Source organism: Mesorhizobium escarrei (assembly GCF_935825525.1).
In the GTDB taxonomy this organism is placed as follows: Bacteria; Pseudomonadota; Alphaproteobacteria; order Rhizobiales; family Rhizobiaceae; genus Mesorhizobium; species Mesorhizobium escarrei.
Genome location: NZ_CAKXZT010000079.1, coordinates 56,155 through 112,154 on the forward strand (window position 1 = coordinate 56,155; position 56,000 = coordinate 112,154).

Genomic DNA, 56,000 nt, shown 5'->3' on the forward strand with positions numbered 1-56,000 from the left:
GGAATTTTCCGAGCGTAATGCCTGGTCGCGGCTGGCCATGGCCACCGACCTTTATCGGATGACCAGGCTGGACGCTGAGGCCGGCGGCACGCCAGTGGTGAAATCGGTCGATCCGCTGTTTTATGCTGCGGCTTGCCGCTTCGATCTGTCCGATGGGATGGTTCGGGTGAAGGCACCGGGAAACGTCCCGTTCTGGTCCGTATCGGTCTATGACCGCAGCGGCCATAACATCTACTCCTTCAACGACCACAGTGCGACCGGCAGGGTGCTGGACAGTATCGTACTGACGCCGGCGCAGATGATCGAGATCCGCAAGGATCTCCCGGAGGAATTGCAAGGGGCAATCTTCGTCGAAGCGGCCATCGACGAAGGCATGTTCGTCATCCGCTCCTTCGTGCCCGACGACAGCTGGAAGCCGAACGTGTCGCGGTTTCTCGAGCAGAGTTCCTGCGAGCTGCAGGACTACTGACGTCAACCGAAATATGCCGCCGGTTCCGGCCCAGGCTTTGCGAGCCGAACAGGGCCGCGGCGCTCGTTCAAGAGGATAGAGCATCCTTTGCGCGCCCAACAGGACGCGGCGCTCATTCGAGTGGTTAGAGCGTCCTTTGCGCGCAGGGCGCGTGGAGCTTTAATTACATGTCGCGCAAGCCGCGACGCGCTTTAATGATGCGGAACAGGCAACGTCCCCGACGTCCCCGGCATCGTCCTTGACGAACCCGGTTTGTCCGGACCGGCGCCTGGCCGCGTCTCGCCCGTCAGTGGCGGTTGCTCGTAGCGGACGCCGGGGAAAATGATCACCGCCGCCGGCGTTCCGGTGTTTCGTTCTGCTCGATTGGTTGCCGCCGTTCGCGGCACGAAAGACAGTACCATTCCCATGGTTCGTGCATTCCTCTCGGTTGCCCCGGAGCACAACGCAACGCCTCCCATCTGATTAAGGAGCCAGTAGGTTAACGGAACGCTAACGGATCGCCGCTAATTTGATCTTTGTTCTGAGGTCAGGAAGTCCTGACCCGAGGCAAATGCGAAACCGACACGGTCCCGGTCGAGCATGGTCCAGATTGTGTCGAGTGTCAGGCGTATCCTTCGTGTCATCTGCGGATTTCAGGCAAATCGCTATACGGGCTGAATCGGGAAAGTCCGAAAGGCTGTTCCGCGCCACGGTGTCGGCGTTCTGTTCGCTCACCCGCCCTTCGCGCCGGGAGATCGCGCAACTTGAGGATCTGACGCTTCCGCTTTTCGCCGATGTGTCGGTCGAATCGCGCCGCTACGTCGCCGCCGCCCTTTCCGAATGCGAATATGCGCCCGCTGCGCTGGTCCGGCGGCTTTGCGAGGAGCCGGTCGACGTTGCCGCGCCGCTGCTCATCCGCTCGCGCGCGCTCAGCGATATCGACCTGATCGCGCTGATCGGACGCCATGGCCTGCCGCATGCGCGCGCCATTGCGCGCCGCAAGGATCTGAACCCGACCATCGCCCACCTGATCAGGGCGCTTGAAAAGCCGACGCTGGTGAGCGTGCGGCAGCCGGAGGCGAACGCCAAGACGCTACCCGAAAGCGCCGAAGTCGTCGCCGATAACCAGCAGGTGCCCGGCGCCGGCGCCGAGAATGCACGGCGCCGGCTGCGGTCGATGATGCGTGATGCCGAAAGCGGCGGCGCGACCATCAATCCGTTCGCCGGCGCTAACACCTATGTCAAACTGCGCGAGACGGCGCTGACCGGCAATGCCGCATTCTTCCAGACAGCACTGGCCGACGCGCTCGAGATCGATTTTTCGACGGCGCGGTCGCTCACCGCGAACCAGAACTACACGTCGCTGCTGGCCGCCCTGCGCGCGCTTGATCTCGGCGAAGAGAGGGCGTTCCTGATCACCGCCGCCGTCTATCCCGCAGAGTTTTCGCATCCGCAGGCCATCCGCATCTTTCTGGACCGCTATCGGCTGCTGCATCGCGACGCAGCGTTGGACAGGCTACGCGGCTGGAAAGCCGAGACACTGTCGAAGGCCATTCGCAATGCCGGACCGATCGCGGCAAACGCCGACGTCCGCAAAGCGGACAGCGACAATACTGCCGCCAGCGCTAGGCGCGTCGCGTCTGAAAAGAGATTTCAAGCGAACGCTCTAAGCCTTTTGTCTTTCATGCATATCGCTATTGCGACTTGACGGAAATAAGCTCCTCGACGGGAACAGAGCCGGCCTCGATCTCGACGACCCAGATGTCGGGATCGAATTTCTTCTCCCTTTCCAGTCGCGCGTCAAAGACGGCGGCATCGTCGCCGGCGCCGAGCAGACTGAAGAATCGATCGTCTGGTTTGGCTGAATCGTAGCTCGTCTGCGGCGCCGGTCCAAACAAGGCAATCTCGCCCATGCGGCCTCGCGCCAGCACGAAGACGGCGCCGGCCTCGGTTGCGCCGCGCTTGACCACGGCGGCAAAGCCGCCGGCGCCGAAAACCCGGCGCAACAGGGCCGACACCCACAGATCGGCGGTTACGCGCATGGCAGCATTCTGGACGACATTGGACGGTACTTAGAGCGCTTTGCGTTTGGGTGAAACCAAAACCGCCCTCCGACCATCAGTTGGTCAGGCCGATCTCTCGCATCTTGACGTAGACGACTTCGTCGGGCTCGCCGGTCTCAGGCAAACCAAACAGCGACTGGAACTCCCTGATCGCTGCCTTGGTGCGGGCCCCGACCACGCCATCGAGCTGCATGTCGTCATTGCCGAATGCCTTCAACCCGGCCTGGATCTTGATGATGCGGGCGTCGGGTGTCTGCGCCGGCGCATCTGCCGGCGCCGAAGCGGAAACGGGAATCGCAGCCATGTCGCCCGGGCGGGGTGCCGGATGCGGCACGACCGTCGAGGCGGTTGGCGTGGCGCCCAGTTGATCGAGCAGAACGCTGTCGATCTCGCCGGAAGCGTTAAGCCCGACCTTCTGCTGATAGGCTTGGATGGCCTTACGCGTGTTGGGGCCGGAAATACCGTCGACGGTGCCGGAATAGAAATCGAGATCCTGCAATATGCCCTGGACCCGCTCGACAACCGGATCGCTCTTGATCGGGGCCGGGTCCGGCCGCACGATGTTGATGGTGGTTTCAGGCTCGTCGGCGCCTGCTCGAGGAAAGCCCTCCATGCTCCTGGTCGCAAAAAAAGCGCCGGCATGAGGAAAAGGCTGATACCACAAAGCGTTCGCCGAGACGTAGAACAGCGTCACCAGGAAGGCGGTCGAACCGCCAACCAGAACCGGATTGCGTGAAATCTGGCTGCCGACGGCGAGCGCGCTGCGTTGGAAGGCATTGCCGCGGCGCTTGACCGCCTTAGGCTGTTTTGCGGAGCGAGCCATGCCTGTCCCCTTTCGTCTCCGCCTTGGCCGCAGGTATCGGCAGTACGCCGGGCTTGTCATTCGAACGTCCTTTCGGTCCGTTCACCGGCAAGCTGATCGTGACCGTAGTGCCCTCCCCCGGCATGCTTTCGATCGACATCGTGCCCTCGTGCAGCGCCACCAGACCCTTCACCAGCGACAGGCCGAGCCCGGTCCCCTCGAAGCGGCGCGTATAGTCGTTCTGGATCTGCATGAACGGCTTGCCGAGATTGGCAAAGTCTTCCTCGGCGATGCCGATGCCGGTGTCCCTGACCCAGAAATGCAGTCGCGAGCCGATCCGCTTGGCGCCGACGACGACATCGCCGCCATCGGGCGTGAACTTGATGGCGTTGGAGACGAGGTTGATGAGTATCTGCTGCACGGCACGACGGTCGGCGTTTATCTCGCCTGCATCCGGTGCGATCTGGGCCTGTAGATCGATGTTCTTTGCCTCGGCCTGCAAGCTCATCATCGACTGGCACATTTCGACCGCTTCCACGAAACGGAATGGTTCCGGCTCGGTTGCGTAGGCGCCGGCTTCGATCCTCGATACGTCGAGTATCGAGGTGACGATGGCAAGCAAATGCTGGCCGGACTCCTTGACCAGGCCGACATATTCCTTCTGGCGCGGATCCTTGAAGGTGCCGAACATCTCATGCAGCAGCATGTCGGAAAAACCGATGATGGCGTTCAACGGCGTGCGCAGCTCGTGGCTGACGACCGCCAGAAACCGTCCCTTTGCCACTTCGGCAGACGCGGCCGCCTCTTTCGCAGCGGCAAGCTCTTCGCGCAAGCCGGCGAGTTCGTGGTTTTCACGCAGGACCAACGTGAGGACGTCCTGCTGCTCTTCCCCCCGCGCCAGTTCAAGCGAAAACGGCCGGTAATTGTCTGCCGTTGGGCCATTGCCGTTTTGCGGCAGCCGGACGCGAAGATCCAGCCGGCGCACCGGCGCGCCATCGCGCATGTCGGCCAGCGCGCTGAGGTATGCGACGCGATCGGACAGATGGATACGGTCGAACAGGCCGGCACCGAACAGCAGCTCCGGCTGCAGCTTCAGGATCGTGCGCGCCTTTGCCGACGCATCCAGAACCTCGCCATGCCTGCCGGCCCGCAGGACAACGGCGTCGATGATGTTCTCGAGCCGATCATCGGTCGCCGGATCAAGCTGCGCGCCGGCCGGGCTGCCAAGCGCTGCGACGCGGGGAACGAGGGTGAGCGCCCAGGCCAGCGGCAGCAGCCAATGCCAAGCGGCTGTTACCGCCGGGCCGAACGGAAAGACAGAACCGGCAAAAGCCTGCAGCAGGATAGCGACAAATGCGGATACGGCACCCCAGAGTGCAGCGCGACGAGACGCGCCGATCCACCAGGCTTCGAACGGCAGCGCCACAACAAGCATGGCGACCGGCGAGGCCATCCCGCCCGCCGCGGCAATGACACCGGCAAGAGCAAGACTGCCCATCACCAGGGCGACCTGGCCGGCGAACGCCATCTTGCCCGATGCTGCCACCAGCAAGGCAGCAAACCAGCAGAGGCCGAACGTCGCAAAGATCGCAGCCATGGTCACGGCCACGCCCATGCCCGAGGTGACCAGCGTGACTGCTGCGCCTGCGGCAAAGAACGGAGCGGCCAGCATGACACCGATAAACCGCCTCTGGCACCGGCGGTCGTTCTGTCCGAGGATCGACGGATGGACCATACGTTCGCAACCGGCTGCCATCGCGCCGGGCAACTCAACGTATCTGGCCCTTATCGAACTCAACTCAACGCACTCGCATTTGGTCGTGAACAGCCTTGCTTCGCAGATTGCTTTTGTTGATCTGAAACTCGCATCCAGCGTTTAAGGAATGGATAAGGCAGGACCGATCAATGCCCGGCCTGAGGCAGATATTGGGAGGCCGGCGCGGCCAAACCTTGGCAATTGCAGCGATAGTAAATGGAGCGTTATCCGGGCGAACCGTCTTTTCGGCTCTGACAAGCGCCCCCGGCACGCCGCTCTTCTAAAAAATACCTATGGAAAACAGGTGGATAGATGGTTAACCTTAAGTGAAGAAAATCGGCTGGATTTGAGACAAATCCATTGCAAAATGCTGCGTTTCGAATTTGCCTAAAATTTGAGGAAAATTTTCTCTGACCAGGCAAGCCGTCCTTTGCGCGTCTATGCCACTATCGCACCCATAAAGAGGCCATGTCGCACGAACGCATGATCCGGTCACGAATGAGGGCATACAGATGGGCTTTCTGATCAGAATGGCTTTCTGGTTTTCGCTGGTGCTTCTGGCACTGCCGCTGAATGTCGGCTCCGACGAGACAGGCCACCAAAGCGTCGGGCCGATCCAGGCGTTGTTTGCGGCACGCGAAGCCGTCGGCGACATTGCCGGCATATGCGAGCGCAAGCCCGACGTCTGCGAAACCGGCAAGTCCGCAATGCACACGATCACCGCCCGGGCCAAGGAGACAGCCAAGATCGCGGCCGCCATGTTGGACGACAAGACCGCCGAACCCGACACCGCGACAACGACCGGCAGCGTGCCCGAAGACATCGTCTTGCCGGCGAAAGTCCACTTGCCGGCGAAAGTCGAGTTGCCGGCGAAAAACTGAGATATTTTTCAGCGCATCTGTCACAGCACCGCAGGCCATCCGCCCCTAAAGCGCGTCGCATTTGACCGGCCTCACGCGACGCGCTTTAGGTTGTTGTTTTATGCATGTCGTTATCGCAAAACCGCCGCACACCCTCGGGTCAGGCCCTCGGGTCAGGCCCAGGGCCTGACCCGAGGGCATGCTTTTGCGCGACATGCATTATACGCCTATGGTGTTTTCCTCTTTTTCCGTGACGCGGCATCGCCGGATGACTATATCCGGGGTTATGACCACGACGATCCAAACGATCCGCGACGACTTCTCCCTGCTTGACGAGTGGGAAGACCGCTATCGCTATGTGATCGAACTGGGCGAGGCCCTGCCGCCATTTCCCGATGAGGAACGCAACCCTGCCAACAAGGTGCCTGGCTGCGTCAGCCAGGTCTGGCTGACCACCGAGTATGGACCAGGTCCCGACCCAATCGTCACCTTCGCCGGCGATTCGGACGCCCATATTGTGCGCGGCCTCGTCGCTATCATGCTGGCGCTGTTTTCCAGACGACCCGCCAGCGAGATCCAGAAAACCGACGCGGAAGCCACGCTGAAGGCACTTGGCCTCGACGAACACCTGTCGCCGCAACGCGCCAATGGTCTTCGATCCATGGTCAAGCGCATCAAGCGCGACGCTGAGGCGGCCTTGAGGCAGACCGCCTGATCAGACGAACAGCGCGCGATGGCCCGACATGACCGGAGCTGCACTTGTGGCAACGCATATCGATTGCTCCAGCATCGCCCCAAGAGCAAAACGGCGCCCGGAGGCGCCGTTGATCATCTAACCCAGGTTGGGAAGAGAGCCGGTATCAGCGCCCCTTGCGCTTACGGCCGAGACCCATCTTCTTGGCGAGCTGTGAGCGGGCGGCAGCATAGTTGGGAGCAACCATCGGGTAGCTTGCGTCCAGGCCCCATTTTTCACGATACTCGTCGGGCGTCAGACCGTAGTGGGTCATCAAGTGACGCTTCAGCGACTTGAACTTCTTGCCGTCTTCAAGACAGACGATGTAGTCGTCATGGACGGAGCGTTTCGGGTTTACTGCCGGCTTCTGCTTGTCGGCAGGAGGCTGTTCACTGGCCCCGCCCACACGCCCGAGGGCGGCATGGACATCGGCGATGAGGCTCGGCAGCTCGCCGACCGGCACCGGGTTGTTGCTGACATAGGCGGCCACGACGTCGGCCGTCAATTCGATCAGCGCATCACTATTTCTGGAAGGTGTTTCGATAATATCCATGGCTTCTTGGCCCCAACGTGAGTTGTTTCTATCTGCGCCCTATTTTTGATAGGTCGGGCATCGCGCGAAATTTTTGCAGGAAAGAGCCTCTGCGATTCGCGCCGCAGCATCCTAATGAGCCACTAAACCAAGTAAGTCAATTCGCTTCTTGCGCTGTATTCATCGACGGCAATAAAATATTCGACGATCAGCTTCAATCTTTCGTGCACTCTGTGACTTTGCGATTTTTTCTGGCCAGACCAGCAGCGGCGGACACCCGGTCGAGCTCCCTTTACATCCATTAGCGCCAGTAAAAAAATCTCAATGCTTGGCTATGCTTGGTTGTGGTGCAGGCTATCTGGTTGTTTTCAGAGTCCACAAAACCATAGGTTGCGATTTGCTGTTTGCAAGCAAGCCGGAAATCAGCACCGCGGAACCGGCACCGATCCATCAATGTGGGGTGATGTATTTTCCGTAGACCCAGCCGGTGACGAAATTGCCGTTCTGTGCCGGATCGTGCCAGACTTCGCACCAGCGATAGCGGACCTCCTGTTCCTGTTTCGAAACCGGCTGCTTGACGATCTCGAGCAGGTTTATGCCGCCGGTGCATCTCCCGGTCATCTGCAAAACAGCACCGTTGGGATAGGCGGCCTGCTTCTGGGACGATCCCGCCGGATACTTGCGCACGTTGAGCGTGTCGCCAAACGGAACATTGGTCACTTGCCAAGCTGCGAACACGGTTGCATGAGAGATGGGCCGGTGAAGGCCAAGACTGTCGAAGCGACGGCGAAAGCCGCAGCAGCGTGAAAACGAAACTTCATTTTTCCCTCTCCTCCGGCTCATCTCCTGGAGCCGGCGCAAACATATACTCCGGCTCTTGAACCTGCGCTGATCGGCGTGTTCATTCTCCATACAAGTAACTTCCACAGCGAGACGCAATGACCCGAACCCCAGCATTTCCAACTGTCAGCCCGCCGCAACCAGAGAAGCGACCGGTCTTCGATCTGCATCATGGAGTGACGCGGACCGACGACTATGCCTGGCTGAGAGCCAACAACTGGCAAGAGATGTTCAGGGATCCGTCGCTGCTCGACGCCCAGATCCGCGCCCATCTCGAAGCCGAGAACGCCTATCAGGCAGCGCTCATGGCCGACACCGCCCAAGTGCGGAAGCAGCTTTTCAAGGAGATGAAGGGCCGCATCAAGGAGGACGATTCGTCCGTGCCGATGAAGGATGGGCGGTACGCCTATGGGTCATCTTTCAAGCTTGGCGGCGAGCAACCGCGTTATTTCCGCACGCCACGCGAGGGCGGCGACCAAGAGATCCTGCTCGACGGCGATCTCGAGGCCGAAGGCAAGGCCTATTTCCGCCTCGGCGGTGTCGACCATTCGACCGACCACCGCAAGCTTCTCTGGGCCTTCGACGACAAGGGTTCCGAATTCTACACGCTTCGCGTCCGCGATCTCGCCGACGGCAACGATCTGGCGGACAGGATTCCGGATACCGGTGGCGGCGGCGTGTGGGATGCCGGAAATGACGGATTTTTCTACACCCGCCTCGATCCCAACCACCGTCCTTCCAAGGTGCTGTTCCATGCCCTTGGCGACAGTCCCGAGAACGACCGGCTGATCTACGAAGAAACCGATCCAGGTTTCTTCATGAATGTCGGCGGCACACGCTCCAACGAGTGGATCATGGTTGGCATCAACGACCACGAGACCTCGGAATATCGCATCATGAGCGCCAGCGAGCCGTTCGCCGAACCGAAGCTGGTTGCTCCGCGCGAGACCGGCCTGCAATACGACCTCGAAGAAGGCGGCGATGTCTTCTTCATTCTCACCAACGCCGACGGCGCCAAGGATTTCAAGATTATGACCGCGCCGGCGAGCGACCCGGTGCGCGCCAACTGGCAGGAGCTGGTGCCGCACGAGGCGGGCCGGCTGATCCTTTCGGTGATCGGCTTCAAGGACCACATGGTAAGGCTTGAACGCAAGGAAGGCCTGCCGCGAATCGTCGTGCATGACCGCAACAGCGGCGAGGAACACCTCATCTCCTTCGACGAGGAAGCCTTCTCGCTCGGCCTGTCGGGATCCTATGAATACGATACCGAGATCATGCGCTTTTCCTACTCGTCCATGACAACGCCGGCGCAGGTCTTCGACTACAATATGCGGACCCGCGAGCGCGTGCTGCTGAAGACCCAGGAAGTTCCGTCCGGCCACGACCCGGACCATTACGTCACGCGGCGGCTGATGGCGCCCGCAGCCGACGGCGAACTGGTGCCGATCTCGCTCATTCACCATCGCGACACGCCGCTCGACGGGTCAGCGCCTTGCCTGCTTTACGGCTACGGCTCCTACGGCATCACGGTCCCGGCCGCCTTTAACACCAATTTGTTATCGCTGGTCGACCGTGGCTTCGTCTACGCGATCGCCCATGTCCGCGGCGGCAAGGACAAGGGCTATGGCTGGTACGACGACGGCAAGCGGGCGCACAAAATGAACACGTTCACCGATTTCATCGCAGCCGCCCACCATCTCGTCGCCGAACGCTATACGCAACATGACCGCATCGTCGCACAGGGCGGCTCGGCCGGCGGCCTGCTGATGGGCGCCGTCGCGAATATGGCGCCGGAATGCTTCGGCGGTATTGTCGCCGAGGTTCCGTTCGTCGACGTGCTCACCACCATGCTCGACGCGACCTTGCCGCTGACGCCGCCGGAATGGCCCGAATGGGGCAATCCGATCGCCTCGGAGGAGGACTACCGAACGATCGCCGCCTACTCGCCCTATGACAATGTCGCCGCGCTCGACTATCCGCCGATCCTGGCGCTTGCCGGCCTCACCGACCCGCGTGTCACCTATTGGGAGCCGGCCAAGTGGGTGGCGCGGCTGCGCGACCGCAAGATCGGCGACAATCCGGTGCTGTTCAATATCAATATGGACTCCGGTCATGCCGGCGCATCCGGCCGGTTTTCCAGGCTCGAGGAAATCGCCTTCACCTATGCGTTTGCGCTGAAGGTGGCGGGCAAGGCCGACCTTGCCACCACAGCGCCGCCCATCCTTTTGGACTCGCAAACGGCGCTGTAGGAACTTGATCTTGCGCACGATCCCCAGCGGGGAATCGATTCCGATTCGGCTCAGGGCCTGGTCGATTTTCCGCTCGCAATTGCAATGGCCGCGCGCTACCCAATGCGCGGCTTTTCGCAGCCGCGCCACCCAAAATCATCCAGTCACGTCAAGGGTCCGCCATGTTGCTCGTCGACGTCTACCTCGACAAATCGCCCATCCAGGGCATCGGTGTCTTTGCCAAGAACCACATTCCCCGCGGCACACTGGTTTGGAAGCTCGATCCCAATTACGACCGGCGCATCCCTGTCGAGGTCTATGAGCGCGAAACCGGGCCGATCAAAGCTTATCTCGATCGCTATTCCTATCCCGACCGGCGCGACCCGAATTACATCGTCTTCGAAGCCGACGACGCCCGCTACATGAACCATGCCGATGATCCGAATTGCGACGTCTCCTCGCCCGAGGAGACATATGCATCGCGCGACATCGCGCCCGGCGAGGAAATGACCTGCAACTACAATCATTTCTTCGAAACCGGTTTCGATTTCCTCGGCGACCGCTGACGCGCCGCCATCCCGTCCGTTTTTGCGTCAGTTCGAAGGCTGCTTGGGAGCCGGATAGCCGTTGGGATGCGGCGGTATGGCCTTCAGATAGGCTGATATCGCCGCCCGGTCCTCGGGCGTCAACTCGGCCATGTTTCTCTGCACATCGACCATGGCGCCGCCCACCGAATCGAAATCGGGCGTGAAGCCGGTTTCGAGAAAGTAGGCGATGTCGGCCTCCGACCAGTCACTGAGCCCGCCTTCGCCCGAGGTGATGTTCGGCACGATGCCGCTGCCTTCGGCAGCCGCGGCACCCGCCAGCCACTGGCTCTTCCTGGTGCCGCCAGCAAAATCACGCGGCGTGTGGCATTCGCCGCAATGGCCCGGCCCTTCGACCAGGTAGCGGCCGGCCATCACCGGATCCGGCGTGCCATCGGGGAAGGAAACCACCGGCTGGTCACTCAAATAGAGACGTTTCCACAGCCCGATGCCGCGACGGATGTTGAACGGGAATCCCAGCGAATTGGGCGGCGCCTTGCCGGCGACCGCCGGAAGCGTTTTCAGGAAGGCATGAAGATCGGCGATGTCGGCCGGCTTCATGCGTGCGTAGGACGCATAGGGAAACGCCGGATAAAAGTGCTCGCCGCTCGGCGAAACGCCCTTCAGCATGGCGTTGGCGAGGTCTTCGACCGACCAGGCGCCGATACCGTCCGTGGCATCCTGAGAGATGTTCGGTGGCACGAAGATGCCGAACGGCGTCCTGAGTTCGAGACCGCCGACCAGTTGAAGGCGGGCATTGCCTTGCGAGCCTGGCTTCGCATGACAGGATGTACAGCCGCCTGCATAAAAAATGCGCTTGCCCCTGGCGGCATCGCCCGGGCCAAGCTGCGCCAGGGTGTCGGCGTCGAGCCTGACCGGCGCCGACATGAACCAGCCGGCGACCGCGCCGGCGGCGCCCAGAACGAGGGCGGCGCCGACGAGTTTTTTCAGCAGGCGCATCGCCCGCTATCAGCCCTTCTTTATCCTGTATGTCTGGTGGCAGGTGCCGCAGTCGCCGCCTATGGTGTTGAACCCCGCCTTCAAGGCATCGACATCGGCAGGAGCGGCGGCCGCGGCAGCCTTGACGTCGGCGAGATATTTCTCTTCCACCGCCTTGAAGCCGGCCATATCTTCCCAGATCTTGGGGGCAGCGGTGGTGTCGCCGGTGTTGCTGCCAACCGGGAAAAGAGTTTCGACGTTTGCGTGGAATTTCTCAGCGTTGGCCTCCAGCGCCTTCAACGCCGCCAGCACGGCCGCTGCGTCATAAGGGATCTCGCCCTTGACGACTTTCGACAATTGGCCGGCGATCTTGCCACGTTCCTTCATCAGGGCCTGCCGCTCCTGGATCGGATCGGCAAACGCCGCCGAACCGGTGAAGGCGAGCATCGAGATGGCGAGGATAAGCTTTCTCATTCAATTGGCTCCATGATGATCATGTTTCGGGTGAAGGTCCGACTGATCGATAACGGCAAAAGCGGCTTGAAAATTCCGGAGATTCGCCTCACGCTTCTGTGAATTCTCGCGACGGTCATTTCTGTGCTGGAAAATGGCGGCCGATCCTTTGCCACACACAGAAAAGCCCCGGTTTTGCCGGGGCTTTTCTGCAACTCAGTTAGGCCTATGCCTTTTCGTAAAGCTCAAGGACATGGTCCCAGTTGATGAGACTGTCGACGAAGGCTTCAAGATATTTCGGCCGGGCGTTGCGATAGTCGATGTAATAGGAGTGCTCCCAGACATCGACGCCCAGGATCGGCGTCGAACCATGGACCAGCGGGTTCTCCCCGTTCGGCGTCTTCGAGATCGCCAGCTTGCCGTCCTTGACCGAAACCCAGGCCCAGCCCGAACCGAACTGGGTGGTTCCGGCGGCGATGAAATCGGCCTTGAACTTGTCGTAGCCGCCAAGATCGCTGTCGAACGCCTTTTGCAGCGCGCCCGGCAATTTGTTGCCGCCGCCCCCCTTCTTCATCCACTTCCAGAAATGGATGTGATTGTAATGCTGACCGGCATTGTTGAAGAGCCCGGGGTTTTTGCCGAAGGACTGTTTGACAACCTCTTCGACCGACAAATCGCCGAGCCCGGCTTCGGCAGCCAGCTTGTTGCCGTTGTCGACATAGGCCTTGTGGTGCTTGTCGTGGTGATACTCCAGCGTCTCCTTCGACATGTAAGGCTGCAAGGCCTCGTAGTCATAGGGCAAGGCGGGCAGTTCAAAAGCCATCGGTCGTACTCCTCGTGGAAAAATCCGGTGTCGATACCGGACTAACATAGGTCTGGATTGGTGTGGAACAACTCCGGAATGAAGCGCCGGTTCCCCTTTTTGCCAGTCAGCCGGCCGAAGTCGAATGCGCCCAATCCCAATAGAGTTCGCGCGCCTTCTTGGCTACCGGCCCGGGCTGGAGATTGCGATCCTCGACGCGGGTGACCGGCACGACCTTCGAATGATTTCCCGTCGAGAATATCTCGTCCGCTTCGAGGAACTCGCGCACCGACAGCGCCTTTTCGATGGTCTTGAATCCATACGCGTCAAGCAGCGTCATCGTCCGCGAGCGGGTGATGCCGGACAAGAACGTGCCGTTCGGCGCCGGCGTCAGGACATGGCCATCCTTGACCAGGAAAATGTTCGAGGTTCCGGTCTCGGCGACATTGCCCAGCATGTCGAGCACCAGGGCGTTGTCGAAGCCGCGCATCTTGGCTTCAAGGATGGCACGGCCGTTATTGGGATAAAGGCAGCCGGCCTTGGCGTTGGTCGGCATGGTTTCGATGGTCGGGCGGCGGAACGGCGAGACGGTGACCGAAAAGCCCGCCGGCGAGATCATTGGCGATTCGTAAAGGCAAAGGCAAAAGCGGGTCGAGGCCGGATCTGCCGGCACACCCATATAGCCACCATGTTCGGCCCAGTACATCGGCCTTATGTAGACCGCCGTCTTGCCGTCGAACTTCTTCAGCCCGTCCCAGGTCAGCCCGACGATCTTTTCGGCGCTCATGGATGGTTTGAGACCAAGCGCGATTGCCGAAGCGTTCACCCTCGCGGCGTGGCGGTCGAGGTCGGGGGCGACACCCTCGAACCAGCGGGCGCCGTCGAATACGCTGGTGCCGAGCCACATGGCATGGCTGCGCGGCCCCAAAATGGCGACGTTGCCCTCGTACCAGTCGCCATCCACGAAGGTCCATGTCGCGGATTGCGCCGCAGCCGCCAGTGTCATCGCTTGGTTCCGCGTTTCAAAAAGCTGTCCTGTCTGCCATTGGAAGATGCTTTGGCGCCTGCCGTCAACTGATATGGCTGAGATTTGTTAAGGCCAGCGGCCTGCGAATTGCAATCCGTGCTTGCGCCTCGCCTTGCCTCGCCGCAAAACTGTCACCATGCACCATGCGGCTTACGTTTTCGACGCCTACGGCACGCTGTTCGATGTCCATGCCGCCGTGCGCCGTCATGCCGACCAGATCGGGCCAGACGGCCAGCTCCTGTCGGAGATCTGGCGGGCCAAGCAACTGGAATATTCCTGGGTGAGGACGCTGATGGGCGCCTACGCCGACTTCTGGCAACTCACCGAGCAGGCGCTCGATTTCGCCCTGCGCAAGGTTCCCTCCGCGGACAAGGGGCTCAGGGCCAAGCTGCTCGACGCCTATTGGCGGCTGGACTGCTATCCGGAGGTGCCGGCCGTGCTCAAGGCGCTCAAAGCATCCGGCGCCAAGCTGGCGATCCTCTCCAACGGCTCGCCTGAAATGCTGGAAGCGGCGGTTAAATCGGCCGCGCTCGACCAGTTTCTGGACGACATCTATTCCGTCGATGCCGTCAAGCGCTTCAAGGCCGATCCGTCGGTCTACGACATGGTCACGACAGGCTGGCGTCTCTATCCGGGCGCGGTGTCGTTTCAGTCATCCAACCGCTGGGACGTCGCCGGCGCCACCAAATTCGGCTTCCGGACTGTCTGGATCAACCGCTCCAACCAGCCCGAGGAATACCGGGACTTTCCGCCGGCCCTGATCCTGCCCTCGCTCGAAGGCCTGCTCGCCGCAGGCTGACGCATGACGCCAAATCGGAATCGATTTTTGGAAAGGATCATGAGCAAAATAAAACTGCTACAGCGTTCTTTACCGACGCGCGGCGCTGTGGGGCCTGTTGCCTCGGCGCAACAGGGGCGGAACCGTCACAGCTTTGCCTTTGTTTGTTCACCGTCAGGCCAGAATCGGTACCGCCTATCGCGCCAGGCAATGGTAGGGCTGGCGCGCCGTACTGATTGGCATATTCATGTTTGTTTCGATATGAGAATTAAAAAAGGCAACGATGTTCACAACCGAAATCGACTCCTATCGCCTGAGCCGTCGCGGCTTTCTCAACGCCGCTGCGCTCGGCGCCGCCTCGATTGCGGTTTCCGCCTGCACCACGACGGCAAGCCGGCCTGTCGAGCCGCCGCCGCCAGCCAATGTCGAGCCGCCACTCCTGGACTATGCAACAATGTACGGTCCGGTCAGCGACAGCGGATTCGAGCTGCCGGGCATACCCTACGAGAAAATCGACGAGCAATTTCTGCGTCAGATCGTTCCCGATCCGACCGGCCAGCCGCCCGGCACCATCGTCGTCGATACGGCCGGCCACCACCTCTATTTCGTGCGTCCAGGCGGACAAGCCATTCGTTATGGTGTCGGGCTGGGTCGCGCCGGTTTCGAATGGTCTGGCGATGCCGTCGTCCAGTGGAAGCAGAAGTGGCCGAAATGGACCCCGCCGGCCGAAATGATCGCCCGCCAGCCCGAGCTCGCAGAATACAGCGCCGAGAATGGCGGCATGCCCGGCGGGCTCACCAACCCGCTCGGAGCGCGGGCGCTGTATCTCTTCGAGGGCAACGAGGACACGCTTTACCGCCTGCACGGCTCCCCGGAGTGGTTTTCCATAGGCAAATCGGTGTCATCTGGGTGCGTTCGCTTGATAAATCAGGACATTATCGACCTTTATGACCGTGTGCCCAACAAGACGCCGGTGGTCGTTACCGCCGGTGTCGGTCAGGAACTGGTTGCCACGGCAGACCGCAAAGCCATTCCAATCGATGCGGGCGTCCCGGAAGGATCGATCCTGCTCGGCCCGGCAAGGGCGATCTCGGACTCGATCTTCTGAGCTGGTTGAAAGCGCTGGAGCGGCGGACTTTCGGCGCCGCAATTTTCCGGTCCGATGCTTTTCGCTGAGCATCGGATTCATGCAAAACCGGTGCCCACTTTGGATCCGATGCGGTGCTTTCAGCGCCGCCCCCTTGCCAAGCTGCCGAGGATGCCGCGCACGATCGCCCGTCCAACCGACGAGCCGACCGAGCGAACCACCGATTTTATCGCCGCCTCTGCCACCGTCTGGCGATTGGACGATCGCGGCGCCGGTGCTCGCCTGCTGCCGGTGGGCTGGCGGGCGGGATCGTCATTGCCGAAGCCTGGAATGGTCCAGCGCGAGCCGCCGCTCTCCTGCTGCTGCGCCTCCGCGTCCAGCGCATCCTTGGCTTTTTTCTGCAGCATCTCGAAAGCCGATTCGCGATCGACGGTCTGATCGTACTGTCCCGCAACCGGGCTCTCGGTGATCATCGTGCGGCGCTCGTCAGGCGTGATCGGGCCAAGTCGCGACGACGGCGGGCGAACCAGCGTCCGCTGGACCATGGACGGAACACCTTTGGCTTCCAGCGTCGACACCAGCGCCTCGCCGGTGCCGAGCTGCGTGATCACGGTTGCACAGTCGAAGTCGGGATTAGGCCTGAACGTCTCGGCGGCGGTCTTCACAGCCTTCTGCTCCCGCGGCGTGTAAGCGCGCAGGGCGTGCTGCACCCGGTTGCCGAGCTGGGCCAGAACCGTTTCGGGGATATCCAGCGGATTCTGGGTGACGAAGTAAACGCCGACGCCTTTCGAGCGGATCAGGCGGACAACCTGTTCGACCCGGTCGATCAGCACCTTAGGCGCGTCGTCGAACAGAAGGTGCGCCTCGTCGAAGAAGAAGACCAGCTTTGGCTTGTCGGGATCGCCGACTTCGGGCAGCTCCTCGAACAGTTCCGACATCAGCCACAACAGGAATGTCGCATAGAGCCGGGGATTCATCATCAGCTTGTCGGCGGCCAGCACGCTGATCGCGCCGCGCCCGTCGCGGGTGGTGCGCATGATGTCGGCGATCCGCAATGCCGGCTCGCCGAAGAAATTCGTCGCGCCCTGCTGCTCCAGAACCAGCAGCGTGCGCTGGATTGCGCCAACCGAAGGTTTCGTCACATTGCCGTAGCGAGCGCCGATTTCTTCGGCGCGTTCGGCGATGTTGGCAAGAAGCGCTTGCAGGTCCTTCAGGTCCAGCAGCAACATGCCCTCCTCGTCGGCGATGCGGAAGGCGATGTTCATGATGCCTTCCTGCGCCTCGGACAGGTTCATCAGGCGCGACAGAAGCAGCGGCCCCATTTCCGAGACGGTGGCGCGGATCGGATGGCCCTGCTCGCCGAAAAGATCCCAGAAGATGACCGGAAATTCCTGGAAATCATAGGGATCGAGCTTGACCTGCTCGGCGCGCTTGACCAGAAAATCCTGTGCCGTGCCCATCATGGCGATACCGGACAGGTCGCCCTTGATGTCGGCGCAGAAGACCGGCACGCCGGCATTGGAGAAACCTTCCGCCAGAATCTGCAAGCTCACGGTCTTGCCGGTGCCGGTCGCGCCGGTGACCAGGCCGTGACGATTGCCATACTGAAGCAGCAGGGTTTCGGCTCGCTGGTAGCTGTCATCAGGCGTTCGGCTGGCTCCGATGAAAATACTGGTGTCGTCAGCCATGTGTTCGGTCTCCGCAAACCTGAAGTGTTGAATGCCCTGATCTATTGAAAGTAACGGGGCTCGGCGCAGGTATAATGACGCCATTGCGCAGCGACAATGGCCATGGTCGAAATTGGGCTTTTTGGAGCTTGCGGATTTTGCGCATGTTTGGCAATCGGTTGACGGTTCATCGTCGCGGGACGCGTGTTGCATTGTGATATGCGACGGGGAACCGTAGACTGACGTTCCAGGCCTGTCGGCCGAGAAGACGAGGAGAGCGGATGGCCGGTGCCTTGAACCACGATGCCGAACTTCCGAACCCTGACCGGCAGCGGTGGCTGGCCCTTGCGGAAAAAGCCCTGGCCGGCGGATCCTTCGAGGAAAAGCTCGTATCCCATACGGACGATGGCATCCGCATCGAGCCACTCTATGATCGTTCGGTCACCGCAGAGCCTCTCGCGCGGGCAAATCCCGGATCGCCCTGGATCGTCAGCCAGCGTATCGACGACCCCGATGTCGGCCGCGCCAAAGCCCAGGCCCTGGAGGACGTCGCACAGGGCGCCACCGGACTGTCGCTTGTCTTCGAAGGCGCGCCGAATGCGTTCGGCTACGGCCTGCCGAGGACTGCCGAGGCGCTGGAGACCGTGCTGGACGGCGTGCCGCTCAACCGGATCCAGGTCCGCATCGACGCGCATCCCTGGAGCCGCGCGGTGGCCGACTGGCTGGTTGCGTTCTTGGGCAAGCGCCGGTCAGACCCGGCAAAGCTCAACCTGTCCTTCGGTATCGACCCGGCGGCGATCTTTGCCGGAACCGGCCGGCTGCGCATGTCGATCGAGGCCTTGCAGGCGTCGATGCCGCAGTCCCTGGCGCACTTTTTCTCGATGGGCGTGCCCGGGGTCCTGCTGGAGGCAGACGGACGCGTCTTCCACAATGCCGGCGCCACCGAAGCGCAGGAGCTGGGCACCATGATGGCTTCGGCGGTCTCCTATCTCCGGATGTTTGAGGAGGCGCGCCAGCCGCTTGTCTATGCGGCGCCCCATATCGGCTTTGCGCTGAGCGTCGACCAGGACCAGTTCGTATCGATTGCCAAGATCAGGGCCCTGCGCAGGCTGTGGGCGCGGGTCCAGGAGGCATGCTCGATCTCCGCCTCCACCGCCAACATCCATGCCGAGACATCGTTCCGCATGATGACTTCGGCGGACCCGGAGACGAACATCCTGCGCACCACGATCGCCGCTTTTGCCGCGGCAGCCGGCGGGGCGGACTCGGTCTCCATCCTGCCGCATACGATCGCGCATGGCCTCCCGGCGGGCTTTGCCCGCCGTGTCGCCCGCAACACTCAACTGATCATGGCCAACGAAAGCCATATCGATCATGTCGCCGACCCTGCTTGCGGTTCGGGCGCCGTTGAAGCGCTGACTGCCGAACTCTGCGAAGCGGCCTGGGAAGAATTCCAGCGGATCGAGGCGGAAGGCGGCGTGCTGTCCAGTCTGCAGCAAGGACATATCCAGAAACGGGTTCAGGCGGCCTCCGCCCGCCGCAATGCCGCCTATCAGGCGGGCGAGCGGGCCATCATCGGCACGACGCTTCACCCGTTGAAGAGCGAACGTCCGGTCGAAACCTTGGCGGCGGAGCGGCGGCCCGCGGTCACCGAGGGCGTCGCGGTGTGCGAGCCGCTGTTTCCGATCCGTATCGATCAATCGATCGGAGCAGCATCATGATCCCGGATTTCAGCCAAATCGGCTGGTCGGCGCCGCGCCGGGCGCCGATCGAGGTCAAGGGCCAACGGATGACCCCGGAAGGACTGGCCATCAAGCATGTGTACAACCAGGGCGACCTCAAGGGGTTGCCGTATCTCGACATTTATCCGGGCCTGCCGCCATTCGTGCGCGGCCCCTACCCAACCATGTATGTCCAGCAGCCGTGGACGATCCGGCAATATGCCGGCTTCTCGACGGCGGAAGAGTCGAACGCCTTTTATCGGCGCAACCTCGCGGCCGGCCAGAAGGGACTGTCGGTCGCTTTCGACCTTGCCACGCATCGCGGCTACGACAGCGACCATCCGCGCGTTGCCGGTGATGTCGGCATGGCCGGCGTCGCCATCGATTCCATCCTCGACATGCGCCAGCTCTTCGACGGCATCCCGCTTGACGAGATGACGGTGTCGATGACCATGAACGGCGCGGTGCTGCCGATCATGGCGCTCTATATCGTCGCCGCGGAAGAACAGGGCGTTGCGCAAAAGGACCTCGCCGGGACCATTCAGAACGATATTCTGAAAGAGTTCATGGTCCGCAACACCTACATCTATCCGCCAAAACCTTCGATGCGGATCGTGTCGGACATCTTCTCCTACACGTCGCAGCACATGCCGAAGTTCAATTCGATTTCGATCTCCGGCTATCACATGCAGGAGGCAGGGGCGACCGCCGACCTCGAGCTCGCCTACACGATCGCCGATGGCATCGAATATGCCCGCGCCGGTGTCGCGGCGGGTCTCGATATCGACCGTTTTGCGCCGCGCCTTTCCTTCTTCTGGGCGATCGGCATGAACTTCTTCATGGAAGTCGCCAAGCTGAGGGCAGCCCGCCTGTTGTGGTCGACCCTGATGCTGAAGAACTTCTTGCCGAAGGACGAGCGCTCGTTGTCGCTGCGCACCCATTGCCAGACTTCGGGCTGGTCGCTAACGGCGCAGGACCCTTACAACAACATCATCCGTACCATGATCGAGGCGATGGCGGCGACGCAGGGTCATACGCAATCGCTGCACACCAACTCCTTCGACGAGGCGATGGCGCTGCCGACCGACCATTCAGCCCGCATCGCCCGCAACACGCAGCTCATCCTGCAAAAGGAATCTGGCACCGCCCGCATCATCGACCCGTGGGGCGGCTCTGCCTATCTCGAACGGCTGACGCATGACCTGGCGGCGCGCGCGCTTGCCCATATCGAAGAGGTCGAGAGCCTTGGCGGCATGGCCGCCGCAACCGAAAAAAACATCCCGAAGCTGCGCATCGAAGAGGCCGCCGCGCGTACGCAGGCGCGGATCGATTCCGGCGAGCAGATCCTGGTCGGCGTCAACGCCCATCGTCCCGAGACGGATATCAAAGTCGACGTGCTGAAGATCGACAACGCCGGAGTCAGAGCCCGGCAATTGTCGAAACTGCAGCGGCTGAAAGGCACGCGCGACGTCGGCGCCGTCGAGAGCGCACTGAGTGCGCTGAGCCGGGCTGCTGAGAGCGGCGAAAATCTGCTGGAGTTCGCCATTCGCGCCGCGCGCGCCAACGCCACGGTCGGCGAGATTTCGCTGGCGCTGGAAAAGGTTTTCGGCCGCCATGTCGCCTCGGTCCAGACGATCTCCGGCGTCTATCGCAAGGCGCTCGGCGACAATCCGGTGGTCGATCGGCTGCAGGACAAGATCGTGGCGTTCGAGGAGAAGTCCGGCGGCAAGCCACGCATTCTCGTCGCCAAGATGGGACAGGACGGCCATGATCGCGGCCAGAAGGTGATCGCCACCGCCTTTGCCGATCTCGGCTTCGACGTCACCGTCGGGCCGATGTTCCAGACGCCGGACGAGATCGGCAGGCTGGCGGTCGAGCACGACGTTCATATCATCGGCGCCTCGTCGCTGGCGGCGGGCCATTTGACGCTCATTCCTGAACTCAGGGACGCGCTGAAGAAGCTCGGACGCGACGATATGCTGATCGTTGCCGGCGGCGTCATCCCGCCGCAAGATTACGACGCTGTGATGCAGGCGGGGGCGGCGGAGATCTTCCCGCCTGGCACCGTCATCCCGGAAGCGGCGGAGCGGCTGATGGATAGACTGCTGCAGGTCGGCTGAAGCTGTTATAATGCATGTTGCAACGACCGACCATCCGAGTTATAATCGGTGTTGCAACAAAGGCTGAACCCATGAACACGACCATTCGCAAGATCGGCAATTCCGAAGGCGTCATCTTGCCCAAGGAAATTCTCGACCACCTGAACCTGAAGGCCGGCGACCAGCTTGAAATCGTCGAAACGAGCAAGGGCATCGCACTTCAGCCGGTGGATGACAGCTTCGAGCGGCAGATGGAAGCTGCTCGCCAAGTCATGGACAAATACAAAGTCGCGCTTCAGAAGCTCGCCGAATGAGCTGGCAATTCCTGAGCCGGCGCGCCGTGGAAGCGATGCACGCGGAGCAGTTGCGCCGGCATGGCGGCGCGCAGGGTTTGCGAGATGAGAATGCTCTTGAATCGGCGCTCGCCCGCGCCGAGAACAAGGCGAACTATGGCGATCCATCGATCGAGGACCTGGCTGCGGCCTATATCTTCGGCATCGCCAGAAACCACGCCTTTGTCGACGGCAACAAGCGCACGGCTATCGTCGCCGCCGGCGCGTTTCTGATTGTCAACGGCTATTCGCTGACGGCCGACAACGGCACGATCTATGAGTTCGTCATGGGTGTCGCCGCCGGCGAAATCGACGAGGCAGGTGCTGCCGCGTTCTTCCGCGACCATGTCGTCAAGATCGAGGCCTAACTGTCACTCAGCTTGACGATTTCCCACTCCTTGCCGTTCACCACGGCAGTTTCGCCGACCTTCTTGCCGAATAAAGCCAGGGCCATCGGTGAAACATGGGAAATCGTCCCCTTGGCTGGATCGGCTTCATCCTCGCCGACGATCTTCCAGTGGACGTTTCTGCCGTCATCGCCTTCCAGCGTGACGCCCATGCCGAAGCGAACCAGGTCGCTGCCCGGTTCCGGCACGGAAAGCTCGGCGCTTTCACGCCGCGCGGTCCAGTAGCGCAGGTCGCGCGAGATAAGCGCGATGCGCTCACGGTCGGCCCTCTTTTCCGCCCTGCCGAGTTCTTCGCGCAGGGCCGCCAGTTCGGCATCGATCATTGCCAGGCCGCGTTGCGTCACCAGATTGCGGTGGTGGCTGATCGGCCGCTCGCCGATGCCGGCGATGGCGTTTTCGCTATCCTCTTCGCGCGTGAAGGCTCTGCTCATTGGTCGAGCTTATGCCTCGCGCGGCGACTTCACAAGCTATTGCCGGCAAAGGATCGGCCGATCCGGTCTGGCACAATTCCTGCGCGGCGCGACGGCCGAACGCTGGGGAACTGTGCCGATGTTGAAGCGCACCTGACCATCGGACGCAACCCTGTGAGCTAAATGCCCGTTTTCAGCTCAGCGCAGCAGTGGCGCGGAGTGAGCCGACCTTGGCGCCGATCCGGCTTTCTACGGGCGGATGGGCCTGTTCGATCAGTATTGCCGCCAGCGCCTTGTCGGCGTGCAAAACCCGGGCCATGCACGCCGCTACCATAACTTCAGCGGCGCGGCCGGCGCCATCATCGCATTTCAGCGCAATGCCAAGGCCAAGCTCGGGAAGTGCCGCGCAATAGACGCCTTCGGCCCCTCCCTTTACAAAAATCCGGCCTGACGCGGCCTGCATCAGCGCAACATCAGCCCTGCCCGTGCCGGCGACCAGAAATGGCTCGGCCATGCAGGCGGAAAGCAGCCGCTTTGCGGCCCTGGCGCGCACGGGTTCAAAGCCGACACCGGTCGCCATGCGCGCAAAGCCCAGGGCGAAGCTGCGCAGCGGCACGGCATAGGTCGGGATCGAGCAGCCGTCAGTGCCGCAATGGTCGAAATCATGGGCAGCACCGGTCACCGCTTGCATCGCATCGCGCACCATCTCTTGCGAGGCATGGCCGGATTTGACGTAGCCGCGATGGGCGACGCCGGCGTGGACGCAGGTACAGAGGAAGCCCGCATGCTTGCCAGAACAATTGTTGTGCAGCGCGTTTGGCAAGCTGCCGGCACGGGCCAGCGCAATTGTCGCGTCATGGCTGGACGGCCAATGCGCGCCGCATTCCAGCGCCGCCACGTCCAGCCCGGCCTTGGCCAGCATCGCCCGCGCCAGTTCGACATGCGCCGGCTCGCCGGAATGTGAAGCGCAGGCCAGTGCCAGTTCGCGATCGCCGAAACCGTACGCATCGGCGGCGCCGCTTTCGACCAGCGGCAGCGCCTGGATCGCCTTAACCGCCGAGCGCGGGAACACCGGGCGAGCCGTATCGCCGATTTCCAGGAACGGCTTACCATCGGCATCGAAGACCGCAATGGCGCCACGATGCGCGCTCTCGACCACGGCGCCGCGCAAAACTTCGACCAGAACCGGATTTGTCATGAATTCCCCGCTAACGCATGACCTCGAAAATCGGATTCGATTTTCGAAAAGGATCATGCGTAAAATCGAAGTGTTACAGCGTCCTTTGCGCGGCCGGAAGGGCGCGCGGCGCTGTAATGCGGGCCGCTTTTATCTGATCCGATCGAGAATGGAAACGTAGTTGGCGACTGCGGCGCCGCCCATATTGAAGATGCCGCCGAGCTTGGCGCCCGGCACCTGGATGCCGCCGGCCTCGCCGACGAGCTGCATGGCGCTCAGCACATGCATCGAGACGCCGGTGGCGCCGATCGGATGGCCCTTGGCTTTCAGCCCGCCTGACGGATTGACCGGCAACCGGCCGTCCTTCGCCGTCTCGCCGTCCAGCGCCAGTTTTGCGCCCTCGCCCGGTTTCGCCAGGCCCATCGCCTCATATTCGATCAGCTCGGCTATCGTGAAGCAGTCATGCGTCTCGACGAAGGACAGATCGTCGAGCGTCACACCGGCCTTGTTCAGCGCCTGGTTCCACGCCTGCTCGCATCCCTCGAATGCCAGGATGTCGCGCTTCGACATCGGCAGGAAATCCTGCACATGCTCGTTGGCGCGGAAAGCGACGGCGCGGCGCATCTTCAATGCCGTCGCCGTGTCGGCAAGCACCAGGGCGGCGGCGCCGTCCGAGACCAGGGAGCAGTCGGTGCGCTTCAGGGGACCGGCGACGAAGGGGTTCTTCTCGCTCTCGTGCCGGCAGAACTCGTAGCCGAAATCCTTGCGCATCTGCGCGCAGGGATTGTCGACGCCGTTCCTGTGGTTCTTGGCGGCGATCATCGCCAGAGCGTCCGACTGGTCGCCATAGCGTTGGAAATAGGCTTGCGCGATCTGGCCGAAAACGCCGGCGAAGCCTGCCGGCGTGTCGCCCTCCTCGGGCAGATAAGAGGCCTTGAGAAGGTTCTTGCCGATTTCTGGACCTGATGTCGTCGTCATCTGCTCGGCGCCGACTACCAGCACGATGCGCGCCGCATTGGCGTCGATGGCGCGGATGCCTTGCCTGACCGCCGCCGAGCCGGTGGCGCAGGCGTTCTCGACGCGCGTCGCCGGCTTGAAGCGCAGCCGGTCGTCGGCCTGCAAGACCAGGCTTGCGGTGAAATCCTGTGCGGAAAAGCCGGCATTGAAGTGGCCGAGCACGATCTCGTCGACCTCATCCGGGCCGATGCCGGCATGATCGAGCGCCTCGCTGGCCACCTTGGTGATCAGGCCCTCCAGCGTCTCGCCTTCTAGCTTGCCGAAGCGCGAATGCGCCCAGCCGACGATGCATGCTGTCATGGTTATCTCCATCCTTCGGGCGGGCTACGCGATGTCGCGGCGCGCTATCGACATTGTTCAAGCATGAACCGTTCCAGCGACTTCGTGAAGGGGCCAGAACCACACAATCGCTTGATCTTGATATCTGGTCATAGCGCCTGACCTTTGCCACCCCAATTTAGGCTGGATTTTTGTTGATTGATCCGTCAATAAAAAATAAACCTGTTGCAAGTCGCCGGAGCAAAGATGCCGAAAATCGGAATGGAGCCGTTGCGCCGCAGGGCGCTCATCGACGCGACGATATCGGCGATCGGCGAGCGCGGTTCGCTTGATGTGACGATGTCTGAAATCGCCGGGCGCGCCGGCGTGTCCTCGGCGCTCGCCCATCACTATTTCGGCGCCAAGGACGAACTTTTGCTGGCGACGATGCGGCACATCCTGGCCGAGCTGACCGCCGACATGCGGCGCGCGCTTCGATCGGCCAGCACGGCACGCCAGCGCGTTTCGGCCGTGGTCGCCGTCAATTTCTCCGACGCCCAGTTCCAGCCGGAAACGATAGCCGCCTGGCTCGCCTTCTATGTCGAGGCGCAGAAATCGGCAGCGCTGCGCCGGCTGCTCAAGGTCTATGCGCGGCGCCTGCATTCCAATCTGTTGAGCGGGCTGACCGGCATCCTGCCGAGAAGCGAAGCCGACCGCGTCGCCGAGGCGACAGCGGCGCTGATCGACGGGCTCTACATCAGACGCGCGCTGAAGGACGGCGTACCCAATGCCGCGACCGCGATCGCACTGATCGAGGATTATCTCGAAACGAAACTCGGCCGGCGGAGCGCGCAGTGACGTCCAAGCGACCCAATTTTCTGATCGTCATGGTCGATCAGCTCGCCGGCACGCTGTTCCCAGACGGGCCGGCGGACTTCCTGCATGCGCCGCATCTGAAGGCGCTGGCGGCTCGTTCGGCACGCTTCAAGAACAACTACACCGCCTCGCCGCTCTGCGCGCCCGGCCGCGCCGCGTTCATGAGCGGCCAGTTGCCATCGCGCACCGAGGTCTATGACAATGCCGCCGAATTCGCCTCTTCGATCCCGACCTATGCGCATCATCTGCGCGCCGCCGGCTACCACACCTGCCTGTCCGGCAAGATGCATTTCGTCGGGCCGGATCAGTTGCATGGCTTCGAGGAGCGGCTGACCACCGACATCTATCCGGCCGATTTCGGTTGGACGCCGGATTATCGCAAGCCCGGCGAGCGGATCGACTGGTGGTATCATAATCTCGGTTCCGTGGCCGGCGCCGGTGTCGCCGAGATCACCAATCAGATGGAATATGACGACGAAGTCGCTTTTCACGCGGTGCAGAAGCTTTATGATTTCGCCCGCGTCTCGGACGATGCCGCGCGCCGGCCGTGGTGCCTGACCGTCTCCTTCACCCATCCGCACGACCCTTATGTCGCGCGCCGGCGCTACTGGGACCTCTACGAGGATTGCCTGGCGCTCGAGCCTGAAGTCGGCTTCGTCTCCTATGACGAACAGGATCCGCATTCAAAGCGGCTGTACCGCGCCAGCGACTATGACAGTTTCGACATCACCGGCGAGCAGATCCGCCGCGCGCGGCGCGGCTATTTCGCCAGCATCTCCTATCTCGACGACAAGGTCGGCGAACTGCTGTCGGTGCTCGAGCGCACGCGGACGCTCGATGACACGATCATCCTGTTCTGCTCCGATCATGGCGACATGCTCGGCGAGCGCGGTCTGTGGTTCAAGATGTGCTTCTTCGAGGGCTCAGCGCGGGTGCCGCTGATGATCGCCGGAAAAGACGTCCCAGCCACACTGATCGACGCGCCGGTCTCCAATCTTGACCTGACGCCGACGCTTTGCCACCTCGCCGGCATCGACATGAGCGCGATTGCGCCATGGACCGACGGCCAGTCGCTGCTGCCGCTGCTCGACGGCAAGGAACGCACCGCACCGGTGCTGATGGAGTATGCGGCCGAAGGCTCCAACGCGCCGATGGTGGCGATACGCGAGGGCCGTTATAAATTCATCCATTGCGAGATCGATCCGCCGCAACTGTTTGATCTTGAATCGGATCCGCGGGAATTGACCAACCTCGCCGCCGATCCGGCGCACGCGGCTTTGGTGGCTTCTTTCACCGACAAGGTCCGGGCGCGCTGGGACATGGCTGCCTTCGATACCGCCGTACGCGCCAGCCAGGCGCGCCGCTGGGTGGTCTATCCGGCGCTGCGCAACGGCACGCATTACCCCTGGGAATTCCAGCCGCTGCAGAAGGCCTCGGAACGTTACATGCGCAACCACATGAACCTCGACCTGCTCGAAGAGCAGAAGCGCTTTCCGCGAGGCGAATGATGACAACGCTCGTCCCCTCCCTCGATCACCTCAAACAGGCCTATGCCGTCACCGCCAAGGCGACGCAGATCACGCCGCTGCTGGATTCGGCGGCCTTGGCCAGAGAGACCGGCGCCGCGCGCGTCTTTGTTAAGCCGGAGTCGCTGCAATGGGCGGGTTCCTTCAAGGTGCGCGGCGCCTATTGGCGGCTGAAGCGGCTTTCGCCCGATGAAGCCAGGAAGGGCGTCGTCGCCTATTCCTCCGGCAATTTCGCGCAAGGCCTGGCCGCCGCCGGCCAGGCGCTGGGCATTCCGGTGACCATCGTCATGCCGATCGACGCGCCGGCCGCCAAGCGCGACGCAACGACCGGCTATGGCGCGCGCGTGGTGCTGACCGACCATGGCGAGCGCGCGCGTGAGGAGGTTGCCGCCGCCACCGCGCGCGAGATCGCCGAGACCGAGGGGCTGGCGCTGCTGCATCCGTTCGACGACCCCGAGATCGTCGCCGGCCAGGCTGGTGCCGGGCTGGAGGCACTCGAGCAACTCGATGCCAGGAATGCCAGCGCCGATCTGCTGTTCTGCGCGGTCGGCGGCGGCGGGCTGATCGGCGGCGTTTCGCTGGCTTTCCACTATCTGTCGCCGGCGACCGAGATCTTCGGCGTCGAGCCGGAAGGTTTCGACGGCATGGGCGCGTCGCTGGCGCATGGCGTCATCGAAACCATGCCGATCGGGCCGAAATCGATATGCGACGGGCTGATGGCGCGCAAGCCCGGCGATGCGCCGTTCGCGGCGCTCAGAACCGCGGGCGTTCGCGGCATCACCGTCGACGATCAATCGGTGCGCCACGCGATGCGCATCGCGTTCGAACGGTTGAAGCTGGTGCTGGAACCTTCGGGCGCTGCATCGCTGGCGGCGCTGCTCGGCGGCAAGGTGGATGTGAGCGGCAAGAGCGTGCTCGTGGTGGCAACTGGCGGCAATGTCTCGCTCACCGATTTCATGACGCATATGAACGATGGGCGCATATGAACCATGCTTGAGGCGGATTTCGTCATCATCGGCGCCGGCTCGGCCGGCTCGGCCATGGCCTACCGGCTGTCGGAGGACGGCAAGCATTCGGTGATCGTCATCGAATTTGGCGGCAGCGACATCGGGCCGCTGATCCAGATGCCGTCGGCGCTGTCGATCCCGCTCAACATGAGGCTCTACGACTGGGGTTTTGCCAGCGAGCCGGAGCCGCATCTCGGCGGCCGTGTGCTGGCGACGCCGCGCGGCAAGGTCATCGGCGGCTCGTCCTCGATCAACGGCATGGTCTATGTGCGCGGTCACGCCCGCGATTTCGACCATTGGGCCGAACAGGGCGCGGCTGGCTGGGGGTTTGCCGACGTGCTCCCCTACTTCAAGCGCATGGAGGACAGCAACGGCGGCGAGAATGGCTGGCGCGGCCACGGCGGCCCGCTGACCGTGCAGCGCGGCTCAAGGACGAATCCACTTTACGGCGCCTTCGTCGAGGCAGGCCGTCAGGCCGGCTTCGAGCTGACCGACGACTATAACGGCGCGAAGCAGGAAGGCTTTGGGCCGATGGAGCAGACCATTCGCGGCGGCCGCCGCTGGTCGGCGGCGAGCGCCTATCTCAGGCCGGCGCTCAGGCGGAAAAATGTTAGCCTGGTCAAAGGTTTCGCCAGGCGGGTTATCATCGAGAATCAACGCGCCACCGGCGTCGAGATCGAAGCGGGCAAACGGATTCAGGTGATCAGGGCGCGACGTGAAGTGATCGTTGCCGCCTCCTCGATCAATTCGCCCAAGATCCTGATGCTGTCCGGTATTGGCCCGGCCGAACATCTCAGGGAATACGGCATTTCGGTGGTCGCTAACCGGCCCGGCGTCGGCCGCAACCTGCAGGACCATATGGAGCTCTACATCCAGCAGGAATCGACGCAGCCGATCACGCTGAATTCGGTGCTGAACCCGTTCTCCAAGGCGCTGATCGGCGCGCAATGGCTGTTCTTCAAGTCGGGCCTTGGCGCAACCAACCATTTTGAGGCGGCCGCCTTCGTGCGCTCGCGCGCCGGCGTCGACTATCCCGACATCCAGTATCATTTCATCCCGGCGGCGGTTCGCTATGACGGCAAGGCCGCGGCGAAGGCACACGGCTTCCAGGCGCATGTCGGGCCGATGCGATCGAAGTCGCGCGGTTCCGTTACGCTGCGCTCGCCGGATCCCAAATCGAAGCCGGTGATCCGCTTCAACTACATGTCGCACCCGGACGACTGGATCGAGTTCCGCCACTGCATCCGGCTGACGCGCGAGATCTTCGGCCAGTCGGCCTTCGACCCTTATCGCGGCAAGGAGATCTCGCCGGGCTCGCACCTGCAGTCGGACGACGATCTCGATGCCTTCATCCGCGATCATGCCGAAAGCGCGTACCACCCTTGCGGCACTTGCAAGATGGGCCGCAAGGATGATCCGATGAGCGTCGTCGACCCGGAATGCCGTGTCATCGGCGTTGACGGGCTGCGGATCGCCGATTCTTCGATCTTCCCACGCGTCACCAACGGCAATCTGAACGCGCCGTCAATCATGACCGGCGAAAAGGCCGCCGACCACATTCTCGGTCACACGCCGCTGGCGCCGTCCAACCAGGAACCATGGATCAATCCGCGCTGGCAGGTATCTGACAGATAGACGATGATCTGGCGGACTGTCCGCCCGCCGGTCCCGGCGAAAGACAATTTGGAGAGGTCCCATGCGCGCCCAGCCAAAGGCATCGCACTATGTCAACGGACGCTACATCGACGATGAACAAGGTGCGCCGCTGCCGGTCATCTATCCGGCAACCGGCGAGACCATCGCGATGCTGCGTTCGGCGACGCCGAACGTGCTGGAGCTGGCGATCGAAGCAGCGCGAGCAGCACAACCGGCCTGGGCACGGCTGAAGCCGGTCGAGCGCGGGCGCATCCTGCGCCGCGCCGCCGACATATTGCGCGCGCGCAACGCCGACCTGGCGCGCGTCGAGACGCTGGATACCGGCAAGGCGATCCAGGAGACGCTGGTGGCGGACGCGCCGTCGGCAGCCGACTGCCTCGAATATTTCGGCGGCGCGGTCGCTGCCTATAATGGCGAGTCCGTCGATCTCGGCGGACCCTTTGCCTATACAAGGCGCGAGGCGCTGGGCGTCTGCATCGGCATCGGCGCCTGGAACTACCCGATCCAGATCGCCGGCTGGAAATCGGCGCCGGCACTCGCCATGGGCAACGCCATGGTGTTCAAGCCGTCGGAGAACACGCCGCTGTCGGCGCTGGCGCTCGCCGAAATCTATACCGAGGCCGGCCTGCCCGACGGGCTGTTCAACGTCGTGCAAGGCTATGGCGACGTCGGCGCCGGGCTCGTCGGGCACGATGTCGTTGCCAAGGTTTCGGTCACCGGCTCGGTGCCGACCGGCCGTAAGGTGCTGTCGCTCGCCGGCTCGAAGATGAAGCATGCCACCATGGAGCTTGGCGGCAAGTCGCCGCTGATTATCTTCGACGATGCCGACGTCGAAAACGCCATCGGCGGCGCGATGCTCGGCAATTTCTATTCGACCGGCCAGATCTGCTCCAACGGCACGCGGGTCTTCGTGCAGAAGGGCATCCACGACCGTTTCGTCGAACGGCTGGTCGAGCGGACCAAGAAGATCCGTGTCGGCGATCCGCTTGACCAGGAAACGCAGATGGGGCCGCTGGTCTCCAAAGCGCAGCACGAGAAGGTCATCTTCTATATCGAGGCCGGCAAGCAGGATGGCGCTGTGCTCGCCTGCGGCGGCAATGTACCTTCGCTGCAAGGGTTCCAGGGCGGCTTCTTCGTCGAGCCGACGGTCTTCACCGGCGTCACCGACACCATGCGCATCGCGCGCGAGGAGATTTTCGGGCCTGTCATGAGCGTGCTGAAATTCGACGGCGAGGACGAGGTGATCGACCGCGCTAACGATAGCGAATTCGGCCTTGCCGCCGGCGTGTTCACGCGCGACCTGCCGCGCGCCCACCGCGTCATCGCCGAGCTGCAGGCCGGCACCTGCTGGATCAACGCCTACAATCTGACGCCCGTCGAAATTCCGTTCGGCGGCTTCAAGCAGTCGGGAATCGGGCGAGAAAACTCGCTTGCCGCGTTGGCACTCTATTCGCAGTTGAAGTCGGTCTATGTCGAGACCGGCGACGTCGCGAGCCCATACTGAGGCTCACCGCGCCGCCGTTCGGAGACCTTAGACTAGAAGGTCTGGTTATAGGCGCCGACCTCAGGGCTGCGGCGCAGCACCGCGTCGACGGCTTCGAACATCTGCCGGCGCCGCTCCGATGACACCGGGCTCTCCACCACGACGACAAGCTCCGGCTTGTTCGACGACGCCCGCACCAGGCCCCAGGTGCCGTCCTCGGCAACGACGCGAACGCCATTGACGGTGATCAGCTCGGCGATCTTCTGCCCGGCGAAGATGGCGCCGTCATGCTTCATGGCCTGAAAGTCGGAAACGACCCGCTCGACCACGCCATATTTCAGCTCGTCGGCGCAGTGCGGCGACATGGTTGGCGTGCCGAAGGTCAGCGGCAGGTCGCGATAGAGATCGGCCATGCTGCTTTTGGGGCTGCGATCCAGCATCTCGCAGATGGCGATGGCTGTGATCAGACCATCGTCATAGCCGCGCCCGATTGGCGGGTTGAAGAAGAAATGACCGGATTTCTCGAAACCGGCGATGGCGCCAAGCTCGGCCACGCGCCGTTTTATGTAGGAGTGGCCGGTCTTCCAGTAGTCGGTGACGGCGCCATCGGCGCGCAGGGCGGCGTCGGTATTGAACAATCCGGTCGACTTGACGTCGACGACGAAGGTCGAGCCGGGATGCAGGCGCGCAATGTCGCGCGCGAGCATGACGCCGACCTTGTCGGCGAAGATTTCGTTGCCCTCATTGTCGACCACGCCGCAGCGGTCGCCATCGCCGTCGAAGCCAAGCCCGACGTCGGCTCCCGTCTCCAGCACCTTGTCGCGGATCGCGTGCAGCATCTTCATGTCTTCGGGATTGGGGTTGTAGTTCGGAAACCTATGATCGAGCTCGACATCGAGCGGAATCACCTCGCAGCCGATCCGTTCCAGCGCTTCAGGTGCAAAAGCGCCGGCGGTGCCGTTGCCGCAGGCGGCGACCACCTTGAGCTTTCTCGATATGCGCTTGTCGCGGGTCAGGTCGTCCAGATAGATCTTGCGGAAATCCGCAACGAAGTCATAGGAGCCGCCGCCGACCAGGTCGAAGTCGCCGGCAAGCACGATCGCCTTCAATGCGCTCATTTCCTCCGGACCGAAGGTCAAGGGGCGCGCCGCCCCCATCTTGACGCCGCTCCAGCCGTTCTCGTTGTGCGAGGCGGTGACCATGGCGACCGACGGCGTGTCGAGCGCGAACTGGGCGAAATAGGCCATCGGCGACAGCGCCAGCCCGATATCCCTAACCCGCGCGCCGGCGGCCATCAGCCCCGAAACCAGCGCCAGCTTGATAGCCAGCGAATAGGAACGGAAATCATGCCCGGTCACGATATCCGGCCCGGCGCCCAAGCGCCGGATCAGCGTGCCGAGCCCCATGCCGAGTGCCTGGACACCGATCAGATTGAGCTCCGGCGGCTCGGCGGAGCCAGGATGGCCGAACCACCAGCGCGCATCATATTCACGAAAGCCGGACGCCTTGATCAGCGCCGTGGTTTCAAACTCGAAGGTGTTGGGAACGGCTTCACTAACGATCTTCAGGGACAAGACAGCAACTCCAAGCGGCTGGATTCAGAGTGGTTTCAACGCAGGTGGCCATGCCTATAACACGAGCCTTTAAGCGGTGTTATCTCCCAGGGAACCTAAACCTGTATGACGTTAAGGCGAAACGGCAAGAAATGCGACAGAAGCGCTGCCATTGGCGCTTGCAGGAACGAAGTACGGCGGCTATAAGCCCGCGGTCTGGTCACGGAGTGTAGCGCAGCCTGGTAGCGCACATCGTTCGGGACGATGGGGTCGCAGGTTCAAATCCTGCCACTCCGACCAGAACCGCCCGCCTCCGGCCGGCGGGCTGACCGATGTCCGCGACAGGCAGCAGCGGCTACCGCGCCATAAGGATCGGCATCGACGGGTCGTCAAGCATCGAGACGGTGACGCCGCCGAAGATGCGCTCGCGCAATCGGGAATGACCATAGGCGCCCATCACCATCAGGTCGGCGGCGATGTCGAGCGCGTGCCGGCGAAGCACGTCGACGACTGAATGGTCCAGGCTGGGCAGCCGGTCAACCGTGACATTCACGCCATGCCGCGCGAGATAGGCGGCGGCGGCTCCGGGTTCGGCCCCGTGGCGGTACTCGTCCTCCACCGGATCGACCATGACGAGGTTCACCTCATCGGCGCCTGGTAGCAGGCCGAGGGATTCGCGGACGGCACGCGATGCCTCCAGACGGGCGTCCCATGCAATCAGCACGCGTTTCGGCTTCAGGGTCGGCCGCGACCCCTCGGGGATGAGCAGCAAGGGCTTTCCCGAAGAAAACAATGCCCCTTCGATCGCTTTGCTTTTCAGCGTTTGGTCGGCGAGCAACTCCGGTCCAATAACCGTAATGTCGGCGTAGCGGGCACGGCGGCCGACGGTGTCGTCGGCCCAGCCGGCTTCCGGATATTCGCTGGAGACATCGGCGGAAAGCGCACTGCCGGCGAGAAAAGCCGACAGGTCAGCAGTTCGCTTCTTCAACAGATCCTCGACGGCCCGACGCTCGTCGAGCCAGGCTTCTGAAACGACCGCGGCATACTCCCCGACTGGTGGCGGCGCAGCTACGGCGACGACGAGAACAGCAAGATGGGCGCCGATCTCGTTGCATAGATCGGCGGCAAGCTTGAGGTCACCGTCTCCCTTGCTCGGTCCCGTAACGGTAAGTATCGTCCTGAAAGCCATGGCGGTTGCTCCCGATCTCAAAGCCAATCGTCGTTGCAACAACAGCGAGACGGCTCGGCGCTCCCCAGCGCTGAGACAAGAACGTCGCCGCGCATCATTTGATCCGTATCAACGTGCCCACGTGCCGACGCCAATTGGCTTCAGGCCGCCGGAGGACGCTAAGAAATACGCCCCACGGAACGTAACCGTGACTTGGCTGGTTATATCCAGACGCTGCGGCAGCAAGGGCCTGATGGCGCGGAATTTTCAGCGACCACGCTCGTTGGCTTCCACAGGTGGATACAAAACAAAGAGGCAGCCGATGATGGTCGAGGATCAGCAATCCGTGGCCGCGATGTTGATGGACCCTGCCGCATATGGCGAGAGCGGGCCGGTCGAGGCGATCGAAACGCATATCTCGCGTATCTTCCTGGTTGGCCAGCGCGCCTACAAGATCAAGCGAGCGGTCAGACTGCCCTATGTCGACTTCTCGACCCCGGCTCTGCGGCTCGCCGCTTGCGAGAAGGAGGTCGAGCTCAACTCCAGGACTGCCCCAGGCCTCTATCTGGGGGTGCGGCGCATCACCCGAGAGGCCGCCGGGAAGCTGGCCTTCGACGGAAGCGGCAAACTGGTCGATGCGGCAATCGAGATGGTCCGCTTCGATCAGTCGAAGCTGCTCGATCGTATGGCAGTCGGTGGCGAACTGACGCCTGCGCTGATGACGGAGGTCGCGCGCATGGTCGTGCGCTATCATCGCGGCGCGCCGGAGATCCACAGGGGCAGCGGATCCTCGAACCTGGCAGGCGTGCTCGCCATCAACGAAGCCGGCTTTGCCACCAGCCATGTTTTCGACGAAGCCGAGATAAAGGTATTCACCGGGATTTTCCGCACCGCCCTCGCCCGTCATCGCGAGTTGCTCGACCGGCGGGAGGCGGCAGGCAAGATCCGGCGATGCCACGGTGATCTGCATCTGCGCAACATTTGTCTGTTCGAGGGAGAGCCCCGCCTCTTCGATTGCATCGAATTCAATGACCAGATCGCCAGCATCGATGTGCTTTACGACCTGGCCTTCCTGCTGATGGACCTCTGGCATCGCGGCTTTGCGGAACTCGCCAACCTGGTGATGAACCGCTACCTCGACGAAGCAGACGACGAGGACGGCTTCATCCTCCTGCCGTTTTTCATGGCAGTGCGGGCCGCAGTGCGCGCGCATGTCACCGCAACCCAGGTCGAGGAAGGCGGTGACGATTCCGGCGGGCTGATTGCCGAGGCCAGATCCTATTTCGAGCTTGCCCGAACACTTCTCCAGGAAAAGCCGCCTCGGCTGATCGCCATCGGCGGCTTGAGTGGTTCCGGCAAGACGGCCGTTGCCGAGGCACTCGCCGCACATATCGGCGCGCCGCCCGGCGCACGCATTGTCGAAAGCGACCGCATCCGCAAAGCCCTGCATGGTGTGCCGGCTGAAACGAAGCTGCCGGACAGGGCTTATCGACCTGAGGTGTCCGACCGCGTCTACCGCGAAATGGCATGGCGCGCCGACTTGATCCTTGCCGAAGGCGGTTCGGTGGTCGCCGATGCCGTCTTTGACAGGCCGGCCGATCGCGACCGCATCGAGAAGGCGGCAAATGGCAGAGACGTTGCTTTCGCCGGATTCTGGCTGGAGGCGGATCCGCTCGTTCTTTGGCAGCGGGTGAGCGAGCGCAGCGGCGGTCCTTCTGACGCCACGGTCGATATCTTGTCGCGGCAATTGCAGCGACACGCCGCCCCGTCCACCTGGCGCAAGGTCGACGCCGATCGAAAGCTCGCCGATATTGCCGCAGAATTGGCCAAGCTTTCGGACGCGGCCGGTTCTGCGCGGGATGCTCCACTCAAGACCGCATCCTGACGGCGACGATCGACGCGCATAAAGATGGGTAAATGGGCATGACGCTGGAAAAGCTGGTGGTTTGTGGCAAATGCGGCGGGGTCAATCGCCTGCCGCCGGCACGCGATGCCGGGGACGCGAAATGCGGAAAGTGCGGCTCCAGGCTGTTCTCGGGTCACCCGGCAGACGTCGATGCACAGAGTTTCGATCGCCAGGTCACGCGAAGCAGCCTCCCCGTCGTCGTCGATGTATGGGCACCATGGTGCGGCCCGTGCAAGATGATGGCGCCGGCCTATGAAGCGGCAGCCAACGAACTGGAGCCGCAGGTTCGCCTGATCAAGCTCAATTCCGACAATGAGCAGGCCGTTGCAGCCAGGCTCGGCGTCCGCGGCATCCCAACCATGATCCTCTTCCATGGCGGACAGGAGGTTGCGCGCACATCCGGCGCAATGACGGCGGGACAGATCGTCAGGTGGGTCCGCGACCACCTGCCGGCCGCAGCCTGAAAGCTGCCACTCCCGTGGATTTCGCTGATCGCGTGCTCAGCACGACGGAAGCGAGCCAGGCGACTCGACGGCCGACGCTGAGCACAGAAGCCATACGATGACTTTAAGACATTCTACATCGGACGACGAATTTCCAGGCCGACCTTAGGACCAGGCTCGGCCTCTGGTCCGTCCGAGATCGGGACAATGGCTGACGGGACAAACAACAGAGCAGCGCTGACACTGTTCAGCCAGTCATCGCCGAGCCGCTGCGTAAATGCCTCCCGTTGTCGCCAATCGCCCGGGCCGGGCCACAAAGCAATTTCGGTTCCGCTTCGCCGAAATATGGATCCTGCGCTGGCGGGGCAACCTCCCGTTGGCGGAATACCGCGCCGGCTTGCCTAGGCGATGTCGTCGCGAATGCAGGCCTTCAGATGGCCGTCGGACGTTGCCCGCAATGGCGGGACGATGCCAGCGCAAGCGTCGAGGGCAACCGGGCAACGGGTTCGGAAAACACACCCGGTCGGCGGCTTTGCCGGGCTTGGAATGTCGCCCTTCAGCACCTGCCGGCCTTGCCTGGCCAGCGGGTCGAGCGACGGAATGGCCGAGAGCAGCGCGCGCGTATAGGGATGCTGCGGCCTGGCATAGAGCGCGGCAGCAGGCGCGACTTCCATGATCCGGCCGAGGTAGAGAACGATCACCGTGTCGCAGATATATTCGACGACGGCCAGGTCATGCGAAATGAACAGCATGGTCAGACCGAGCCGGACCTGCAGGTCGCGCAAAAGATTGATGATTTGCGCCTGGATCGAGACATCGAGGGCAGAGACCGGCTCGTCGGCGACGATGAATTCGGGTTCGAGCGTAAGCGCCCGGGCGATGCCGATGCGCTGGCGCTGCCCGCCCGAAAACTCGTGGGCGTAGCGGTCATAGGCGTCGACTGGCAGCTCGACCGCGGCAAGCGCCTTCTCCGCCCTCGCCCGCCGCTCGCGCCTGTTGCCGATGCCCTGAATATCGAGGCCTTCGGTCAGGATCTGTCCAATGGTCATGCGCGGCGACAGACTGGCGAACGGATCCTGGAAAATATACTGCATCCTTCGGCGCTGGCGAGCCAGTGGTCCGGCGCTCAGGCTGGTGATATCGACGCCGTCAAATCTTATTTCGCCGGACGTCGGCTCGATGAGACGCAGCACCGAGCGGCCGATCGTGGTCTTGCCCGATCCGGATTCGCCGACGAGACCGACCACCTGGCCGCGCGCAATGTCGAAGGAAATATCTTCCAGCGCCCTGACCACGGGACCGCGCGAGAACGCCGTCGGCGCAAAATGCTTGGTCAGCTTCCTGACCGAAAGGAAGGGAGCGTCCACTGTCAGAGATCCTCCCAGCGCAAACAACGGCTCTGCTGGGTCGACGTCGCCGCGAACAATGGCGGTACAGCGGTGCGGCAGGCATCGACAGCCAGGGCGCAACGCGGCGCGAAAGAGCAGCCCTTGGGCAGCAGGGCCAGCGATGGAACATTGCCGGCGATGGTCGGCAGCGGCGTTCCTGCTGCCTTCAGCGTAGTGGCCTGGCCAAGCCGCGGCACCGAACGCATCAGGCCGGCGGTGTAGGGATGACGCGGACGAGTGAACACCTCGCTCACCGGACCCGATTCCACGATGCGCCCGGCATACATCACCGCGACCCGGTCGGCGATCTCGGCAACGACGCCGAGATTGTGCGTTACGAACAGAATGCCCATGCCGCGTTGCGCCTGCAGCGCGGCCAGCAGGTCGAGAATCTGGGCCTGGATGGTGACGTCGAGCGCGGTGGTCGGCTCGTCGGCGATCAGCAAGGTCGGATCGCAGGACAATGCCATGGCGATGGTGGCGCGCTGCCGCATCCCTCCCGACAGCTCATGCGGGTATTGCCGCGCCCGCCGATCGGGATCGGGAATGCCGACCTGAGCCAAAAGTCGCACGGCATCAGTGGCCGCATCACGATGCGACTTGCCGAGATGGATGCGGATCGGTTCGGCGATCTGTTCGCCGATGCTGTAGACCGGATTGAGGCTGGTCATCGGCTCCTGGAACACCATGCCGATGTCGTTGCCGCGCACCTTGCGCAGCGACTCGGGATCGAGGCCGGTCAGCTCGGTGACCGTGCCGTCCCTGCGCCGCAGCGCGATCGATCCCTCGGCGATGCGTCCGATCTTCTTCGGCAGCAGCCCGATGATCGACAGGCTGGTGACCGACTTGCCTGATCCCGACTCGCCGACCAGCGCAACCGTCTCGCCCGAACCTATCACCAGGTCGACGTCCTGCACGGCGGCGATGTCGCGTCCGGCGATACGGAACACCGCCCGCAGACCGGAAATCGAGAGGATCGGAGCGTCCACGGTCAGCGCAGCAAGCCGACGTCGCGAAGGATAATGTCGACCTTTGCGGCTTCCTCGTCGTTCAGGCTGCGTTGCGGCCGCGCCATGGTATTGGAGGCGATGATGCCGAGGCTCCTCATCGCGGTCTTGAAGGCGCCGACCCCGGCCGAGCCGGCGCTCGTCCTGCCGAGCGAGATCCAGACGATCTCGAACAGCTTCAACAGCCGCTCCTGCTCCAGGCGGGCTTCGGCGTACTGACCCGCCTGCATCAGGTTCCACAGCCTGACGTAACCGTGCGGGTCGACATTGGCGAGGCCCGGCACGACACCATGCGCGCCCATGGCAAGCACGCTGTCGACCAGGATCTCGGACCCGGTCATGCCGAAGAAACTCGGATCGTTGGCCATGTCCTTGAGCACATACCGTAGATTGCCGTCGTCACCGCTGGAATCCTTGATGCCGGCGATAGCGCCCTCGCTGGCAAGGCCGACGGTGGTCTGGCGCTCCAGCTTGACATGGACGCAGACCGGGATGTCGTAGGCGATGATCGGGATGTCGACCGCGTCCTTGATGTAGCGGAAGTGATCGCCGATCTCGGGCTGGCTGGTGCGGGCATAGAACGGCGCGGTGACCACGACTGCGTCAGCGCCGGCCGATCTCGCTGTCAGGGCGTGGTTGATGACGCGATCGGTCGTCGGGTCGATGACCCCGGCGAAGGTCGGAACGCGGCCATTGTTGACCTTGACCGCGTGCTCGATGATGGCCCGGCGGCCGGCCTCGTCATGGAAGACAACCTCGCTGGTCGAGCCGAGCACGAACAGGCCGTGGACGCCGCCGTCGAGCAGGTTTTCGATGGTCCGCGTGAACGACGCAAAATCGACACTGAAATCGGCATTGAGCGGGGTGACGACAGGTGGCACGACGCCGGTAAACAGGGGCATTTTTCAAAAACCTTCAGGTCAGTTGAGATCGGAACGAGGGTCGAATGCATCGCGCAGGCCATCGCCGATGAAGTTGATGGCCAGCACGGTGAGCACGAGTACGGCGCCGGGAAACATCCATTGCCAAGGATATTGCTCGAGCACGACGGTCGAGCGGGCGAGATTGAGCATGTTGCCCCAGCTGGCTTCGGGCGGTGCGATGCCGAGGCCGAGGAAGGAAAGGCCGGCTTCGAGCAGAATGGCATTGGCGATCTGCAGCGTGGCGTAGACGACAAGAATGTCGATGCAGTTCGGCAGGCCGTGACGAAACAGGAGATGCGGCAGCCCCGCCCCCATGCCTCGCGCGGCGACGACGAAGTCGCGCTCGCGCAGTTCGAGCAACCGGGCGCGCACCATGCGCGACAGCACCGGCCATGAGAGCAGCGAGATCACCAGGATGGTCGGCGCAATGCCGGTGCCGGCGATCGAAGCGAGCACGAGCAGGAAGATCACCGGCGGCAGCGTCATTGCGAGGTCGACGAAGCGCATCACTGTGCCGTCGACAAGGCGCCCGCCGAAGCTGGCGACGGCGCCGACCAGGAAGCCGATGACGATCGAGATGGCGACCGAGCAGACGGCGACCAGCAGCGAGATCCGTCCGCCTTGCAGAAGCCGGGCCATGACGTCGCGGCCGACGCCGTCGCTGCCTAGCCAATGAATGGCGGACGGCCCCTTGTTGATCGCCCTGAGATCGATGGCGTTGGGGCTGAACGGCCACCACAGGGAATAGGTCGAAACCGCCAGCAGGATGGGGACGACGATAAGCAGACCGGCGCGCGCCGCACGATTTTCAAAGAAGCGGTCGAGAGCGCGGCGGAGCGGTCCCTTGTTTTGCGGCCCGGCTGTCGGGACGACTGTCGGGTCAATTTTCGGATCTGGTGCGGTGATCGTCATCACGACACCTGGATGCGCGGGTCGACGACGGCGTAGACGATATCAGTCAGGAGATTGACCAGAATGACGCAGATGCCGATCACCAGAGTGGCGCCCATGATCACCGGGTAGTCCCTTGTGCCGACGGCGTTGACCAGCAGCAGGCCCATCCCCGGCCAGTTGAACACGCTTTCGAGGAAGATAGCGCCGCCGATCGCGATGCCGACCGTTGACCCGATCAGGGTGATAACCGGTAAAAGGGCATTGCGGGTTGCATGCTTGATGATCACCCAGAATTCGCGCACGCCCTTGGCACGTGCGGTCCGCACATAGTCCTGGTTGAGCACTTCCAGCAGCGACGCGCGCATGTAGCGCATGATCAGCGCGGCGTGTCCGATGGACAGCAGGCAGGCGGGCAGGACCAGGTGCGCGAGCACGTCCGCTACGGAAAAAGGCGCGCCGGCGGTCTGCATGCCGCCTGATGGCGCCCAGCGCAGCAGCACCGAGAAAAAGTACAATCCGAGGAGTGCCGTCAGAAAAGCCGGGCTTGAGATGCCGACGAAAGAAATCACCGACAGTGCGATGTCGGGCAGCGCGTTACGGCGGACGGCGCTGAAGATGCCGGCGGAAATGCCGAGCACGATGGCGATGGCCAGGGCCGTGCCCATCAACAGCGCGGTTGGGCCGATGCGCTCCATGACCAGCGGCAGCACGGCAACACCGCCGCGCTGGATCGAATAGCCGAAGTCGCCGCCGAGCGCAGCGCGAAGCCAGGCGAGATATTGCACGGGAAGCGGCTGGTCGAGCCCAAGCCGGTCGCGCAGGACTTCGAGGTCGGAAGCAGACATCGGGCTGGACGGATTGATATAGGCGTCAATCGGATCGCCGGGCGCCAGCCGCAGAAGGATGAAGATGAGGACGCTCAGGGCGACCAGCATCAACAGTCCTGTGGCGCTGCGGCGGGCAATGAAACTCAGCATTGGCTGTCCGTGGCGATGGTGAGCGGAGCCGGCATCGTGCCAGGCCCGTTTCGTTGGCGGGCCGGAATGGCCCGCCAGGCCGTTTTACTGGATGTCCCAGCGTTCCGAGTGAGCCGCATAAGGACCGCCGGCCGGCGCCGGCGTCCAGACAAAGTCACGCAGCTTGCTGGAGGCTACGCCATAGCGGTTGGCCACCCATAATGTCGCCCAGGGCAGATCCTTGTTCATAACCTTGCAGACTTGCTGCCAGGATTGATCGATCTTGGCCGGATCGGTCTGGGCGAGCGCGGCGTCCAATGCGGCGCTGAGATCGTCGAACTCGATGCGCATGGTGTTGAAGCCTGCCGGCGGAATCTGCGACTTGTTGAGACCCGGGCTGATGCCAGCCGGATTGGGACCGTTCTGCAGGCCGGCATAGACCATCGCAAACGCGTTCCAGTCCGGCGTGCCTTCCTTGTAGACGATGCCGTTATAGGTCGGCGTATCGACGACGCGCGGCACCACATTGATCCCGACCTCGGCCAGCATCGACTGGATGGCGGCCATCACATTGGCCGCTTGCGGCGAGCCGTAATAGGTCAGCAGGGTGATCGGCTTGTCGCCGTTGATCTTGTCCCAGCCCGCCTCGGCAAGCAGAGCCTTGGCCTGGGCCGGATCGTAGGCATAGGGTTCGAGGCCTTGCGGGAGCAGATGCGGCGCGACGTAACCGCAATTGGCCGGCTTGGCCGCGCCGCCATAGAGGCTCTCGATGATGGCATTGCGATCGATGGCATACATGATCGCCTGGCGGACGCGAACATCCCTGAACAGCTCGACCTTCTGGTTGAGGCCGATGTAGTTGACCACATAAGAAGCGCCCTCGATCACCTTGAAATTGCTGTCGCCCTTGAACGATACCGCATCGTCGGGCTCAACATAGGTGAACTGGATCTCGCCGGCGCGCAGCGCCGCAACGGCGGCCGCCGGGCTCTCGAAATACCGGTTGATGAGCACGTCGACCTTCGGCTTGCCGCCGCGATAGTCGTCATCCGCGGCCAGTTCGACATATTGGTCGCTGACATAGCGCTTGAACTTGAAGGGGCCGGTGCCGACCGGCGTGGTGGACCACCAGGTGCTTGTGGCCAGCGTTTCCGGCGGCATCGCGGCCAGGGCATGCTGCGGCAGGATCATCACCTGCGAGAGAATCGACAGGAAGGAGCCGTTGGGCTTCGACAATTTGACGACTACGGTGCGATCGTCCGGCGCGTCGACCGACGCGATATCGCCGAGACGCGCGGCAAACAGACTGCCGGACGCCTTGTTCCTGGCGAGCTCAAGCGTGAACTTGACGTCCTTGGACGTGAACGGCTTGCCGTCGTGCCAGCTCTCCTGGGCAAGGTTGAACGTATAGGTCAGCTTGTCGTCGCTGACCTTGTAGTCCTTGGCCAGATCGCCTTCGAGTTCGGTCAGTTCGGCGTTGTAGATGACCAGCGGTTCAAAATAGGTGCTCAGCCAGGTAAAGCCGCCGGTCGCAGCCAGCGGATTGAAGTTCTTGGGAAAGCCGCCGGGGCCGACGTCGAAGCCCCCGGTTATGGTCTTGGCGTCCTGTGCCTGGACGCTGGTGGCTTGGCCGCCGAGCAGCAGCCCGGCAACAGTCAGATGACGAGCTATGGTCTTGATGCGCATGGTTTCCTCCCTTGGCATTGTCAGGTAGTTCGGCGTTGGGTCAGGTCGTTCGGTTTCTGGCGATCACTTGCTGAATCCCCCTGTAGTGGTCGTCGAGGCGCTGACGCGCCCGGTCGACGTCCTTGGCGGCTACCGCCTCGACGATCTCGTGATGGTCGCGCCAGGTCGCCAGCGGCGTCGGATTGTCGAGGCTGGTGAAATTCGAGGCCTTGTTGAAGGCCACCCAGAAGATGTCGATCAGCGCGCTCAACATGTGATTGTTCTGGCAGCGGAACAGCAACTGGTGGAATTGCTGGTCCTCTTCGGCAAAGCTCTCCTGGCGCTCGGCGCGCCGCCGCATGCTTTCGGTCAGCTGGCGCAGCGCGGCGATGTCTTCGGCGCTGATCATCTCGATGGTCTTGGCGATCAGGCCGGTCTCAAGGACGCGGCGGATCTCGCGCAGTTCCTCGACGTCGCGCAGCGAATCCTGCAGGCCGTATGCCAGATTATCCAGCAAGGGCTTGAACGAGAATTCCTTGACGAACACGCCGATGCCGCGACGCGTCTCCAGAATACCGATCGACTCCAGCGCCTTGATCGCTTCGCGCACCGAGTTGCGGCCGACGCCGAGCCGCTGCGCCAGGAAGGTCTCCGGAGGCAAGGGGTCCCCCGCCTTGAGCTGGTTGCTCTGGATATATTTCCTGAGGCTCTCCTGCACGCTGACGTGAAGCAGCGGCGGTCGGGTCAGCGGTTCGATCGATTTTTGTTCCGAGTTCAACTTGGTTTCCGAGCTCGATTTGGGTTCCGACATTTTGCTCCCGCTGCAATTGCGGCCGACGGCCCGCCGCAAAGCGGTCGATGCTTGTAGCATAGCGACTTGTAGGATATCCTGCAAGCAAGAGGATTACATCGCTGAATGAAAATCGTCCTGGCCGGCTCAAGCCATTGGCACGCCGAAATGCATCTCGACGCTGCACGTTTTTGCGGCGCCGCGATTGCCGGCATCTGGGATGAGGACGCGCAGCATGCGCGCGCCTTCGCGACGCGCCATCATTTGCCGTTCATCACCGACTTTGCGAAAATCCTTTCCGGCCCGCCGGACGCGATCCTGCTGATGGGACACCCTTCGACGGTGCCGGCGCGGGCGCGCACCGTCATCGAAGCCGGCATACCGCTGATCCTGGAAAAGCCGGCGGCCAGCAGCACCGCAACGTTGGCCGCGCTCAGCGAGCTGGCGAGGCAGCACCAGGCCTTTATCAGCATTCCCCTTCCCAACCGCTTTGGGCCGGCCGCCACTGCCTTTGAACGGCTGCGCAGCCAAGGCCGCGCCGGTGCGGTGGCGCATTGCCAGTTCCGGCTGGTCAATGGCCCGCCGCAGCGCTATGCGGCCGACGGCGTCGCCTGGGTGGTGGATCCGGCGATCGGTGGCGGCGGCGCGCTGAGGAACCTCGGCATACACGGCGTTGACGCCGCGCTCGGCCTGGCAACCGGCGGGCTTGGGCTAAAAACCGTCTCGATCGAGAACCGCATTCACCGCGCCCCGGTCGAGGACCATGCGCTGCTTGTACTGGAAGACGCTGCCGGAGCGTTGTTCGTCGTCGAGGCCGGATACACTTTTGCTTCGATGCGCCCCGGCGGCGATTTCGAATGGCGTATCGTCAGTGAGAATGCGACCCTCATCGACTATGGCGAGCGCGCCTTCTGTGCGACGCTCGACGATGGCGCTATCGTCGAATTGCCGATCGAATTGCCGGCGACGCGCTACCGCCTGTGCATGAGCGACACGCTCGACCGGCTGGCTCGAAAAGCGCCGCCGGCGACTTCAATCGAAGACTATGTTGCGGCGATGTCGCTGATCGACGCCGCGTATGAAAAGGCAGGACGATGATTGGAATAGGCATTATCGGAGCGGGCGATTTCGGCGCCGCCCATGCAAGGGCAATCAAGCAGGTGCAGGGCCTGCATCTCGTCGCATCGTGCCGCGGGAATAACGATGCCCTGGCCGCCTTCACCAGCGAACATGGTGGTCGCGGCTACACCGACTGGCGCAAGCTGCTAGACGACAAGGATGTCGACGCTGTCCTCGTCGCCAGCCCTCACCATCTCCATGCCGACATGGCGATCGGCGCGGCAAAGGCCGGCAAGCACGTCATGCTCGAAAAGCCGATGGCGCCGACGGCGGCGGCCTGCGATGCGATCAACGCCGCCGTGGCCGCCGCTGGCGTCAAGCTGATGGTCGCCCATCTCATGCATTTCGCGCTGCCTTGCATGGCGGCCAGGCAAATGCTTGAGCAAGGAATGCTCGGCCGGCCGCTCGTCGGATCGAGCTGGATCATCAAGCTGTGGATGGAGCATAATCGCCGCCACTGGCATCTGCGCAAGGCCACCGGCGGCGGCATGCTGTTGACGGCCGGCATCCATGCGCTCGACCGTCTGGTCTGGCTCATGGATGACGACGTCGTGTCGGTGAGCGCCATGCTTGGCGCCATGTCCCATGACCAGGAAGCCGACGACACCGCCCTGCTCGGACTGCGCTTCGCCGGCGGCGGGCTCGGCCAGGTGCAGAGCGTCGGCTATCGCAATGGCGCGGCCGGCTACGCCATGGACCTGGTCTGCGAGCATGGAACGCTGCGCATCGACATGGACCGCGGCACGATGCTTGGCCGCGACACAGCCTGGGCCGACCTACCCGGCTCATTCGAGCCAAACTGGATGCATGCTGCGCTGGTGCGCGAATGGAGCGCGATGCGCGATGCCATTGCCGACGACAAGCCGGTGCCGGTCGACGGCGCCTATGGCCGCAAGATCATCGGCATCATCGAGGCCGCCTTTGCGTCGAACGAAACGCGCCGAGAGCACGAGATCGCCGGTGCGCCCTGAGTTCGACGACCACGTGAGCCACGTGCCCGCACACGCGCCGCGCGGCGTCTGGGGCGCGGTGATGCTGGCCATCGACGATCGCGGGGCAATCGACTGGGAAGCGACGGAGGAAACGATCGCCCGGCTCTGCGCATCAGGTGTCGACGGCATCTATTCCAACGGCACGGCCTGCGAATTCCACTGCCAGACCGAGCCCGAGTTCGACCGGCTTTGCGCCCTGGTGGCCGCGATTGCCGGCCGCGCGCGCCTGCCCTTCCAGATCGGCATCAGCCAGTCCAATCCGCGCGTCGCGCGCGAGCGGCTGATGCGGGTGTCGGCGCTTCGCCCGGCGGCGGTGCAATTCACCTTGCCCGACTGGTGGCCGCCCAGCGACGGCGAGGTTATGCGCTTCGTCGGCGGCCTGTGCGAGACCGCGCCCGACATGCCGCTGGTGCTCTACAATCCACCGCATGCCAAGCGCCGCCTGAGGCTCGAAGGCATCGCCAGGCTGCGTGCAGCGGTGCCGTCGCTGGTCGGCGCCAAACTGCCGGGCGGCGACGCCAGTTGGTACGCCGATATGCGCCGCGAACTGCCGGGATTTTCGGTCTTCGTGCCCGGCCATACGCTGGCGACGGGATTTGCCCAAGGAGCGCATGGCAGCTATTCCAACGTCGCCTGTCTTAACCCCAAGGGCGCGGTAATGTGGTGGCAGACGATCCGCACCGACGCGGCAGCCGCTGCCGAGGTCGAGACGCGCATCCAGGCCTTTCTCGCCACACAGGTTCTGCCCTTTCGCGTGCGCTACGCTGTCAGCGATGCGGCGCTCGACAAAGCGATGGCGGCAGCCGGCGGCTGGGCGCCGCTTGGCCCGCGACTGCTCTGGCCCTACAGCTCGGTTCCCGACGAGGCGATCGCAACGCTGGCCCAAGCCGCACGAACGGCCTTCCCCGAATGGTGGCAGTGACCTCGACAAATCGCATGTGTCTATCCCCTGATCCAAGAGGAACAACCATGGCCTGTTCCGGATTTGACGCCTGACGGACTCTTGGTCATGCTGGACCGATGACAAGAGGTGTACTGCTGGACCTCGCAGGCGTCCTCTATGATGGCGAGACCGCCATACCAGGCGGGATCGACGCCGTCTCGCGTTTGCGCCAGGCCGGCTTGGCCATACGCTTCATAAGCAATACCACGCGCTCGTCGAAACAGAGCGTTTTCGAACGTCTGCAGGCGATGGGGCTCACCATTACCAAGGCAGATGTTTTCACCCCGGCGCACGCTGCACGCGAATGGCTGCTTCGCAATGGCCGTGCGCCATACTTGTTGGTTCACCCCGACCTTGCGCCGGACTTTTGCGAACTGCCGGATCGCGACAAGCGCGCCGTCATCGTCGGTGATGCCGGAGACGCCTTCACCTACGCGGCGTTGAATGAAGCGTTCCGCGCGCTGGGCGCCGGGGCCGAATTGCTGGCCCTTGCCACCAACCGGACGTTTCGGGATGCTGACGGCGAGCTCAGCCTCGATGCAGGGCCATTCGTCGCGGCATTGGAATTTGCCTCCCTGAAGCGCGCAACCGTTCTCGGCAAGCCGTCGCCGGCTTTCTTTCAGTCGGCGCTGGCAAGCATGGACTGTCCGCCAGATCAGGCGATCATGGTCGGCGACGACGCCGAGGCCGACATAGCTGGCGCCCTGCGCGCCGGACTTTCGGGCGCATTGCTGGTGCGGACAGGCAAATACCGGCACGGCGACGAGAAACGGTTCGATCCGCGCCCGACCGCAACCGTCGCCGATCTCGCGGCGGCGACCGACTGGATCCTTGCGCGCCGAGACTGATTGCGCAGACTGAACCGGCCGTACAGCGCCCCCAGCCCCGGACCTTTGTGCTGCGCGGAATGAGCGAAGCGCAATTGAATGCTTATCGCCACGGAAGGTGGATAACAGTGGGCGCTTCGCTAGTGGCGAAAGTCTGACACTTGGTACCGGTGGGCGGCAAGAAACCGCCCCATAGCCGGGGTGCCAATGGCTTTTCCAGAGTACAACGGTATAGTGCTCGAAACTGGCGGGGTGGTGCGATGTCGACCATACTTGTGACTGGGGCGACGGGTGGGATCGGGCAAGCAATTTGCGAACGGCTTGCGGCCGGTGGCGCGCGGCTGATGGTGGCGGCCCGCAATCAGGTGCGGCTTGAGTCGCTGGTTTCGACCCTGCCTGCACCAGCCGACGGTTCGCATGAAGCTATACCGGTTGATATGGCATCCGATGCCGCGTTGGGCGAGTTTGATCGACACCTCGCCACGTCGGGCCTCAAGCTTGACGGGGTCGTTCTTATGCCGCCCCAACCGCATTCGTCCGCTGACCCTATGCCCGAACCGGACGTCTGGCGAACGCTGTTTCAGACAAGCTTCATTGGGCCGTTGTCCCTGTTGAAGTCGGCAATCGCTCGTATGGAACCGGCCCCTGAAGCAGGTCGTCGCTGCAAGGTCGTAATCATTTCCGGCATTTCTTCGGCTCAGGTTCTTAGCCACTACGCCACCGCCAACGTCATCCGCACCGCTTGGCTTGGAGAAGCGAAGACGCTTGCCTTTGCGCTGGGCGAAAGAGGTATTCATGTGAACACTCTTTCACTCGGTGGCACGCTGTCGCCCTGGTATCGGGATGCAATTGGCAGGCGAGCGCAGGACGCCGGCGTGACGTTTGAAGAAAGGATTGCGGTCGAAACCGACAATGTTCCACTCAAAAAGTATGGGACGCCGTCTGAAGTTGCCGCCGTCGTCGAGGGCTTGTTGTCGCCCCTCACTGATCACATGACAGGCTTGAACATTCTACACGATGGCGGATTCACTCGAGCTTATTGAGGACGCGCTGAGCGCGATTGCGGGCTGACCTTCCATCTTCCGTGGTTGCCCGATCGGCGGTCTTTCAGCCTGAGCTGCCCCACACGTCGGGTGCCAAGTGTCAGGCTTTTACCACTAGGTCAATTTGGCGCTCCATTTCCACCTCGGCCCCTAGGCTTTCGATGTCGCGGAAGATCGAAGCGACAGCCAGCGTGCGCCCTTCGCGCTTGAAGCGGAGCAGGCAATCCTTGGCAACAATGTCGCCATCGATCACGATCTCGTCCCATTGCGCGGCATGGCCGACATAGTTGATGGGAACATCGTAGTGCTGGCTCCAGAAGAACGGCACGGCGACGAATTTCTGGCGATGGCCGAGCATGTTGAGGGCTGCGGTTCGCCCCTGCCTCTCGGCAACCACCCAATGCTCGACCCGAATGTTCTCGCCACTGTGGGGATCCGGCCACCGCGCAATGTCGCCGGCCGCGAAGATGCCTGGTGCGCTCGTCTCCAAAAAGGCGTTTACCACGACACCGCGGTCAAGGATGAGCCCCGCCGTTTCGGCAAGCCCTGTCCGCGGCCGCACGCCGATGCCGGCGACGACGAGATCCGCCGCCAACGTATCGCCACCGCTGAGTTTCACCTCGCTGGCGTCGATGCTGCTGGCGGTGTCCTCGAGATGGAACACGACACCATTCTCCTCATGGAGGACGCGGATGAAGTCGGCCATTTGCGGACCCATGATCCGTTCCATCGGCCGTTTTTCCGGCGCCACGACATGAACTTCGATCGCGCGCGAGCGCAGGGCCGCGGCAACCTCCAGGCCAATGAAACTGGCGCCAAGCACGACGGCGCGGCGCGCAGTCGTGGCCCGCTCGATGATCGCCTTGCAGTCTGCGAACGAGCGCAGCGTGTGAACATGTGGCTGGTCGGCGCCTTGTATGGTCAGGCGAACCGGTTCGGCTCCGGTCGCCAGGAGTAGCCTGTCGTAGGGAGTCCGGGCCCCGTCCGCCAGCACAACCTCGCCAGAACCTGCATCGATGCTGGCGACATCCGCATTTAGTCGCAGCTCGATATCGTTCTTCGAATAGAAGCTTTCTCGGCGCAGCGGAATCCAATCCTCCGGTGCTTTGCCGGCGAGGTAGTCCTTGGAAAGATTGGGCCGATCAACCGGCGGCGCTTCGTCGTTGCTGAGCATGACAATGCTGCCTTGATAATGTTCGCGCCGTAGTGTTTCTGCCGCCGCGAAACCGGCGGCGCCGCCACCCACAATGACGATCTTCCCCGGAACCCGGCCGGAACTTCCATCGCGCTGCTTGGGTGCCATCCGCTTGCGCTTCTCGCCCACGACTATCCGATCATCGCGTTGTTCCACCGACCAGCAAGCGAGTGGACTGAATGCAGGGGCGCGCAGGGCCTCGCCTGTCCGCAAATCAAAACACGCGTGATGCCAGGGACACCGGACGGTGTCTTCCACCACAAGACCGTCGACGAGCGGCCCGCCATAATGTGTGCATGTCGCGCCGATGGCGAAGATCTCGGCCCCGCGGCGCACCAGCAGCACCGGCTCATCGCCGCAATGGCCGAGGAGCTTTCCGCCATCGGCAAGGTCGGATAACGCGATGCCCTCGACCAAATCCGGCCCGCTCGGTTTGGCATGACCTTCAGCCATTTTCCTCTCCCTTGACGCGGTCCAGTGGCAAAATCGCCTGTACGGCCGAGAAGCGGGAAATCGTCAGGTCACCAGCCTCGGAATACCTTCTGCCTGGCTGGCGCGCGTTCAGGTTCTCGGACACCGCTTGTGCCGGAACGTCCGGCCGCCTCATTCGTTGCCAGTTGGGCAGTACACGCCGTCGATTTCCTGGCGTTTGGATTCGTTACTGAAGGAATGACGCCGTCGCGTAAACTTTTTCGCCGGACATGCGTTGTTCGTTCTCCAAGCCAAGGAGACAGCCATGCAGATGAAATCGGAAATCGCCGGCGAGGCCGCCAAGCAACGCCACATCCAGCGCGGCATCGACGCCAAGGACAAATCGAAGGGCAACGGCAAGCAACCAGGCGCCATGCAGGCCGGAGCACGCAAATATCCCGAGCCGCCCTTTCCCGAGCAGCACCAGCCGAAGCCGGGGCACGAATGGGCGATTGAGCCGGCGCCGCTTTACGACGCGCCATTCTATATCGGATCAAAAAAGCTCGATCGCAAAGTGGCCGTCATCACCGGCGGCGATTCCGGCATCGGCCGAGCCGTGGCCGTGCTCTATGCGCGCGAAGGCGCCGATGTGGCGATCGTCTATCTGTCCGAGGATAAGGATGCTGAAGAAACGAAGAGGGCCGTCGAAGCCGAGGGCCGGCGCTGCATGCTGGTCAAGGCCGACGTCAGCGAACGCGACCACTGCCACAATGCTGTGGCTGAGGTGGTGAAGGAATTTGGCCGGATCGACGTGTTGGTCAACAACGCCGCTTTCCAGATCCATTCCAGCGACTTCAGCGAACTGACCGAGGAGCATTTCGACACGACGCTGAAGACCAACCTCTACGGCTATTTCCACATGGCGCAGGAGTCCGTTCCGCATATGAAGCCTGGTTCGGCGATCATCAACAGCGGCTCCATAACCGGCATAGAGGGCTCGAAGCAGCTGGTCGATTATTCGATGACCAAGGGCGGCATTCATGCCTTCACGCGCGCACTGTCCGGCAACCTCATTGAAAAGGGAATTCGGGTGAACTGCGTGGCGCCAGGCCCGGTGTGGACGCCGCTCAACCCGTCGGACAAGCAAGCCGGCGACGTTTCGAAATTTGGCGCGGACACGCCGATGAAACGGCCGGCGCAACCGGAGGAAATCGCGCCCGCCTATGTGTTCCTGGCCTCGCCGCATTGTTCAAGCTACATCACCGGCGAGATACTGCCGATCATCGGCGGCTACTGAGAACTTGTCGCCCGCACTGCCTCGATCATCATGGACCTCTCGCCTGTGACGGTGGTAGCGGCGATCTCAGATAAGAAATGGTCGACAGATGTATTTCATTGCCTTGGCGACGGACTATGACGGCACGCTGGCGCACGACGGGATCGTAGCTGAAAAGACGCTTGCAGCCCTCGAACGGTTCAAGAAAAGCGGCCGCAAGCTCATCCTCGTCACTGGCCGCGAACTGCCCGACCTCAAGCGGGTTTTTCCCGAGCTCGGCGTGTTCGACAAGGTCGTCGCCGAAAATGGGGCGTTGATCTACACGCCTGCCAGCGAGGAAGAACGTGCGATCTCACCGGCACCGGCGCCGAAATTTGTCGCCAAGTTGAAGAAACGCGGCGTCAAGCCGCTTTCAGTCGGACGGTCGATCGTTGCGACCTGGGAACCACACCAGGCAACAGTTCTTGAGGTCATCAAGGAACTCGGGCTGGAGCTGGAAATCATCTTCAACAAGGGCGCGGTGATGGTGCTGCCCAGCGGCATCAACAAGGCAACCGGGCTGGCAGCCGCACTTGAGGACCTCAGGCTGTCGCCGCACAATGTGGTCGGTATTGGCGATGCTGAAAACGATCATGCGTTCCTGCAGGCCTGCGGCTGCAGCATCGCTGTCGCCAATGCACTTGCAGCGGTCAAGGATACAGCCGATCTTGTAACGCGCGGCGCGCGTGGAAAGGGCGTCGAGGAACTGATCGAAAAGCTGGTAAAGCGTGATCGGGAATTTGTCCGAAAAGCCCGTGACGGTATCCTTCTCGGTTCGGTCGGCGGCGACGAAGTCTATCTGACGCCGACCGACACGGTTCTGATCACCGGAAGCTCCGGCATCGGCAAATCCACCTTGGCCACCGCACTGACGGAACGCTTCGTCGAGAACGGATTTCAATTCTGCGTTTTCGATCCGGAAGGCGACTATGATGGCCTCGAAGGCGCCGTCCGGATAGGCGATGGCTCAAGCGAACCGACAAAGGCACAAGTGCTCGACCTGATCGAAAAGCCCGACACCAATGTGGTCGTCAATGGGCTGGCGTTGCGGGTCAATGAGCGACCAGACTTCTTTGCCGACCTGCTCCCCGGTCTTGGCAATTTCCGCTACCGTACGGCGAGGCCGCATTGGCTGGTCATCGACGAGGCGCATCATCTTCTGCCCAAGAAGCGCGACGACACGCGCGCCATCCTATCGTTGGAATTGCCGGGCACTGTCCTGATCACCGTTCATCCGGAGGCGATCTCGACCGACGCCCTGCGTCTGGTCACTGCCGTGATTGCGCTCGGTCCCAAGGCCAAGAATGTCATCAGGGCCTTTTGTCAGGAGACGGACACCAAGCCGCCAAAGGATATTCCCTCGCCAGAAGGCGAGCGCGTGCTGTTCTGGCGGCCGCAAGCCCGCAAGAAAATTGCCATGGTCAAAGCGATCGAGCCGCGCCAGTCGCTCAAGCGTCACAGCCGCAAATATGCAGAAGGTCAACTCGACGAGGCCGGCAGCTTCTATTTCAGAGGTCCCGACAACGCGATGAATCTCCGGGCCCACAACCTGATGATCTTCGCCCAGATTGCCGAGGGCATCGACGACAGAACCTGGGAGCATCACCTGCGCGCCGGCGACTATTCCGAATGGTTTCGCCGACAGATCAGGGACAAGGAGCTGGCGCGCGAGACCGCCGAGGCGGAAAAGGACGAAATGCTCTCGGCGCAGGAGAGCCGCAAGCACGTTCTGGATGCGGTACGTCGCCGTTATACGGCTCCTGCCACCGCCCCGGAGGAATAGGGAGCGAGAAGGATCACCCATGCTCGGAGGCACGGGCCATGTTGGTTCTGCTGCAGCCATGTCGCTTTTACAGCAGGGCGAAGCGGTGGCCGGGTTACCGCTTCATCCATGCCGAGTTCCATTTCATCCATGACTGGTCAGGGTTCACTGTATCCACTGGCAAAGAGGCGCAAGTCATAGGCCTCGGGATCGCGACGAAAGATCAACGCGCCCTTGCGTTGGGAATTCTGTGGGACATAGTCGAGCGTAGCGCTGCTCTCCTCGACGACCTCATCGCCATTGCGGAGTTCACCTTTGATCTCGACAGCAGCAACTGATTTCCCCGCCCTGTTTGCAGCGGCGAACTCGACCACGTAGCCGCCCTCGGTGGCCGCGACCGCCAGCGGCAGCACAACGATCCGAGCGGTCCCATCGCTTGTGCTCAAGCCATCGACGACAAGGTAGCTAAGCACGGCAAGCAGGGCTACCGAGCTTATTCCCGCCACGACCCACTCCGTGACCGAAGTTCCGGGTTTGCGTGTCTTTGCTTTGTTGTCGGACTGCTGCTTCTGTTGCCTGTCGCCTTTTGCGGAATTCTTTGTCACAGAATGAGCCTCGCAACCGCCGCCCCGAGCGCGCCAGGAAACGACAGAACCACGACTGCACTGAGTGTCTCCGAAAAGCCGGCGCCATCGGTCCTGCCGAAGGTCCACAGGATATAAAGGTTCACAAGCATCACCAGGACATAGCCGACGATCGCATAGCGAAAGAAGATGCTGACCAATCCAGCGCCTGGCTCGGGACTGTGCGAGCCGCGGAATTCGAACTCGTAGACGAAGGCGTGCATGAGAGCGAGGGTGACCACAACCAGGGCGATTTCCTGCCAGGGTTGCATCTTGTAAGCGATGAGGACGACCTCTTCCGTTGGTGCGATGTTCACCGATAGAAACAGCGCTCCGACCACCATCAGGAACAGCTCTCCGGTGTAGCCGGGCTCGGGAATGTCCTCCTCCTCCAACAAACCCGTGCCGAGCTGAGCGCGCGCCAAAGATGCTCCGAGACTGCCTGGGACAACCTGCACCGCAATTTTGCCAATCACCTCCCGTAGCGGCATTTCGACGGTCACGATGCCGAAAATGAAAAACACCGCCGTAGCCGCCACAGCGGCCACAAGTATGGCCACAAAAGCATCGGCGATGCGGTCGCGGAGCGCCACCGTCTGACGAAAGCCTCCGTACTTGTGCAGCAGCACCAGCATTGGCAAAGTGACAGCGAGGAACAGGGCGAGCCGCAGTGGGTGAAGGTGAAAGCCCAGCGCCCAAGCTTCCATGGTCATCAGCACCGGGACGGCGAAGATCAACGCCCCGGCAAAGGCACGCCCGAGACCAATCCAGAACTCACGCGGCGTTAGCGCATGCCTGACGATGATCTCGGTTGGCGCCACGTCCGCTCCCTCAGAGATAGCCTGCGGGGAACAATGTTTCCTGGGCAATCTTGTTCCGGACCACTGCATCTTCTCCACAGTCGAACGGCGCTGCGATGTTCAAACCCAAGCCAAACCTATTGGGAACTCGCGAGCCAGCTTTCCGTTCAACTCTCGATCGAGTGACAGGGCAAAGCCGACACAGCGTCTGGAGTGAAATCATGAAATCGCAGCTCGTCGCCGAAAGCGCCGGACAAAGGACGTTCGTTGTGGTGCTTGATCCCGGCGAGGAAGCGTTCGCGGCGCTTACAGCTTTCGCGGTCGATCACGATATTGGCGGCGCCTCGCTGACCGCGCTCGGCGCCTTCGAAAGGGCGACTGTCGGCTGGTTCGACATCGAGGAAAAAACTTATCGGAAAATCCCGGTGCTGGAACAGTGCGAGGTGCTCAGCGCGGTCGGCGACGTTGCGATGGGCGACGACGGCAAGCCGAGCCTTCACGTCCATGCGGTGCTCGGATTGCGCGACGGCAGCACGAAGGGCGGACATCTTCTCGATGGCATTGTTCGGCCGACTCTCGAAGTCACATTGGTGGAAACGCCTGGTCACCTGCGCCGCAGAAAGCGTCCGGAACTCGGCATCGCCTTGATCGATCTGGATGCCTGAAGCCAAACGCGGATCAGGCTAGTGGATCGCGGTAGGGACGCCCA

General features: G+C 62.5%; 53 protein-coding genes and 1 tRNA gene (1 of these 54 running past the window's edge). 29 read left to right on the forward strand and 25 right to left on the reverse strand.

Annotated elements, in window-relative coordinates; genetic code table 11:
- The 3 genes from NMG80_RS05390 to NMG80_RS05400 form a co-directional block, all read left to right on the forward strand.
- Nucleotides 1–469, forward strand: the 3' portion of a protein-coding gene (locus tag NMG80_RS05390; RefSeq protein WP_254017185.1) for a DUF1254 domain-containing protein. 80 nt of this gene lie to the left of the window's left edge; only the last 469 of its 549 coding nucleotides appear in the window; its start codon lies beyond the left edge, outside the window; it ends in the stop codon at nt 467–469.
- A gap of 321 nt (nt 470–790) precedes the next feature.
- On the forward strand, nt 791–931 hold the full coding sequence (locus tag NMG80_RS05395) for a hypothetical protein (RefSeq protein ID WP_254017186.1): 141 nt from the start codon (nt 791–793) through the stop codon (nt 929–931).
- 154 nt (nt 932–1,085) lie between these two features.
- On the forward strand, nt 1,086–2,156 hold the full coding sequence (locus NMG80_RS05400; RefSeq protein WP_254017187.1) for a hypothetical protein: 1,071 nt from the start codon (nt 1,086–1,088) through the stop codon (nt 2,154–2,156).
- Here the strand turns inward: NMG80_RS05400 and NMG80_RS05405 are convergent.
- The 3 genes from NMG80_RS05405 to NMG80_RS05415 all read right to left on the reverse strand — a co-directional run bounded on the left by NMG80_RS05405 (nt 2,143) and on the right by NMG80_RS05415 (nt 5,048).
- On the reverse strand, nt 2,143–2,490 hold the full coding sequence (locus NMG80_RS05405; protein ID WP_254017188.1) for a DUF1491 family protein: 348 nt from the start codon (nt 2,488–2,490) through the stop codon (nt 2,143–2,145). The genes NMG80_RS05400 and NMG80_RS05405 overlap by 14 nt on opposite strands.
- A 76-nt stretch (nt 2,491–2,566) precedes the next feature.
- The gene (locus tag NMG80_RS05410; protein ID WP_254017189.1) at nt 2,567–3,334 is read right to left on the reverse strand and encodes a peptidoglycan-binding domain-containing protein; all 768 of its coding nucleotides are present in this window, start codon (nt 3,332–3,334) and stop codon (nt 2,567–2,569) included.
- Complete coding sequence (locus NMG80_RS05415; protein ID WP_254017190.1) at nt 3,309–5,048, reverse strand: ATP-binding protein; 1,740 nt, start codon at nt 5,046–5,048, stop codon at nt 3,309–3,311. The genes NMG80_RS05410 and NMG80_RS05415 overlap by 26 nt, the downstream gene beginning before the upstream one ends.
- A 533-nt stretch (nt 5,049–5,581) precedes the next feature.
- Here NMG80_RS05415 and NMG80_RS05420 point away from each other — a divergent pair.
- Nucleotides 5,582–5,950 (forward strand): DUF5330 domain-containing protein, encoded by a 369-nt coding sequence (locus tag NMG80_RS05420; RefSeq protein ID WP_128342660.1) that lies wholly within the window; start codon nt 5,582–5,584, stop codon nt 5,948–5,950.
- 265 nt (nt 5,951–6,215) lie between these two features.
- Nucleotides 6,216–6,644 carry a SufE family protein gene (locus NMG80_RS05425; protein WP_254017191.1) on the forward strand — a complete coding sequence of 143 codons (429 nt, stop codon included), beginning with the start codon at nt 6,216–6,218 and terminating at the stop codon, nt 6,642–6,644.
- 145 nt (nt 6,645–6,789) lie between these two features.
- Here NMG80_RS05425 and NMG80_RS05430 read toward each other — a convergent pair whose 3' ends face one another.
- Both NMG80_RS05430 and NMG80_RS05435 read right to left on the reverse strand, forming a co-directional pair.
- Nucleotides 6,790–7,215 (reverse strand): Ros/MucR family transcriptional regulator, encoded by a 426-nt coding sequence (locus NMG80_RS05430; RefSeq protein WP_023800837.1) that lies wholly within the window; start codon nt 7,213–7,215, stop codon nt 6,790–6,792.
- Nucleotides 7,216–7,644: 429 nt separating this feature from the next.
- Nucleotides 7,645–7,914: an SH3 domain-containing protein gene (locus NMG80_RS05435; RefSeq protein WP_367185925.1), complete on the reverse strand. Its 270-nt coding sequence runs from the start codon at nt 7,912–7,914 to the stop codon at nt 7,645–7,647.
- Nucleotides 7,915–8,132: 218 nt separating this feature from the next.
- On the opposite strand from NMG80_RS05435, the gene NMG80_RS05440 reads away from it, so the two are divergent.
- Entirely contained in the window at nt 8,133–10,283 is a 2,151-nt protein-coding gene (locus tag NMG80_RS05440) for a S9 family peptidase (RefSeq protein WP_254017192.1), read from the forward strand.
- Nucleotides 10,284–10,444: 161 nt separating this feature from the next.
- Entirely contained in the window at nt 10,445–10,828 is a 384-nt protein-coding gene (locus tag NMG80_RS05445) for an SET domain-containing protein (protein ID WP_254017193.1), read from the forward strand.
- A gap of 27 nt (nt 10,829–10,855) precedes the next feature.
- Here the strand turns inward: NMG80_RS05445 and NMG80_RS05450 are convergent, their stop codons facing one another.
- The 4 genes from NMG80_RS05450 to NMG80_RS05465 form a co-directional block, all read right to left on the reverse strand.
- On the reverse strand, nt 10,856–11,806 hold the full coding sequence (locus tag NMG80_RS05450) for a cytochrome c (RefSeq protein WP_254017194.1): 951 nt from the start codon (nt 11,804–11,806) through the stop codon (nt 10,856–10,858).
- Nucleotides 11,807–11,815: 9 nt separating this feature from the next.
- Nucleotides 11,816–12,259: a c-type cytochrome gene (locus NMG80_RS05455; RefSeq protein WP_254017195.1), complete on the reverse strand. Its 444-nt coding sequence runs from the start codon at nt 12,257–12,259 to the stop codon at nt 11,816–11,818.
- Between the two features lie 205 nt (nt 12,260–12,464).
- Entirely contained in the window at nt 12,465–13,061 is a 597-nt protein-coding gene (locus NMG80_RS05460) for a superoxide dismutase (protein ID WP_254017196.1), read from the reverse strand.
- A 106-nt stretch (nt 13,062–13,167) separates the two neighbouring features.
- Nucleotides 13,168–14,046 carry a branched-chain amino acid aminotransferase gene (locus NMG80_RS05465; protein WP_254017197.1) on the reverse strand — a complete coding sequence of 293 codons (879 nt, stop codon included), beginning with the start codon at nt 14,044–14,046 and terminating at the stop codon, nt 13,168–13,170.
- 157 nt (nt 14,047–14,203) lie between these two features.
- Here NMG80_RS05465 and NMG80_RS05470 point away from each other — a divergent pair, with 157 nt between their 5' ends.
- Nucleotides 14,204–14,866 (forward strand): haloacid dehalogenase type II, encoded by a 663-nt coding sequence (locus NMG80_RS05470; RefSeq protein ID WP_254017198.1) that lies wholly within the window; start codon nt 14,204–14,206, stop codon nt 14,864–14,866.
- A gap of 262 nt (nt 14,867–15,128) precedes the next feature.
- Nucleotides 15,129–15,953 (forward strand): L,D-transpeptidase, encoded by an 825-nt coding sequence (locus NMG80_RS05475; protein WP_254017199.1) that lies wholly within the window; start codon nt 15,129–15,131, stop codon nt 15,951–15,953.
- Between the two features lie 119 nt (nt 15,954–16,072).
- Here NMG80_RS05475 and NMG80_RS05480 read toward each other — a convergent pair whose 3' ends face one another.
- The gene (locus NMG80_RS05480) at nt 16,073–17,620 is read right to left on the reverse strand and encodes a helicase HerA-like C-terminal domain-containing protein (protein ID WP_254017200.1); all 1,548 of its coding nucleotides are present in this window, start codon (nt 17,618–17,620) and stop codon (nt 16,073–16,075) included.
- Nucleotides 17,621–17,880: 260 nt separating this feature from the next.
- Between NMG80_RS05480 and NMG80_RS05485 the strand changes: the two genes are divergently transcribed.
- The 4 genes from NMG80_RS05485 to NMG80_RS05500 all read left to right on the forward strand — a co-directional run bounded on the left by NMG80_RS05485 (nt 17,881) and on the right by NMG80_RS05500 (nt 22,119).
- Entirely contained in the window at nt 17,881–19,320 is a 1,440-nt protein-coding gene (locus NMG80_RS05485) for a methylmalonyl-CoA mutase subunit beta (protein ID WP_254017201.1), read from the forward strand.
- Nucleotides 19,317–21,440, forward strand: a complete 2,124-nt coding sequence (gene scpA, locus NMG80_RS05490; RefSeq protein WP_254017202.1) for a methylmalonyl-CoA mutase — start codon at nt 19,317–19,319, stop codon at nt 21,438–21,440. Before NMG80_RS05485 ends, scpA begins: the two co-directional genes overlap by 4 nt.
- Before the next feature lie 71 nt (nt 21,441–21,511).
- Complete coding sequence (locus tag NMG80_RS05495) at nt 21,512–21,733, forward strand: AbrB/MazE/SpoVT family DNA-binding domain-containing protein (protein WP_128247478.1); 222 nt, start codon at nt 21,512–21,514, stop codon at nt 21,731–21,733.
- Entirely contained in the window at nt 21,730–22,119 is a 390-nt protein-coding gene (locus NMG80_RS05500; RefSeq protein ID WP_254017203.1) for a type II toxin-antitoxin system death-on-curing family toxin, read from the forward strand. The genes NMG80_RS05495 and NMG80_RS05500 overlap by 4 nt, the downstream gene beginning before the upstream one ends.
- Here NMG80_RS05500 and greA read toward each other — a convergent pair.
- The 3 genes from greA to NMG80_RS05515 form a co-directional block, all read right to left on the reverse strand.
- Nucleotides 22,116–22,589 (reverse strand): transcription elongation factor GreA, encoded by a 474-nt coding sequence (gene greA, locus NMG80_RS05505; RefSeq protein ID WP_254017204.1) that lies wholly within the window; start codon nt 22,587–22,589, stop codon nt 22,116–22,118. The two genes, NMG80_RS05500 and greA, sit on opposite strands and share 4 nt — an antisense overlap.
- 172 nt (nt 22,590–22,761) lie before the next feature.
- Nucleotides 22,762–23,766: an asparaginase gene (locus NMG80_RS05510; protein WP_254017205.1), complete on the reverse strand. Its 1,005-nt coding sequence runs from the start codon at nt 23,764–23,766 to the stop codon at nt 22,762–22,764.
- Between the two features lie 129 nt (nt 23,767–23,895).
- Nucleotides 23,896–25,062, reverse strand: coding sequence for an acetyl-CoA acetyltransferase (locus NMG80_RS05515; protein ID WP_254017206.1), 1,167 nt, complete (start codon nt 25,060–25,062; stop codon nt 23,896–23,898).
- A gap of 225 nt (nt 25,063–25,287) precedes the next feature.
- Between NMG80_RS05515 and betI the strand changes: the two genes are divergently transcribed.
- The 5 genes from betI to betB all read left to right on the forward strand — a co-directional run bounded on the left by betI (nt 25,288) and on the right by betB (nt 31,589).
- A complete protein-coding gene (gene betI, locus NMG80_RS05520; RefSeq protein WP_254017207.1) occupies nt 25,288–25,878 on the forward strand; it encodes a choline-binding transcriptional repressor BetI in 591 nt (196 codons plus the stop codon).
- A complete protein-coding gene (gene betC, locus NMG80_RS05525; RefSeq protein WP_254017208.1) occupies nt 25,875–27,404 on the forward strand; it encodes a choline-sulfatase in 1,530 nt (509 codons plus the stop codon). Before betI ends, betC begins: the two co-directional genes overlap by 4 nt.
- Complete coding sequence (locus NMG80_RS05530) at nt 27,401–28,408, forward strand: threonine/serine dehydratase family protein (RefSeq protein WP_254017209.1); 1,008 nt, start codon at nt 27,401–27,403, stop codon at nt 28,406–28,408. The genes betC and NMG80_RS05530 overlap by 4 nt, the downstream gene beginning before the upstream one ends.
- Nucleotides 28,409–28,411: 3 nt before the next feature.
- Nucleotides 28,412–30,064 carry a choline dehydrogenase gene (betA, locus tag NMG80_RS05535; protein WP_254017210.1) on the forward strand — a complete coding sequence of 551 codons (1,653 nt, stop codon included), beginning with the start codon at nt 28,412–28,414 and terminating at the stop codon, nt 30,062–30,064.
- A 61-nt stretch (nt 30,065–30,125) separates the two neighbouring features.
- On the forward strand, nt 30,126–31,589 hold the full coding sequence (betB, locus tag NMG80_RS05540) for a betaine-aldehyde dehydrogenase (RefSeq protein WP_254017211.1): 1,464 nt from the start codon (nt 30,126–30,128) through the stop codon (nt 31,587–31,589).
- Nucleotides 31,590–31,621: 32 nt separating this feature from the next.
- Here betB and NMG80_RS05545 read toward each other — a convergent pair whose 3' ends face one another.
- Nucleotides 31,622–33,142 (reverse strand): phosphomannomutase/phosphoglucomutase, encoded by a 1,521-nt coding sequence (locus NMG80_RS05545; protein WP_254017212.1) that lies wholly within the window; start codon nt 33,140–33,142, stop codon nt 31,622–31,624.
- 202 nt (nt 33,143–33,344) lie between these two features.
- Here NMG80_RS05545 and NMG80_RS05550 point away from each other — a divergent pair.
- A tRNA-Pro gene (locus tag NMG80_RS05550) sits at nt 33,345–33,421 on the forward strand.
- Between the two features lie 55 nt (nt 33,422–33,476).
- Here NMG80_RS05550 and NMG80_RS05555 read toward each other — a convergent pair.
- Nucleotides 33,477–34,310: a universal stress protein gene (locus NMG80_RS05555; protein ID WP_254017213.1), complete on the reverse strand. Its 834-nt coding sequence runs from the start codon at nt 34,308–34,310 to the stop codon at nt 33,477–33,479.
- Nucleotides 34,311–34,611: 301 nt separating this feature from the next.
- Here NMG80_RS05555 and NMG80_RS05560 point away from each other — a divergent pair, with 301 nt between their 5' ends.
- Nucleotides 34,612–36,174 (forward strand): bifunctional aminoglycoside phosphotransferase/ATP-binding protein, encoded by a 1,563-nt coding sequence (locus tag NMG80_RS05560; protein ID WP_436798547.1) that lies wholly within the window; start codon nt 34,612–34,614, stop codon nt 36,172–36,174.
- 38 nt (nt 36,175–36,212) lie between these two features.
- Nucleotides 36,213–36,659, forward strand: a complete 447-nt coding sequence (gene trxC / locus NMG80_RS05565; RefSeq protein ID WP_254017214.1) for a thioredoxin TrxC — start codon at nt 36,213–36,215, stop codon at nt 36,657–36,659.
- 380 nt (nt 36,660–37,039) lie between these two features.
- Here trxC and NMG80_RS05570 read toward each other — a convergent pair whose 3' ends face one another.
- The 7 genes from NMG80_RS05570 to NMG80_RS05600 form a co-directional block, all read right to left on the reverse strand.
- Complete coding sequence (locus tag NMG80_RS05570) at nt 37,040–38,005, reverse strand: ABC transporter ATP-binding protein (RefSeq protein ID WP_254017215.1); 966 nt, start codon at nt 38,003–38,005, stop codon at nt 37,040–37,042.
- A 2-nt stretch (nt 38,006–38,007) separates the two neighbouring features.
- A complete protein-coding gene (locus NMG80_RS05575; RefSeq protein ID WP_254017216.1) occupies nt 38,008–39,015 on the reverse strand; it encodes an ABC transporter ATP-binding protein in 1,008 nt (335 codons plus the stop codon).
- 2 nt (nt 39,016–39,017) lie between these two features.
- A complete protein-coding gene (locus NMG80_RS05580; protein WP_254017217.1) occupies nt 39,018–39,935 on the reverse strand; it encodes a dihydrodipicolinate synthase family protein in 918 nt (305 codons plus the stop codon).
- A gap of 18 nt (nt 39,936–39,953) precedes the next feature.
- Nucleotides 39,954–40,868: an ABC transporter permease gene (locus tag NMG80_RS05585; protein WP_254017218.1), complete on the reverse strand. Its 915-nt coding sequence runs from the start codon at nt 40,866–40,868 to the stop codon at nt 39,954–39,956.
- Complete coding sequence (locus NMG80_RS05590; protein ID WP_254017219.1) at nt 40,868–41,827, reverse strand: ABC transporter permease; 960 nt, start codon at nt 41,825–41,827, stop codon at nt 40,868–40,870. Before NMG80_RS05590 ends, NMG80_RS05585 begins: the two co-directional genes overlap by 1 nt.
- An 84-nt stretch (nt 41,828–41,911) precedes the next feature.
- Nucleotides 41,912–43,492, reverse strand: a complete 1,581-nt coding sequence (locus NMG80_RS05595) for an ABC transporter substrate-binding protein (protein WP_254017220.1) — start codon at nt 43,490–43,492, stop codon at nt 41,912–41,914.
- A 40-nt stretch (nt 43,493–43,532) separates the two neighbouring features.
- Nucleotides 43,533–44,282: a FadR/GntR family transcriptional regulator gene (locus NMG80_RS05600; protein WP_254017221.1), complete on the reverse strand. Its 750-nt coding sequence runs from the start codon at nt 44,280–44,282 to the stop codon at nt 43,533–43,535.
- A 105-nt stretch (nt 44,283–44,387) separates the two neighbouring features.
- On the opposite strand from NMG80_RS05600, the gene NMG80_RS05605 reads away from it, so the two are divergent.
- From NMG80_RS05605 to NMG80_RS05625, 5 genes are all read left to right on the forward strand, one after another.
- Nucleotides 44,388–45,359 carry a Gfo/Idh/MocA family protein gene (locus NMG80_RS05605; RefSeq protein WP_254017222.1) on the forward strand — a complete coding sequence of 324 codons (972 nt, stop codon included), beginning with the start codon at nt 44,388–44,390 and terminating at the stop codon, nt 45,357–45,359.
- Complete coding sequence (locus NMG80_RS05610) at nt 45,356–46,351, forward strand: Gfo/Idh/MocA family protein (protein WP_254017223.1); 996 nt, start codon at nt 45,356–45,358, stop codon at nt 46,349–46,351. The genes NMG80_RS05605 and NMG80_RS05610 overlap by 4 nt, the downstream gene beginning before the upstream one ends.
- Entirely contained in the window at nt 46,341–47,294 is a 954-nt protein-coding gene (locus tag NMG80_RS05615) for a dihydrodipicolinate synthase family protein (RefSeq protein ID WP_301942723.1), read from the forward strand. Before NMG80_RS05610 ends, NMG80_RS05615 begins: the two co-directional genes overlap by 11 nt.
- A gap of 98 nt (nt 47,295–47,392) precedes the next feature.
- A complete protein-coding gene (locus NMG80_RS05620) occupies nt 47,393–48,163 on the forward strand; it encodes a TIGR01458 family HAD-type hydrolase (protein WP_254017224.1) in 771 nt (256 codons plus the stop codon).
- 239 nt (nt 48,164–48,402) lie between these two features.
- Nucleotides 48,403–49,185, forward strand: coding sequence for an SDR family NAD(P)-dependent oxidoreductase (locus NMG80_RS05625; RefSeq protein ID WP_254017225.1), 783 nt, complete (start codon nt 48,403–48,405; stop codon nt 49,183–49,185).
- Nucleotides 49,186–49,285: 100 nt separating this feature from the next.
- On the opposite strand, the gene NMG80_RS05630 is transcribed toward NMG80_RS05625, so the two are convergent.
- The gene (locus NMG80_RS05630; RefSeq protein ID WP_254017226.1) at nt 49,286–50,833 is read right to left on the reverse strand and encodes an FAD-dependent oxidoreductase; all 1,548 of its coding nucleotides are present in this window, start codon (nt 50,831–50,833) and stop codon (nt 49,286–49,288) included.
- 283 nt (nt 50,834–51,116) lie between these two features.
- Here NMG80_RS05630 and NMG80_RS05635 point away from each other — a divergent pair, with 283 nt between their 5' ends.
- Complete coding sequence (locus NMG80_RS05635) at nt 51,117–52,088, forward strand: SDR family oxidoreductase (RefSeq protein ID WP_254017227.1); 972 nt, start codon at nt 51,117–51,119, stop codon at nt 52,086–52,088.
- Nucleotides 52,089–52,176: 88 nt separating this feature from the next.
- Nucleotides 52,177–53,889 (forward strand): HAD family hydrolase, encoded by a 1,713-nt coding sequence (locus NMG80_RS05640; protein ID WP_254017228.1) that lies wholly within the window; start codon nt 52,177–52,179, stop codon nt 53,887–53,889.
- 137 nt (nt 53,890–54,026) lie between these two features.
- Here NMG80_RS05640 and NMG80_RS05645 read toward each other — a convergent pair whose 3' ends face one another.
- The gene (locus tag NMG80_RS05645) at nt 54,027–54,473 is read right to left on the reverse strand and encodes a TIGR02588 family protein (protein ID WP_301942727.1); all 447 of its coding nucleotides are present in this window, start codon (nt 54,471–54,473) and stop codon (nt 54,027–54,029) included.
- Nucleotides 54,470–55,258, reverse strand: a complete 789-nt coding sequence (locus tag NMG80_RS05650) for a TIGR02587 family membrane protein (RefSeq protein ID WP_436798548.1) — start codon at nt 55,256–55,258, stop codon at nt 54,470–54,472. The genes NMG80_RS05645 and NMG80_RS05650 overlap by 4 nt, the downstream gene beginning before the upstream one ends.
- Nucleotides 55,259–55,512: 254 nt before the next feature.
- On the opposite strand from NMG80_RS05650, the gene NMG80_RS05655 reads away from it, so the two are divergent.
- Nucleotides 55,513–55,956, forward strand: a complete 444-nt coding sequence (locus NMG80_RS05655; protein ID WP_254017231.1) for a PPC domain-containing DNA-binding protein — start codon at nt 55,513–55,515, stop codon at nt 55,954–55,956.
- Nucleotides 55,957–56,000 lie beyond the last annotated feature (44 nt).

Bases quoted from the DNA above. Each gene is read 5' to 3' on its own strand.
- NMG80_RS05430 (WP_023800837.1), bottom strand. From the start codon at position 7,215: ATGGATATTATCGAAACACCTTCCAGAAATAGTGATGCGCTGATCGAA.
- NMG80_RS05625 (WP_254017225.1), top strand. From the start codon at position 48,403: ATGTCGACCATACTTGTGACTGGGGCGACGGGTGGGATCGGGCAAGCA.
- NMG80_RS05455 (WP_254017195.1), bottom strand. From the start codon at position 12,259: ATGAGAAAGCTTATCCTCGCCATCTCGATGCTCGCCTTCACCGGTTCG.
- NMG80_RS05420 (WP_128342660.1), top strand. From the start codon at position 5,582: ATGGGCTTTCTGATCAGAATGGCTTTCTGGTTTTCGCTGGTGCTTCTG.
- NMG80_RS05445 (WP_254017193.1), top strand. From the start codon at position 10,445: ATGTTGCTCGTCGACGTCTACCTCGACAAATCGCCCATCCAGGGCATC.
- NMG80_RS05395 (WP_254017186.1), top strand. From the start codon at position 791: ATGATCACCGCCGCCGGCGTTCCGGTGTTTCGTTCTGCTCGATTGGTT.
- NMG80_RS05495 (WP_128247478.1), top strand. From the start codon at position 21,512: ATGAACACGACCATTCGCAAGATCGGCAATTCCGAAGGCGTCATCTTG.
- NMG80_RS05585 (WP_254017218.1), bottom strand. From the start codon at position 40,868: ATGACGATCACCGCACCAGATCCGAAAATTGACCCGACAGTCGTCCCG.
- greA (WP_254017204.1), bottom strand. From the start codon at position 22,589: ATGAGCAGAGCCTTCACGCGCGAAGAGGATAGCGAAAACGCCATCGCC.
- NMG80_RS05515 (WP_254017206.1), bottom strand. From the start codon at position 25,062: ATGACAGCATGCATCGTCGGCTGGGCGCATTCGCGCTTCGGCAAGCTA.
- NMG80_RS05620 (WP_254017224.1), top strand. From the start codon at position 47,393: ATGACAAGAGGTGTACTGCTGGACCTCGCAGGCGTCCTCTATGATGGC.
- NMG80_RS05450 (WP_254017194.1), bottom strand. From the start codon at position 11,806: ATGCGCCTGCTGAAAAAACTCGTCGGCGCCGCCCTCGTTCTGGGCGCC.
- NMG80_RS05470 (WP_254017198.1), top strand. From the start codon at position 14,204: ATGCACCATGCGGCTTACGTTTTCGACGCCTACGGCACGCTGTTCGAT.
- NMG80_RS05655 (WP_254017231.1), top strand. From the start codon at position 55,513: ATGAAATCGCAGCTCGTCGCCGAAAGCGCCGGACAAAGGACGTTCGTT.
- NMG80_RS05530 (WP_254017209.1), top strand. From the start codon at position 27,401: ATGATGACAACGCTCGTCCCCTCCCTCGATCACCTCAAACAGGCCTAT.
- NMG80_RS05610 (WP_254017223.1), top strand. From the start codon at position 45,356: ATGATTGGAATAGGCATTATCGGAGCGGGCGATTTCGGCGCCGCCCAT.
- NMG80_RS05480 (WP_254017200.1), bottom strand. From the start codon at position 17,620: ATGGCTGACGACACCAGTATTTTCATCGGAGCCAGCCGAACGCCTGAT.
- NMG80_RS05460 (WP_254017196.1), bottom strand. From the start codon at position 13,061: ATGGCTTTTGAACTGCCCGCCTTGCCCTATGACTACGAGGCCTTGCAG.
- NMG80_RS05440 (WP_254017192.1), top strand. From the start codon at position 8,133: ATGACCCGAACCCCAGCATTTCCAACTGTCAGCCCGCCGCAACCAGAG.
- NMG80_RS05605 (WP_254017222.1), top strand. From the start codon at position 44,388: ATGAAAATCGTCCTGGCCGGCTCAAGCCATTGGCACGCCGAAATGCAT.
- NMG80_RS05560 (WP_436798547.1), top strand. From the start codon at position 34,612: ATGATGGTCGAGGATCAGCAATCCGTGGCCGCGATGTTGATGGACCCT.
- trxC (WP_254017214.1), top strand. From the start codon at position 36,213: ATGACGCTGGAAAAGCTGGTGGTTTGTGGCAAATGCGGCGGGGTCAAT.
- NMG80_RS05405 (WP_254017188.1), bottom strand. From the start codon at position 2,490: ATGCGCGTAACCGCCGATCTGTGGGTGTCGGCCCTGTTGCGCCGGGTT.
- NMG80_RS05475 (WP_254017199.1), top strand. From the start codon at position 15,129: ATGTTCACAACCGAAATCGACTCCTATCGCCTGAGCCGTCGCGGCTTT.
- NMG80_RS05465 (WP_254017197.1), bottom strand. From the start codon at position 14,046: ATGACACTGGCGGCTGCGGCGCAATCCGCGACATGGACCTTCGTGGAT.
- NMG80_RS05500 (WP_254017203.1), top strand. From the start codon at position 21,730: ATGAGCTGGCAATTCCTGAGCCGGCGCGCCGTGGAAGCGATGCACGCG.
- NMG80_RS05630 (WP_254017226.1), bottom strand. From the start codon at position 50,833: ATGGCTGAAGGTCATGCCAAACCGAGCGGGCCGGATTTGGTCGAGGGC.
- betA (WP_254017210.1), top strand. From the start codon at position 28,412: ATGCTTGAGGCGGATTTCGTCATCATCGGCGCCGGCTCGGCCGGCTCG.
- scpA (WP_254017202.1), top strand. From the start codon at position 19,317: ATGATCCCGGATTTCAGCCAAATCGGCTGGTCGGCGCCGCGCCGGGCG.
- NMG80_RS05410 (WP_254017189.1), bottom strand. From the start codon at position 3,334: ATGGCTCGCTCCGCAAAACAGCCTAAGGCGGTCAAGCGCCGCGGCAAT.
- NMG80_RS05600 (WP_254017221.1), bottom strand. From the start codon at position 44,282: ATGTCGGAACCCAAATCGAGCTCGGAAACCAAGTTGAACTCGGAACAA.
- NMG80_RS05415 (WP_254017190.1), bottom strand. From the start codon at position 5,048: ATGGTCCATCCGTCGATCCTCGGACAGAACGACCGCCGGTGCCAGAGG.
- NMG80_RS05635 (WP_254017227.1), top strand. From the start codon at position 51,117: ATGCAGATGAAATCGGAAATCGCCGGCGAGGCCGCCAAGCAACGCCAC.
- NMG80_RS05555 (WP_254017213.1), bottom strand. From the start codon at position 34,310: ATGGCTTTCAGGACGATACTTACCGTTACGGGACCGAGCAAGGGAGAC.
- betB (WP_254017211.1), top strand. From the start codon at position 30,126: ATGCGCGCCCAGCCAAAGGCATCGCACTATGTCAACGGACGCTACATC.
- NMG80_RS05485 (WP_254017201.1), top strand. From the start codon at position 17,881: ATGGCCGGTGCCTTGAACCACGATGCCGAACTTCCGAACCCTGACCGG.
- NMG80_RS05595 (WP_254017220.1), bottom strand. From the start codon at position 43,492: ATGCGCATCAAGACCATAGCTCGTCATCTGACTGTTGCCGGGCTGCTG.
- NMG80_RS05640 (WP_254017228.1), top strand. From the start codon at position 52,177: ATGTATTTCATTGCCTTGGCGACGGACTATGACGGCACGCTGGCGCAC.
- betI (WP_254017207.1), top strand. From the start codon at position 25,288: ATGCCGAAAATCGGAATGGAGCCGTTGCGCCGCAGGGCGCTCATCGAC.
- NMG80_RS05590 (WP_254017219.1), bottom strand. From the start codon at position 41,827: ATGCTGAGTTTCATTGCCCGCCGCAGCGCCACAGGACTGTTGATGCTG.
- NMG80_RS05425 (WP_254017191.1), top strand. From the start codon at position 6,216: ATGACCACGACGATCCAAACGATCCGCGACGACTTCTCCCTGCTTGAC.
- NMG80_RS05580 (WP_254017217.1), bottom strand. From the start codon at position 39,935: ATGCCCCTGTTTACCGGCGTCGTGCCACCTGTCGTCACCCCGCTCAAT.
- NMG80_RS05510 (WP_254017205.1), bottom strand. From the start codon at position 23,766: ATGACAAATCCGGTTCTGGTCGAAGTTTTGCGCGGCGCCGTGGTCGAG.